Annotated in this window: 54 protein-coding genes and 6 pseudogenes (2 of these 60 running past the window's edge); 39 read left to right on the top strand and 21 right to left on the bottom strand. The window is 55.1% G+C overall.

The window, feature by feature from the left end:
• The 11 genes and pseudogenes from JCM2850_RS16300 to JCM2850_RS16290 form a co-directional block, all read left to right on the top strand.
• Positions 1-428: the end of an extracellular solute-binding protein gene (locus tag JCM2850_RS16300; RefSeq protein WP_051525216.1), read on the top strand. 799 nt of this gene lie to the left of the window's left edge; only the last 428 of its 1,227 coding nucleotides appear in the window; its start codon lies beyond the left edge, outside the window; the stop codon is at positions 426-428.
• 52 nt (positions 429-480) lie between these two features.
• Positions 481-1,386 (top strand): carbohydrate ABC transporter permease, encoded by a 906-nt coding sequence (locus JCM2850_RS01360; RefSeq protein ID WP_025869494.1) that lies wholly within the window; start codon positions 481-483, stop codon positions 1,384-1,386.
• Entirely contained in the window at positions 1,386-2,204 is an 819-nt protein-coding gene (locus JCM2850_RS01355) for a carbohydrate ABC transporter permease (RefSeq protein WP_025869493.1), read from the top strand. The genes JCM2850_RS01360 and JCM2850_RS01355 overlap by 1 nt, the downstream gene beginning before the upstream one ends.
• Positions 2,205-2,331: 127 nt before the next feature.
• A complete protein-coding gene (locus JCM2850_RS01350) occupies positions 2,332-4,620 on the top strand; it encodes a TonB-dependent receptor (RefSeq protein ID WP_025869492.1) in 2,289 nt (762 codons plus the stop codon).
• 2 nt (positions 4,621-4,622) lie between these two features.
• Entirely contained in the window at positions 4,623-4,904 is a 282-nt protein-coding gene (locus JCM2850_RS22220) for a hypothetical protein (protein WP_234406020.1), read from the top strand.
• Positions 4,810-5,904, top strand: a complete 1,095-nt coding sequence (locus JCM2850_RS16295; RefSeq protein WP_369384818.1) for an LLM class flavin-dependent oxidoreductase — start codon at positions 4,810-4,812, stop codon at positions 5,902-5,904. The genes JCM2850_RS22220 and JCM2850_RS16295 overlap by 95 nt, the downstream gene beginning before the upstream one ends.
• Positions 5,905-6,199: 295 nt before the next feature.
• The gene (gene pap / locus JCM2850_RS01340; RefSeq protein WP_025869491.1) at positions 6,200-7,690 is read left to right on the top strand and encodes a polyphosphate:AMP phosphotransferase; all 1,491 of its coding nucleotides are present in this window, start codon (positions 6,200-6,202) and stop codon (positions 7,688-7,690) included.
• A 647-nt stretch (positions 7,691-8,337) separates the two neighbouring features.
• Entirely contained in the window at positions 8,338-11,139 is a 2,802-nt protein-coding gene (xopG, locus tag JCM2850_RS01335; protein WP_025869490.1) for a XopG/HopH/AvrPtoH family type III secretion system effector, read from the top strand.
• A gap of 7 nt (positions 11,140-11,146) precedes the next feature.
• Positions 11,147-11,377, top strand: a complete 231-nt coding sequence (locus tag JCM2850_RS01330) for a hypothetical protein (RefSeq protein WP_025869489.1) — start codon at positions 11,147-11,149, stop codon at positions 11,375-11,377.
• A gap of 11 nt (positions 11,378-11,388) precedes the next feature.
• Positions 11,389-11,790 (top strand): annotated as a pseudogene (locus tag JCM2850_RS23265) (calcium-binding protein); the annotation flags it as partial.
• Positions 11,779-12,447: a calcium-binding protein gene (locus JCM2850_RS16290; protein WP_267879237.1), complete on the top strand. Its 669-nt coding sequence runs from the start codon at positions 11,779-11,781 to the stop codon at positions 12,445-12,447. The pseudogene JCM2850_RS23265 and the gene JCM2850_RS16290, both read left to right, overlap by 12 nt.
• 154 nt (positions 12,448-12,601) lie before the next feature.
• Here the strand turns inward: JCM2850_RS16290 and JCM2850_RS01320 are convergent, their stop codons facing one another.
• Positions 12,602-13,273: a hypothetical protein gene (locus JCM2850_RS01320; RefSeq protein ID WP_025869487.1), complete on the bottom strand. Its 672-nt coding sequence runs from the start codon at positions 13,271-13,273 to the stop codon at positions 12,602-12,604.
• Positions 13,274-13,574: 301 nt separating this feature from the next.
• On the opposite strand from JCM2850_RS01320, the pseudogene JCM2850_RS16285 reads away from it, so the two are divergent.
• The 3 genes and pseudogenes from JCM2850_RS16285 to gluQRS all read left to right on the top strand — a co-directional run bounded on the left by JCM2850_RS16285 (position 13,575) and on the right by gluQRS (position 16,034).
• A pseudogene (locus JCM2850_RS16285) lies at positions 13,575-14,749 on the top strand (PilT/PilU family type 4a pilus ATPase).
• A 46-nt stretch (positions 14,750-14,795) separates the two neighbouring features.
• Entirely contained in the window at positions 14,796-15,122 is a 327-nt protein-coding gene (locus JCM2850_RS01310) for a DUF3301 domain-containing protein (protein WP_025869486.1), read from the top strand.
• Between the two features lie 27 nt (positions 15,123-15,149).
• On the top strand, positions 15,150-16,034 hold the full coding sequence (gluQRS, locus tag JCM2850_RS01305) for a tRNA glutamyl-Q(34) synthetase GluQRS (protein WP_025869485.1): 885 nt from the start codon (positions 15,150-15,152) through the stop codon (positions 16,032-16,034).
• A gap of 549 nt (positions 16,035-16,583) precedes the next feature.
• Here gluQRS and JCM2850_RS16280 read toward each other — a convergent pair.
• Both JCM2850_RS16280 and JCM2850_RS01290 read right to left on the bottom strand, forming a co-directional pair.
• Positions 16,584-18,008, bottom strand: coding sequence for a sensor domain-containing diguanylate cyclase (locus JCM2850_RS16280; protein ID WP_148301159.1), 1,425 nt, complete (start codon positions 18,006-18,008; stop codon positions 16,584-16,586).
• Positions 18,009-18,022: 14 nt separating this feature from the next.
• Positions 18,023-18,241 carry a CHASE3 domain-containing protein gene (locus JCM2850_RS01290; RefSeq protein ID WP_148301158.1) on the bottom strand — a complete coding sequence of 73 codons (219 nt, stop codon included), beginning with the start codon at positions 18,239-18,241 and terminating at the stop codon, positions 18,023-18,025.
• A 237-nt stretch (positions 18,242-18,478) separates the two neighbouring features.
• Between JCM2850_RS01290 and hslO the strand changes: the two genes are divergently transcribed.
• Entirely contained in the window at positions 18,479-19,408 is a 930-nt protein-coding gene (gene hslO / locus JCM2850_RS01285; RefSeq protein WP_025869481.1) for an Hsp33 family molecular chaperone HslO, read from the top strand.
• A gap of 98 nt (positions 19,409-19,506) precedes the next feature.
• Here hslO and JCM2850_RS01280 read toward each other — a convergent pair whose 3' ends face one another.
• Positions 19,507-20,292, bottom strand: coding sequence for a TrmH family RNA methyltransferase (locus JCM2850_RS01280; RefSeq protein WP_025869480.1), 786 nt, complete (start codon positions 20,290-20,292; stop codon positions 19,507-19,509).
• A gap of 101 nt (positions 20,293-20,393) precedes the next feature.
• On the opposite strand from JCM2850_RS01280, the gene rpiA reads away from it, so the two are divergent.
• The 3 genes from rpiA to dhaK all read left to right on the top strand — a co-directional run bounded on the left by rpiA (position 20,394) and on the right by dhaK (position 22,792).
• The gene (rpiA, locus tag JCM2850_RS01275; protein ID WP_025869479.1) at positions 20,394-21,101 is read left to right on the top strand and encodes a ribose-5-phosphate isomerase RpiA; all 708 of its coding nucleotides are present in this window, start codon (positions 20,394-20,396) and stop codon (positions 21,099-21,101) included.
• Entirely contained in the window at positions 21,098-21,730 is a 633-nt protein-coding gene (gene dhaL / locus JCM2850_RS01270) for a dihydroxyacetone kinase subunit DhaL (protein ID WP_025869478.1), read from the top strand. The genes rpiA and dhaL overlap by 4 nt, the downstream gene beginning before the upstream one ends.
• Before the next feature lie 72 nt (positions 21,731-21,802).
• The gene (dhaK, locus tag JCM2850_RS01265) at positions 21,803-22,792 is read left to right on the top strand and encodes a dihydroxyacetone kinase subunit DhaK (protein WP_025869477.1); all 990 of its coding nucleotides are present in this window, start codon (positions 21,803-21,805) and stop codon (positions 22,790-22,792) included.
• A 39-nt stretch (positions 22,793-22,831) separates the two neighbouring features.
• Here dhaK and JCM2850_RS16275 read toward each other — a convergent pair whose 3' ends face one another.
• A complete protein-coding gene (locus JCM2850_RS16275) occupies positions 22,832-23,416 on the bottom strand; it encodes a GNAT family N-acetyltransferase (protein WP_159105107.1) in 585 nt (194 codons plus the stop codon).
• Between the two features lie 32 nt (positions 23,417-23,448).
• On the opposite strand from JCM2850_RS16275, the gene JCM2850_RS01255 reads away from it, so the two are divergent.
• The 5 genes and pseudogenes from JCM2850_RS01255 to JCM2850_RS01235 all read left to right on the top strand — a co-directional run bounded on the left by JCM2850_RS01255 (position 23,449) and on the right by JCM2850_RS01235 (position 29,246).
• On the top strand, positions 23,449-23,970 hold the full coding sequence (locus JCM2850_RS01255; RefSeq protein ID WP_025869475.1) for a DUF3617 domain-containing protein: 522 nt from the start codon (positions 23,449-23,451) through the stop codon (positions 23,968-23,970).
• Between the two features lie 57 nt (positions 23,971-24,027).
• A complete protein-coding gene (locus JCM2850_RS01250) occupies positions 24,028-24,741 on the top strand; it encodes a pseudouridine synthase (protein WP_025869474.1) in 714 nt (237 codons plus the stop codon).
• Between the two features lie 269 nt (positions 24,742-25,010).
• A pseudogene (locus JCM2850_RS16270) lies at positions 25,011-26,677 on the top strand (DEAD/DEAH box helicase).
• A 56-nt stretch (positions 26,678-26,733) separates the two neighbouring features.
• Positions 26,734-28,559, top strand: a pseudogene (gene recQ / locus JCM2850_RS16265) (DNA helicase RecQ).
• Between the two features lie 99 nt (positions 28,560-28,658).
• On the top strand, positions 28,659-29,246 hold the full coding sequence (locus JCM2850_RS01235) for a lipocalin family protein (protein WP_025869473.1): 588 nt from the start codon (positions 28,659-28,661) through the stop codon (positions 29,244-29,246).
• 87 nt (positions 29,247-29,333) lie between these two features.
• On the opposite strand, the gene JCM2850_RS01230 is transcribed toward JCM2850_RS01235, so the two are convergent.
• On the bottom strand, positions 29,334-29,864 hold the full coding sequence (locus tag JCM2850_RS01230) for a BON domain-containing protein (RefSeq protein WP_036265337.1): 531 nt from the start codon (positions 29,862-29,864) through the stop codon (positions 29,334-29,336).
• A 286-nt stretch (positions 29,865-30,150) separates the two neighbouring features.
• On the opposite strand from JCM2850_RS01230, the gene JCM2850_RS22215 reads away from it, so the two are divergent.
• On the top strand, positions 30,151-30,411 hold the full coding sequence (locus tag JCM2850_RS22215) for a hypothetical protein (protein WP_234406019.1): 261 nt from the start codon (positions 30,151-30,153) through the stop codon (positions 30,409-30,411).
• Positions 30,389-30,928, top strand: a complete 540-nt coding sequence (locus tag JCM2850_RS16260; RefSeq protein WP_051525214.1) for a DUF2490 domain-containing protein — start codon at positions 30,389-30,391, stop codon at positions 30,926-30,928. Before JCM2850_RS22215 ends, JCM2850_RS16260 begins: the two co-directional genes overlap by 23 nt.
• A gap of 50 nt (positions 30,929-30,978) precedes the next feature.
• On the opposite strand, the gene JCM2850_RS01220 is transcribed toward JCM2850_RS16260, so the two are convergent.
• Positions 30,979-32,406, bottom strand: coding sequence for a sensor histidine kinase (locus JCM2850_RS01220; RefSeq protein ID WP_025869471.1), 1,428 nt, complete (start codon positions 32,404-32,406; stop codon positions 30,979-30,981).
• Positions 32,407-32,539: 133 nt separating this feature from the next.
• On the opposite strand from JCM2850_RS01220, the gene JCM2850_RS20790 reads away from it, so the two are divergent.
• The 7 genes from JCM2850_RS20790 to JCM2850_RS20785 all read left to right on the top strand — a co-directional run bounded on the left by JCM2850_RS20790 (position 32,540) and on the right by JCM2850_RS20785 (position 37,318).
• Positions 32,540-32,707: a DUF1328 domain-containing protein gene (locus tag JCM2850_RS20790; protein WP_025869470.1), complete on the top strand. Its 168-nt coding sequence runs from the start codon at positions 32,540-32,542 to the stop codon at positions 32,705-32,707.
• Positions 32,708-32,773: 66 nt separating this feature from the next.
• Positions 32,774-33,193 carry a hypothetical protein gene (locus tag JCM2850_RS01210; RefSeq protein ID WP_025869469.1) on the top strand — a complete coding sequence of 140 codons (420 nt, stop codon included), beginning with the start codon at positions 32,774-32,776 and terminating at the stop codon, positions 33,191-33,193.
• Between the two features lie 114 nt (positions 33,194-33,307).
• Positions 33,308-33,940 carry a response regulator gene (locus tag JCM2850_RS01205; RefSeq protein WP_025869468.1) on the top strand — a complete coding sequence of 211 codons (633 nt, stop codon included), beginning with the start codon at positions 33,308-33,310 and terminating at the stop codon, positions 33,938-33,940.
• Positions 33,941-34,100: 160 nt separating this feature from the next.
• Entirely contained in the window at positions 34,101-34,400 is a 300-nt protein-coding gene (locus JCM2850_RS16255; RefSeq protein ID WP_234406018.1) for a LytR/AlgR family response regulator transcription factor, read from the top strand.
• Positions 34,401-34,638: 238 nt separating this feature from the next.
• On the top strand, positions 34,639-36,162 hold the full coding sequence (locus tag JCM2850_RS01195; protein WP_025869467.1) for a cytochrome ubiquinol oxidase subunit I: 1,524 nt from the start codon (positions 34,639-34,641) through the stop codon (positions 36,160-36,162).
• A 6-nt stretch (positions 36,163-36,168) separates the two neighbouring features.
• Positions 36,169-37,176 carry a cytochrome d ubiquinol oxidase subunit II gene (gene cydB / locus JCM2850_RS01190; protein WP_025869466.1) on the top strand — a complete coding sequence of 336 codons (1,008 nt, stop codon included), beginning with the start codon at positions 36,169-36,171 and terminating at the stop codon, positions 37,174-37,176.
• Positions 37,163-37,318: a DUF2474 domain-containing protein gene (locus tag JCM2850_RS20785; protein WP_081774914.1), complete on the top strand. Its 156-nt coding sequence runs from the start codon at positions 37,163-37,165 to the stop codon at positions 37,316-37,318. Before cydB ends, JCM2850_RS20785 begins: the two co-directional genes overlap by 14 nt.
• Before the next feature lie 19 nt (positions 37,319-37,337).
• Here JCM2850_RS20785 and speG read toward each other — a convergent pair whose 3' ends face one another.
• The 4 genes and pseudogenes from speG to JCM2850_RS22210 form a co-directional block, all read right to left on the bottom strand.
• Complete coding sequence (speG, locus tag JCM2850_RS01180; protein ID WP_234406017.1) at positions 37,338-37,943, bottom strand: spermidine N1-acetyltransferase; 606 nt, start codon at positions 37,941-37,943, stop codon at positions 37,338-37,340.
• A gap of 26 nt (positions 37,944-37,969) precedes the next feature.
• On the bottom strand, positions 37,970-38,827 hold the full coding sequence (locus tag JCM2850_RS01175; RefSeq protein WP_234406016.1) for a TraB/GumN family protein: 858 nt from the start codon (positions 38,825-38,827) through the stop codon (positions 37,970-37,972).
• 38 nt (positions 38,828-38,865) lie between these two features.
• Positions 38,866-41,239: pseudogene (locus JCM2850_RS16250) on the bottom strand (YgiQ family radical SAM protein).
• A gap of 83 nt (positions 41,240-41,322) precedes the next feature.
• On the bottom strand, positions 41,323-41,595 hold the full coding sequence (locus JCM2850_RS22210) for a hypothetical protein (RefSeq protein WP_234406015.1): 273 nt from the start codon (positions 41,593-41,595) through the stop codon (positions 41,323-41,325).
• Here JCM2850_RS22210 and JCM2850_RS16245 point away from each other — a divergent pair.
• Positions 41,569-42,594, top strand: coding sequence for an OmpP1/FadL family transporter (locus JCM2850_RS16245; RefSeq protein ID WP_234406014.1), 1,026 nt, complete (start codon positions 41,569-41,571; stop codon positions 42,592-42,594). The genes JCM2850_RS22210 and JCM2850_RS16245 overlap by 27 nt on opposite strands.
• A gap of 78 nt (positions 42,595-42,672) precedes the next feature.
• On the opposite strand, the gene JCM2850_RS01150 is transcribed toward JCM2850_RS16245, so the two are convergent.
• The 6 genes from JCM2850_RS01150 to JCM2850_RS01130 all read right to left on the bottom strand — a co-directional run bounded on the left by JCM2850_RS01150 (position 42,673) and on the right by JCM2850_RS01130 (position 48,545).
• A complete protein-coding gene (locus JCM2850_RS01150; protein WP_025869460.1) occupies positions 42,673-43,821 on the bottom strand; it encodes a hypothetical protein in 1,149 nt (382 codons plus the stop codon).
• A gap of 26 nt (positions 43,822-43,847) precedes the next feature.
• Entirely contained in the window at positions 43,848-45,455 is a 1,608-nt protein-coding gene (locus JCM2850_RS01145) for a sensor domain-containing diguanylate cyclase (RefSeq protein ID WP_234406013.1), read from the bottom strand.
• Positions 45,456-45,489: 34 nt separating this feature from the next.
• Entirely contained in the window at positions 45,490-45,747 is a 258-nt protein-coding gene (locus JCM2850_RS21525; protein ID WP_159105105.1) for a hypothetical protein, read from the bottom strand.
• Between the two features lie 61 nt (positions 45,748-45,808).
• Positions 45,809-46,063 (bottom strand): MerR family DNA-binding protein, encoded by a 255-nt coding sequence (locus JCM2850_RS23690; protein WP_369384793.1) that lies wholly within the window; start codon positions 46,061-46,063, stop codon positions 45,809-45,811.
• A complete protein-coding gene (locus tag JCM2850_RS23685; protein WP_369384792.1) occupies positions 46,054-46,203 on the bottom strand; it encodes a MerR family DNA-binding transcriptional regulator in 150 nt (49 codons plus the stop codon). Before JCM2850_RS23685 ends, JCM2850_RS23690 begins: the two co-directional genes overlap by 10 nt.
• Positions 46,200-48,545, bottom strand: a complete 2,346-nt coding sequence (locus JCM2850_RS01130; RefSeq protein ID WP_025869457.1) for a heavy metal translocating P-type ATPase — start codon at positions 48,543-48,545, stop codon at positions 46,200-46,202. The genes JCM2850_RS23685 and JCM2850_RS01130 overlap by 4 nt, the downstream gene beginning before the upstream one ends.
• Before the next feature lie 134 nt (positions 48,546-48,679).
• Between JCM2850_RS01130 and JCM2850_RS01125 the strand changes: the two genes are divergently transcribed.
• A complete protein-coding gene (locus tag JCM2850_RS01125; protein WP_025869456.1) occupies positions 48,680-48,883 on the top strand; it encodes a heavy-metal-associated domain-containing protein in 204 nt (67 codons plus the stop codon).
• A gap of 24 nt (positions 48,884-48,907) precedes the next feature.
• Here JCM2850_RS01125 and JCM2850_RS16235 read toward each other — a convergent pair.
• The 4 genes and pseudogenes from JCM2850_RS16235 to JCM2850_RS01105 all read right to left on the bottom strand — a co-directional run bounded on the left by JCM2850_RS16235 (position 48,908) and on the right by JCM2850_RS01105 (position 52,554).
• A pseudogene (locus tag JCM2850_RS16235) lies at positions 48,908-50,313 on the bottom strand (multicopper oxidase family protein).
• On the bottom strand, positions 50,313-51,698 hold the full coding sequence (locus JCM2850_RS01115) for a TolC family protein (RefSeq protein WP_088177724.1): 1,386 nt from the start codon (positions 51,696-51,698) through the stop codon (positions 50,313-50,315). The pseudogene JCM2850_RS16235 and the gene JCM2850_RS01115 overlap by 1 nt, the downstream one beginning before the upstream one ends.
• A gap of 3 nt (positions 51,699-51,701) precedes the next feature.
• Positions 51,702-52,049, bottom strand: a complete 348-nt coding sequence (locus JCM2850_RS01110) for a hypothetical protein (RefSeq protein WP_148301157.1) — start codon at positions 52,047-52,049, stop codon at positions 51,702-51,704.
• A 70-nt stretch (positions 52,050-52,119) separates the two neighbouring features.
• The gene (locus JCM2850_RS01105) at positions 52,120-52,554 is read right to left on the bottom strand and encodes a hypothetical protein (protein WP_025869453.1); all 435 of its coding nucleotides are present in this window, start codon (positions 52,552-52,554) and stop codon (positions 52,120-52,122) included.
• 127 nt (positions 52,555-52,681) lie between these two features.
• Between JCM2850_RS01105 and aat the strand changes: the two genes are divergently transcribed.
• The 5 genes from aat to cmk form a co-directional block, all read left to right on the top strand.
• Entirely contained in the window at positions 52,682-53,377 is a 696-nt protein-coding gene (gene aat / locus JCM2850_RS01095) for a leucyl/phenylalanyl-tRNA--protein transferase (protein ID WP_036265334.1), read from the top strand.
• Positions 53,374-54,138, top strand: coding sequence for an arginyltransferase (locus tag JCM2850_RS01090; RefSeq protein WP_025869451.1), 765 nt, complete (start codon positions 53,374-53,376; stop codon positions 54,136-54,138). Before aat ends, JCM2850_RS01090 begins: the two co-directional genes overlap by 4 nt.
• A 260-nt stretch (positions 54,139-54,398) precedes the next feature.
• Positions 54,399-55,280: a prephenate dehydrogenase gene (locus JCM2850_RS01085; RefSeq protein WP_025869450.1), complete on the top strand. Its 882-nt coding sequence runs from the start codon at positions 54,399-54,401 to the stop codon at positions 55,278-55,280.
• A 1-nt stretch (position 55,281) separates the two neighbouring features.
• Positions 55,282-56,586, top strand: coding sequence for a 3-phosphoshikimate 1-carboxyvinyltransferase (gene aroA / locus JCM2850_RS01080; RefSeq protein WP_025869449.1), 1,305 nt, complete (start codon positions 55,282-55,284; stop codon positions 56,584-56,586).
• 16 nt (positions 56,587-56,602) lie between these two features.
• Positions 56,603-57,242, top strand: the 5' portion of a protein-coding gene (cmk, locus tag JCM2850_RS01075; RefSeq protein ID WP_025869448.1) for a (d)CMP kinase. The gene runs 47 nt beyond the window's last position; 640 of the gene's 687 nt are visible here — the first part of the coding sequence; its start codon is at positions 56,603-56,605; its stop codon lies beyond the right edge, outside the window.

The raw sequence follows: 57,242 nt of genomic DNA, 5'->3' as shown, positions 1-57,242 counted from the left end.
CTGGCAACGCCGTATTTGCCATCAACTGGGGCTTTGCCTGGGGCGTGTTCCAGAACGACAAGGACTCGCGCGTCAAAGGCAAGGTAGGCATGGTGCGCATGCCTGCGCTGGCAGACGGCCAGCATGCCACCTGCTGGGTGGCTGGCAGTGGGCGATGTCCAACTATTCCAGGCACAAGGCGCAAACCGCAGATTTCCTGCGTTATCTCGCCTCGCCCGAGAGCATTCGTTACATCACGGTACAAGGCGCGCTGCTGCCGCCTTATCTCTCGCTGTACAACGATCAAGAAGTACTTGCCGTCATGCCCTGGCTGCAAGAGGCCAAGCCTGCATTGCTGGCGGCCAAATCCCGCCCCCTCACACCGCGTTACGCCCAGGTCTCTGATGTGCTGCGCATCTCAACCTCTGCCGTGCTGGCCGGGTCATTAAGCTCCGATGAAGGCCTTGAAGATATTTCGCGCCGCCTGCAGAGGATATTGCGATGAGCGGGCGTAATCTCTGGAAGCTGAAACCCTCGGGCGACCTCAGCGAACATACATTAGCCTTCTGGCTATTGCTGCCTGCCGCCTTGCTACTGGGCCTGATTGTCGTCTACCCGGTGCTCAAGCTGCTGCATGACAGCCTGTATTCCATGAGCGTGTTCAGCGCGCATGCGCCGCAATTCATAGGCCTGAGCAATTACGCCGATGCGCTGAGCGACCCCGATGTCTGGCGCGCAATACGCTTCACATTAGCTTTGTGCCTGGTCACCGTGCCGGGTGCCTTGCTGGTGGGCCTGGGCCTGGCATTGCTGTCCAACAGGCCGTGGAAATGGCGCTGGCCAGTACGCTTGGCATTGCTGCTGCCCTGGGCTTTGCCACTGGCGTTTTCCGGCATGATCTTCGCGTGGTTTTTCAACACCGAATATGGCGTGGTGAATGATCTGCTGCGCCGCGCTGGCATGGCACCTATCTCCTTCCTGCTGATACCACAGTGGGGCTTCTTTGCCATTTGCGTTGCCACCATCTGGAAAAGCTCATCGTTTGTAGCGCTGATTCTGCTGGCAGGTTTGCAGACCATCCCGCGCAGCCTGTATGAAGCTGCCGAGCTGGAAGGTGCCAACGCCTGGCAGACCTTCCGCCATGTCACGCTGCCACTGCTGATGCCTGCCCTGGCCGTAGCGCTGATCTTCCGCACCATCAGCGCCTTGCAGTCTTTCGACATCCCTTATGCCATGACCCAGGGTGGCCCGGCACGCTACACCGAAACCCTCTCCATTCTGGTCAACACCACCGCGATTGAATACATGGATGTGGGCTATGGCTCGGCGCTGGCAGTGCTGCTGTTCCTGCTCTCCATGGCAGTCAGCTCGCTCTATCTGCGCAAGCTCTACCGGGGGGCTGTGTGATGCTGAAACTTCCCCTGCGCTGGATAGCCGCCGCCCTGCTCTTGATCAATGGTTTCTTCCCGGCTTTGTGGATACTGCTGACTTCATTCAAGACCGAAGCTGAGCTGGCACAAACGCCCATCACCTGGCTGCCGCAGCATCCCAGCCTGGATAACTACCTACTGGCGTTTGCCGAGCAGCCGCTGCTGCTGTTCCTGGCCAATAGCTTTGCCGTGGCCTTGCTTTCCACCCTGCTGACGCTGTTTGCCGCCACTGGCGCTGCCTATGCGCTGACGCGGCTGCAATTGCGCCATAGAGGCTTGATTCTGACCAGCCTGATTGCGGTGGCCATGTTCCCGCCCGCCACGCTATTGGTGCCGCTGTTTGAAATCATGCGCGGCCTGGGCCTGATCAATACCTATGGCGCACTGGTGTTGCCTTACGCCGTGCAAAGCCTGCCCATCTGCACGCTGGTGCTGGCCAGCTTTTTCCAGCAAGTGCCCAGGGATATTGAGCACGCGGCCATGATAGATGGTTGCACCCGACTACAGGCGCTGACCCGTATTGTGCTGCCACTGGCAGCTCCCGGGGTGTTTACCGCGGGCATTCTGGCCTTTGTGAATGCCTGGGATGAGTTTCTGCTGGCGCTGGCGCTTAACGCTGCACCGGGCAGCCGTACATTGCCTGTGGGCATTCTGCTTTATCAGGGTGAATTCAGCTTCCCCTGGCCCGTCATTTCGGCGGCTTTGGTCGTGGCCATCGTGCCGCTCGCCATCATCATTGTGCTGTTCCAGGAGCGCGTGGTGAGCGGCTTGACCGCAGGCGGCCTCAAGGGATGAAACGCATGGGCAACACTGATCTAAAGCACCTATTTGCAGCAGCAGATTACACACACTTTCAGGGAGCCCGCACGGGCACTGCATCACCACCATCACCACGACTATGTCATTAATTAGGGGAATTTTTATGCACGCATCATCAACCACGCAGCCATTCAAGCGCCGCGGCGTCCAGCTGGCCATCGCCTCTGTTCTGCTATCGCAAGCCTGGACACTACAGGCCCAGGCCGCAGATACCGACAGCGAAGCACAGGCAGCAAGCAAGACCACAGAAGCCACACCACCCGCACTGGGCAAGGTCACCGTTACCGCCACCCGCCGCGAGGCCAGCCTGCAATCCGTGCCTATCGCTGTCTCGGTACTGGATGGCCGCAAGCTGGAGCAATCCAACCTCAACAGCATACAAACCATTGCCAACGAAGTGCCCAGCCTCACTTTCCGTCAGCAAGGCGGCAACAAGGATTCGTCCATCCTGATTCGTGGCGTGGGCACCATCTCAACATCTCCTGGCATAGAACCCACAGTCTCTACCGTGATTGATGGCGTGGTCTATGCCCGCCCCGGCCAGGCCACGCTGGACCTGCTGGATGTAGAACGCATTGAAGTGCTGCGCGGCCCGCAAGGCACGCTGTTTGGCAAGAACGCCTCTGCTGGCGTCATCAATGTGGTGACGCGTGAGCCCAGCGCCGACCCGCATGCCTATGTTGATACCTCGTATTTTGAAGGCGGCGAGAAACGCGTGCGCCTGGGTGTTTCCGGCACGCTGGTGCCGGATTTGCTCTACGCCTCCATCAATGGGCTATATGCCGATTATGACGGTAACGTCAAAAACACCGCAGGCGGTCATCTCAATGGCTATGAGCGCCAGGGTGCACGCGCCAAGTTCCTGCTGACGCCAACACAAGATCTGGACATTACCCTGATTGCCGATTACACCCATGGCACCAACAGCGTACCGGGTGCAACAGGTGTGCCTTACAGCTCCAACAACACCGCTTTCAACAATGGTGTCAGCCCGGTGCATGTCAGCAAGGGTAACCGCAAGGTGAATACCGACGGCAAGAGTGAGGTGACCGATACCAACCAGGGCGTTTCCGCACAGGTAGACTGGCGCTTCAATGATTACACGCTGACTTCCATTACCGCCTTCCGCACCTGGGATAACACCCAGAACACCTCAACCTCGCAGATAGGTAACAACTACAACACCAGCAATCCTTTGCGTTACAACAGCACTTTCCCGGCTACTCGTGACCGTGGCACTGTGGACTCTCAGCAGTTCTCGCAGGAAGTGCGCATTGCCTCACCCAAGGAGCAATTCCTGGAATATGTAGCGGGTATCTACTACCTCAAGGGCAAGACCGATGAAACCTATCAGCGTAGCGGCACCACCAGCACAGGCACTAATTTCATAGGCCGTGCGGATTACGGGATAGAAAGTGAAAGCCTGGCGCTGTTTGGCGAAAGCACGCTCAACTTCACCAAGCAGTTCCGCGGCATTGCGGGTTTGCGCTGGACGCATGACGAGCTGGAATTTGATCATATCCGCAATTCACCTGTGACTGGCCCAGGCGTACAGGTAAGCCAGCCTTTGCGCCAAGGCAACACCACCGAGACCGCCTACTCTGGCCGTGTGGGTCTGCAATATGACATCAACGAAGACCTCACCACCTACTTCACCTACTCGCGTGGTTACAAAGGCCCGGCTTACAACGTGTTCTTCAACATGAATCAGTCCAACAACGACACCTTGCCGCTAGACCCTGAAACCTCGAATGCCTTTGAACTGGGCCTGAAGTCGGCTTATCTGGATAACCGCCTGATCTTCAACGTGGCGGCTTTCTATACCAAGTACAAAAACTACCAGGCCAACTTCTTTGACAGCATAGGTGGCACGACCATCACGCGTCTGGTCAATGCGGGCAGCGTGTCTACCCGTGGTGTGGAATTTGATGCGGTGGCCAAGCCTACCTCCAGGCTCACTCTATCTGGCTCTTTGGCCTATGTAGATGCGCGTATTGATCAGTTCACTTGCCCTGCCAATGCAGCGGCTTCTTGCTCGGTCAATGGCAAGCCACTGCCCTTCTCTCCTGAGTTCAAGTCGGTGGCACGTGCCAACTATGCCATCCCGCTCAACAATGGCTATGTACTGGACCTGGGCACGGATTACGTCTGGCAGAGCAAGCAGCAATACAGCCTGACCCAGACCAAGGACACCATACAAGAGGCCTACGGCATCTGGAATGCCAGCGTGGCGCTTTCCACCGATACAGGCTGGCGCTTCGCCCTGGTGGGCCGCAATCTGCTGGATAGATCCTACGCTTCCAACCTGGTCAGCCACACCACTTACGTCAACCGCTATGTACCGCGTGACGATGCCCGCTACTTCGGCATCAACGTCAGGAAGGACTTCTAAGCATGAGCCAGCCACGTCAACTCAGCCTGGGCGCGTTTCTAATCCGCAATGGTCACCATGTGGCCGGATGGCGCTACCCGGACAATGTGCTGGATGACGATCCCTTTGCTGTCTACAAGGAGGCGGCCTTGCTGGCCGAGGCCGCCCACTTTGACGCGGTGTTCTTTGCCGATGCACTGACGGCAGCGGCTGGCTGCGGGGCTGGAGCCGCTGACCCTGCTCAGTGCGCTGGCTGCCGTCACCTCGCGCATAGGGCTGATAGGCACGGCCACCACCACCTATAACGAGCCGTATCACATTGCACGCAAGTTTGCCTCGCTGGATCAAATCTCGCGTGGCCGTAGCGGCTGGAACCTGGTCACCTCGGACAATGCCTCGGAATCTGCCAATTTTGGCCGTCCACAGCATGTTTCCCACTCCCAGCGTTACGCCAGGGCCAGGGAGTTCTATGAGGTAGTGACAGGTTTGTGGGATAGCTGGGAAGAAGGTGCTTTTATCAACGACAAGGCAGGTGGCCGCTGGTTTGACCGCAGCAAACTGCATGCGCTCAATCATCACGGCGAGCACTTTGATGTGGCAGGCCCGCTCAATGTGGCGCGCAGCCCGCAGGGGCGGCCCGTGATAGTGCAGGCTGGTGGCTCTGAAACCGGGCGTGAACTGGCGGCAGAAACCGCAGAAGTGGTCTTCACCGCCCACGCCAATCTCAGCTCAGCGCAGGCGTTTTACCGTGACCTCAAAGGCCGTCTGGCCAAATTTGGCCGCCACCAAGACAGCCTCAAAATCATGCCGGGCATATTCAGCATCATCGGCAAAACCCAGGCCGAGGCTGAAGACAAGTTCAACACCCTGCAGGACCTGGTGGAACCCGAGGCAGGCCTTGCCTTGCTCGGGCGCATGATAGGCAACTTTGACCTGTCGAGCTACCCACTGGATGGCCCACTGCCAGAGCTGCCGCTGACCGATAACGGCCAGCAAAGCCGACAAAAACTACTGACCGAGATTGCCCAGGGCGAAAACCTCAGCATACGCCAGCTTTACCTGCGCATTGCCGGGGGCCGGGGTCACCTCACCGTGGTAGGCACCGCTGAAACCGTGGCAGATCATATCCAGGAATGGTTTGAGCAAGGTGGCGCTGATGGCTTTAATGTCATGGCCCCCTGGTTACCCGGTGGACTCAGGGATTTCACCGAACTAGTGGTGCCTGAATTACAGCGTAGAGGCATCTTCCGCACTCAATATGAGGGCAAGACTTTGCGCGAGCATTTAAGGTTGCCTAAACCCTAAAACATGACAGGCAAGAGGATGACTCCCGGTTTGATAAGCAAGCTGGGAGTTATCAGCTGCTTATGGTCACAGCTGTACTCGCCAGCTTACATCACCTCCCTCCATCATCGCGGTCAAACGCAATGTATGCGCGATCTTTCTAAATGACACCCCAGCAAGCACGACACCTCTAAAGACGCTCGCTGCCAGCACGATCTTTGACCATTCAAATATCCTTTTTGACACCACTGGCAAACTTCTGCAGTATCAATGCGCTCCCAGTGTTTGCCCTATCAATCATTCAGCAAAGGACACCATGTTTGAATCTGCAGAGCTAGGCCACACCATAGACGATGATGTTTACAAAAAAGCCGTGCCGGAGTTGCGCGAGGCTTTGCTTGATGCGCAATATGAACTGGCGCAGCAGAAAAACTGCCCGGTGCTGATTTTGATTGGCGGGGTGGATGGCGCGGGCAAGGGTGAAACTGCCAACCTGCTGAATGAATGGATGGACCCGCGTCTGATTCATACTTGTGCGTTTGGCCCGGCCACTGAGGATGAAGCCGAGCGCCCGAATATGTGGCGTTATTGGCGTGAGTTGCCGCCCAAGGGCAAGATAGGCATTTTCTTTGGCTCCTGGTATACCGCGCCCATTCTGGAAAACCTTTCCGGCAAGCTGGGCAAGAAGCTGGACAGCCGCATCAAGGATATTGTCAGCTTTGAGCGCATGCTGAGCGATGAGGGTGTGCTTATCATCAAGCTCTGGTTCCACCTTTCCAAAAAGCAACAAAAAACCCGCATTGCCGCCCTTGAGGAAAACCCGAAAACCCGCTGGCGCGTGACCGAGCAGGACAAGCAGCACCTCAAGCATTACGAAGAATTCCGCACCATCTCCGGCCATCTATTGCGCGAGACCAGCACCGCCAATGCGCCCTGGATAGTGATTGAAGGCTTTGACCCCAACTATCGCAACCTCACCGCCAGCCAGTACATTCTCGATGCCATCAAGAAACGCCTGGATACCAAATCCCCCGCCACCCGCAAGGCCGCCGCCCCTGCCCTTACCCTGGCCGCTGCGGATGGCCTCAATATTCTCAACGCGCTGGATTTAAGTAAATCCCTGAGCAAGGATGACTATGAGAGCCAGCTGGAGGAATACCAGGGCAAACTCAATCTGCTAACGCGCCACCCCAAGTTCAAGCAGATTTCCGTGATTACCGCGTTTGAAGGCGTGGATGCTGCGGGCAAAGGCGGCGCGATCCGACGCATCACCCAGGCGCTGGATGCGCGTATCTACAGCACCATTCCAATCGCCGCCCCCAGTGATGAAGAAAAAGCCCAGCCTTATTTATGGCGCTTCTGGCGGCAATTGCCCAGGCGCGGCCGCTTCACGATTTTTGACCGCACCTGGTACGGCCGCGTGCTGGTGGAGCGTGTGGAAGGTTTTTGCAGCGAGCAGGACTGGATGCGTGCCTATGCCGAAATCAATGACTTTGAAGAGCAGTTGCTGGCGCATGACATTGTGCTGTTGAAGTTCTGGCTACATATTGATGAAAACGAGCAGCTCACCCGCTTCAAGGCCAGGGAAAACATTGCCTTCAAGCGCTATAAGATTACCGAAGAGGACTGGCGCAACCGCAAGAAGTGGGATGCCTACCAGCAAGCGGTGTGTGACATGATAGATCGCACCAGCACCGAGCAGGTGCCGTGGACACTGGTGGAATCGAACGACAAGAAATACGCCAGGATCAAGATTTTAAAAACCATTTGCGAGGCGCTGGAGCAAAAGCTGGAGAGTATCAAGTAGCGGGTCAAGGCTGTGGTGGTGTTGCCCTTAGCACTTGTAGAACTTGTCTCGCCCTTAACATTCTCTGCATGGCCTTGAGCCCAGCTGAGGCCGTTCCACCTGCGAGGCTGGTAAGCAGAACCAGCCTCCCTCTTTCCTTGCAATATAGCCTAGGCCATTGCAGCCTCAGACCTTGAGAGAGCATGTTCTCTGCGTCTATGGCGGTCTAAGCACCCACGCTTGCCGCAAACCCTTATCAGTTGAGCTTTTGCATCTGACCGAACTCCTCAACCCCATCACTGCAAAATCCAAAATCTCCGGTTTTTTCAGCTCATTGCAAAAATTTCTCATTCCGCATTCCCAAGGCCCAGTGCTGAGCGGGTCGTCATTTCAAGCTGATTCAATAACGACACTTACTTAAAATCCCATACAAATCAAAGACAAGTACGATTGCTCCGGGATTTTCCCCTCATTAGACTCCATAACTTGGTGCCGTCCTCAAGGCTATATTGAGCCATCAGCTTGCGTATGTGCCTTGAGCTTTCAAGCCAACCCAGAATGACTTAGCCCTGCGCTGAGCTAGCTTTGATATTGCGCCTGAATGTTGAGTTTTTAATTTGAGAGTTCCAATTTGAGAATTCTAATTCTAAGAATCAGAGGAAAACCCCATGCCCAAGATCATCCAGTACGAATTGCAAGAAGGTGTATTTTTAGAGAGCAAATTGATTCCAGGTATGTTCATCGCCGTGGATGCAACATTTTTGCTCAGCACTGATACTGCGGCTGCGCAAGACCCCTTCTATTCCAGGGTGGAGGGTTATCTGCAAAGACTTCAGGATGGCGGACCTAAAGGTCAGGAACTGATTAATAAAATCAGTGGCCTACTGCTTAAGGATGACAATCAGCCTAACCTGGGCAAAGAGCTCTTCATCGTTCCGGGGAGTTTAGATGGTGGCTGGACACGAGCTATCCTGCCGTTGTCATCGCAGCATCTCTATGATGAGTTACCTGACCAGATTATCGATAATTTACTGACCGACTTAGCCTCACGACCAGCAGGCAATCCCCAGGGCGCGGGAGGTGGCGCATCCTCAGTGATAGAACTCGGGGATGCAGTAAGACATGAATTGGATGCTCACGGTATTCCGCGAACCATTGACTCCCCTTCCACAGAAGAGAATTTCTCGGTATTTGTACATGAGCTGCTGCACGCTGCAAGGCACCTGAAAGGGAGAATGACAACCGATTACACTGACCTAAACGGCAATATCAATGAAGAGTTTCGTACTGTTGGCCTCTATCAGTGGGCTGATAAATCGCTTACAGAAAACTCCATCAGACAAGAGCAAGGCCTGCCTATGCGCAGGGCATATACGCTGAATGGGGAAGATGATAAACACATAAAACCACCTCCCTTGCCACCAAAGCGCACCAAACCTGCTGCCACTGAGGGTTTACCTGACACCAGCACTAACACAAGCCCTGACACAGACCAGGCCACTCCTGACAATGTGCCTGCTGAACAACCACAGGCAGCTAGGCCTGCCTTCAAAAGCCACGTTGGAGCAGATTACACATTAAGCCAGGTGGTGGTGGGCCTCAGGATTGAAGTCAGCACGCGCAATCCCCAGTTTTTTGAGCAAACAGAACACGCCTTGATGCAGCTACGCAATAGCCCCTCTGGCAACAAGCTGCTGAACAGCCTGGAGCATCAGATCAAGAGTGGTGCCAAAGACTTGCTGATTATCTATAGCTCCGCTGGCAATGCCGCGCGGCCACAATTGACCAAATCCCAACTCACCCAGCATCTACCCAATAAACTTGCCGAAGAAGTGACGCTGGCTTATCAGCTGTCGCACAAGGGGTTTTTCAGCAAAGGCCAAGGCACCAGCGCCGTGGTGGAATTCAACCCCAACCGCTCCTTGGAAATCGCCCCGGATGGCACCATGGCCATCAACAACAATTCCGCAGAAAAATCCCACCTCTTGCTGGCGCACGAGCTGGTGCACGCCAACCGATTTTTGAAAGGAACCAGTGCCGGCAATCAAGGCAGTGAGGAGGACCCCAGCTCAGAGCGAGGCAGGGAAGAAATGCGCGCGATTGGGCTGGGAAAATGGAAGAACAAGAGCCCCTCAGAAAACTCCATACGCAAAGAACTCGGCGAACCGCTGCGTCCCAGCTACATCGTCTACAAAAACCCAGGGAGCAGCACTGCAACAGCAGGTCAGAATAAAGCCTCGACCAGCGAACAACATGACAGCAATCTGCATGATGCGCTTGAACTGCCCATGCCAGACACTGGCTTGGCAAACGGCAACAGACTGTCCAGCCCGCTGACACCGCAGTTACTGGATCAAATGCAAGCAAAAGCCCTGCTCGTCAATCCCTTGCAGGAATCTTTGTCTGCTTTGACGCAAAAGGTCGAAGCACAAGCCAAGCAGGAAGGCTGGAGCATCAAGGAAATCTCGACTGCCCGCTACAATCAGCAAAGCCAGCAAGTGGAATTGAGCGTGAAAGACCAGGCTGGCAAGGAACGCGTGGTCAAGATCAATAGCGAGGTCATCACAGAGGGGTTCAAAGGCAAAGTTCAGGGCCTGCTGGAAGAAGCAGCCCAAGCTCATGCCAGCGGCACCGTTGCCGGACTATCAAAAGCCCTGGGCATATACGCCACGCTCAAAGGCGTCATGGACTTTTTCAAAGGTGTGGCAGACAGCGCTCACTTTGATGGCAAGATGATAGGCGGCGTGGTGCTCACCGGCTGGGGCGTAACGGAAATATCAGGCTTGAACAAGGCCCTCACCGACAAACTGGGCGATGTGTTGCGCGCGGCGCTGTATAACGACACCAGCAACGCCATCAAGTCCGGTTATGCGGGTGGGCTTGATGCCTTGATCGGCCTTAGCGTCTTCAAGTTAGGCAACATGGCAGGGCTGAGTGAAGAGGCAAATGCCCTACTGTCCAGAGGCCTGGCCAAGGTCCCCTTTGCCGCCATGGCTTTTGGGGGATATGCCTTGTATTGCGATGCGGAACTCATCAAGACATTGAAGGAGTCAGGCGCGTCCCAGGAGCGCATTGATAAAGCCATTGCCGCCACGGCAATGGATAGCATCTCAACTGTCTGTTTCACGGCCGCCCCTTTCGCCGGGCCGTTCTCCAGCGCGCTGATTGCATTGGGCTCTCTGGCCAATTTTGTGCGTGGATTTCTCTCCGACACCCCCAGCGCCAACCCCAGCTCTGCGGAAATTCTGGTGGATATCTGGAGCATGGGAGCTTTGCCGCTGTTCCGTATCTGGCTCCCCACCGTGCTAACTTTGAGGATCACTACACCTGGCATGCGCGTTATCGAGGCTCAGTCACAGGCAAGTTTGCTACAGGTCAGGACCGCTTTATCCTCATGGGCATCAGCAGCTCCTATTCTGCCTACTACGACCGTTATCCAACGACAGCCTCTATGGCGGCGATGGCAATGATTTACTAGTGGGTGACGAGGGTGCCAACCTGCTTGATGGCGGACTGGGCACCGATACCGCCAGCTATGAAAAAAGCACAAGCAGTGTGGCTGCCGTCCTGCTTAATCCAGACGGCAGCGGCATGGCCGATTTGGCACAGCTGGGTGAAGATACCCTGATCAACATTGAAAATTTGATCGGCAGCCAATTTGACGACCTGCTGGTGGGCAATGCCAGTGACAACATCATCACTGCCTAGATGGCAATGACACGATTTATGGTGGCGCAGGCAACGACCAGTTGCGTGGCGGTAGTGGCCGTAATGTCCTGTACGGCGATGAGGGCAATGATTATCTCAGCAGCACCGGGGGAGGCAGCTTGCTGCAAGGCGGTGCAGGTGCCGATACCATCCAGGGTGGCGATGATGACTTTGCGGTTTATCTGGAGAGCAAGGCAGGCGTCAACATCACCTTGGGCGACACTTTGACCCGGCAGCAAGCAGAAGCCAGTGGCGGAGATGCAGAAGGTGATGTTCTTAACATCGCCAACATCATAGGCAGCAAGCAACATGACATCCTGCGTGGTAATAGCGCAGCCAACACGCTCATAGGCGGCGCTGGTGGAGACATCCTCAGGGGCGAAGATGGTGATGACATTCTGATGGGTGGTGACGGTGACGACGCGCTGCAAGGGGGCAAAGGCAACGACACCCTGATAGGCGGGGCTGGCGCTGACCTGCTGCATGGCGGCGAAGGCATAGACACCGCGATGTATACCGGCGACGAAGGCGTCTTTGCGCAATTGTGGAACAGCGATGGCAAGCCCATCAGCCCCAACCTGGCGACCAGGGGCGGTGAAGCCTTCCTGGACTGCCTGATTGAGATGGAAAACCTTGTGGGCACCTTGTTCAATGACACCTTGATAGGCAACGACCAGAGCAACCTGATCCACGGCCGCGATGGCAATGACATACTTTCCGGTGGAACTGGTGGCATGGATACTCTGGTGGGAGGTGCAGGCAATGACACCTACGTGCTCGCTGCGGGAAACACCACGCGTATAGACGCGAGCGGTAATGACAACGAGTACGACCTGGATACCATAGTGATGCAGGAAGTGGACCTGGACAGCCTGAGTTTCACTCGCATTGACCAGCATCTGCTGGTCAATGGCAAGCGTGGCACTGAATGCATGCTGCTGGATTGGTTTAATGGCAATACCAACTACATAGTCCGCATGGAGAACGACTATCTGGATAACACCGACTTTATTGCCAATGTGCAGGACTATCTGCAGTACGGGCCAAGTGCGGCTGTGCTTTCGCTTTAACCGGGGCTGCCTGCATTGGAGTGATGGCTTTACAGGTCTGCAAGGCCAAAACCGGATTAGCTAGAGTTACCCCGGCAGGCTTAGCGTGTGTATTGGGCATGCCCGGCATTAAAGCTGTCAGTCAGGCTTTAGTCCGGGCAGGCAGTCGCCCTACTCAGGCGATATTCTCTATCTTCTCAATCTGGATATGATTGATGGCTTCGGGGTCACCTATCCAGAAGTAATAAAACTCGCGGGATACTGACAAAAACAGCTTTTGCGTGGGTTTCATGGTGAACATGCCCACGGTGGCATCCACCGCCTGGCGGTAGACCTTGTGATCCCGCTCATTGATATCCCTGAGCTTGAGCAGCAGCAGTTTCACCAAACGCACGCGGGTATCCACCATGCCCTGCTCTGCCCCTTCCTGCCGCAAGGCGTGGCTATAGGTTTTCAGCGGCCAGGTATCGGCCACGCCAAACTTTTCCTTATCCAGGGTCTGCCACAGGGTCTTGAGGTCTTGCTCTACTGGTTGAAACTTGACGGGATTGATCTCGAATTCCTGCCCGGCATTGAGGGCGGCGATCATTTTGATGTCCTGGTTCCAGAAGTGGAAATATTCACGCACCACGGACAGGAAGAAGGGCCATTGATTGCGGTCTATAACCGCGAGCAACTGCTCGACCGCCTCACGGTAGAGGCTGCCATCCGCAGGCTGGCCCATGATCGCGGGGATTAGCTGCTTGAGCCAATCTTCACGCTGAAGTAGCCCTTCCTGCGTTTCGCCTTTACTCTTTAATAGCTTGAGATAGGCATTAAGTGCTTCACGCTCGCGGGTATCGTTCATCGCTTTGTATTAAGGTTTAACCAATGACTTGTTACTGCAAAATCAGTGTAAGCGCAATGGCGGTAATGTCCAAATGAAATTTAAGGCTTGTGACCATTGCTGAGCGTCCCCATATGCAGCAACAATGGGGGCCCATAACCCTGATCAACAATATTCACCCAGAGTGACAACCAAAACTGGCAATCACTAATGACAGCCGCGTTTAAGGTCATTTAATATGGCGACAGCTGCACGGCCTACTGACGACTTATAGTCGTCTTAATTGATGGCTTATTTTTGAACCCGGCGAATTGGATATGGCATGACGAATGAACAGGCCCTGGCCTATATGCACACGCTGTTGCGCTCCATGTTGGAGAAGAAAGCCTCTGACCTCTTCATCTCGCGGATTTTCCACCCGCCATGAAGATAGACGGCAAAATGACCCCGGTGACGCAGCAGAAGCTCAGCGGCGAGCATACCCAGTCATTTGCCTATGCGCTGATGAACGAAAAACAGCGCAGTGAATTCGAGCACAGCAAGGAATGTAACTTTGCCATCTGGCCCAAGGAAATAGGCCGCTTCCGCGTCAATGTGTTTATCCAGCAAGAAAAAGTCGGCATGGTGCTGCGGACCATCACCACACAGATTCCACGTTTTGACGACCTGTCCCTGCCCCCAGTACTCAAGGATGTCATCATGTCCAAGCGCGGGCTGGTGATACTGGTGGGTGGCACAGGCTCTGGCAAATCCACCACACTGGCCGCCCTGATTGATTACCGTAATGAAAACAGCTACGGCCACATCATCACCGTGGAAGACCCGGTGGAATACGTACACCCGAGCAAGAATTGCCTGGTGACGCATCGTGAAGTCGGCCGCGATACCAATGACTGGTTCAGCGCGCTTAAGAACACCCTGCGCCAGGCACCAGACGTGATCCTGATTGGTGAAATCCGCGACCGCGAAACCATGGAATTTGCCATGGCCTTTGCCGAGACAGGTCACCTGTGCATGGCCACCCTGCATGCCAACAGCGCTAACCAGGCCATAGACCGCATCATCAACTTCTTCCCGGAAGAGCGCCATGCGCAACTGCATATGGATTTATCGCTCAACCTGCGCGGCTTTATCTCGCAACGCCTGGTGCCCACCAAAGGCGGCGGCCGCTGTGCAGCCATCGAAATTTTGCTCAACTCACCGCTGGTGGCCGATCTTATCCTCAAGGGCGAAACTGGCATGGTGAAAGAAGCCATGGCCAAATCAGTGGAGCTGGGCATGCAAACCTTTGACCAGGCCTTGTTCAACCTATGCGAGGAAGGCCGCATTAGCGAGGAGGATGCCCTGCGCAATGCCGATTCGCTCAATGAATTACGCCTGCGCTTCAAGCTGCATGGCAAAAATGCCGCCGCGCAGGATAACAGCGCCCGGGTAGACCAGCTCTCACTGCACGAGGAAACCCCGCCGGAAGAACCCAGCCCAGCTTTAAATCAATAAAGCTTTGAATCAATAAAGCGCTAAATCAATAGAACGTGAATCAATCATGGAAATGTATTTACTCATCCTGGCGCTTGTAGCCGCCTGGTATTGGATAGACAGCATAGGCAGCCGCGAACAAGCGATTGCCTGCGGTCAGGAACTGGCAGAACGCACCAACCTGCAATTGCTGGATGAAAGCGTGTCCTGCCGCAAGGTCTGGTTTGCGCGTAACAGCCGTGGCCGCCTGCAATTGCAGCGCACCTATCAATTTGAAGTCAGCGCCCATGGCAGTGACCGCATGGTCTGCGAGCTGGTGCTGCTAGGCCGTCACATGACCCAATGGCATATTCCGCCCTATCTGCAAGCCGTCAGCAGCAACCCGCTGTATTAACCCAGCAACGCTAGCCAGTTAACATTCATGGTCAAAGGCCGTTTTGCCCCCTCACCCACCGGCCCCTTGCACTTTGGCTCGCTGATTGCCGCAGTGGCCAGCTTTCTCGACGCCAAAAGCCGCCAGGGTGCCTGGCTATTGCGCATGGAAGACTTGGACACACCGCGTCAGGTGCCAGGCGCTGCCGATCTGATTCTGCATACCCTGGAAGATTACGGTTTTGAATGGGATGGCAAAGTCATCTACCAAAGCCAGCGTGATGATTATTACCAGGCGGCGCTAGAAACCCTGATCAGCCGCGGCCTGGTGTACCCCTGCGGTTGCTCGCGCAAGGAAATAGCCGATTCCGCCGTGCATGGCATTGATGGCCTGGTCTACCCCGGCACATGCAGGCACGGCCTAAGTGGCGACAAGCAGGCCAGAGCCTGGCGTGTACGCGTGGATGACACGCCCATCAGATTCACCGATGGTATACAAGGGCCGCAGTCACAGGTGCTAGCGCGAGATATTGGCGATTTTGTGCTCAAGCGTGCGGATGGCTTGTTTGCCTACCAGTTGGCAGTGGTGGTGGATGATGAACTACAAGGCATCAGCCACGTGGTACGTGGCGCTGACCTGCTGGATTCAACCCCCAGACAGATTTACCTGCAGCATGCCCTGAGCTATAGCAGCCCAGCCTACCTGCATGTGCCTGTCGCCGCCAACGCGGCAGGAGAAAAACTCAGCAAGCAAACCCTGGCACAACCACTGAATGGCACAGACAGAACTAGAGATCTTTGGCAGGTGCTGCACTTTCTCGGGCAAGCGCCACCAGTAGCTTTACAGCAGGAAAACTTGAGCAGCGTCTGGCAGTGGGCAATGCTGCATTGGAGCGTGGATCAGGTGCCACGCCAACGCAGTTTGACGCTATAGCGAGTTGATAGATTCAACGTCGCCAAATCTTCTTTGATTCTAAGAAACCGCTGCAGGCGCTAGCCAATTTGAAACAACTTGTTGCGCAAGATTGACCGTATTTATTGCCTGCTTGCAGGTAGATTAGGTCTGTTTAAATAATGAAAACAGTGGGCACAAAAATCACAGTGTATTGGATGTCCTCGCTGCATTATCCATCGTTCTGGAGATTGATCACATGCGGGGCATTTAATGGTGAAGTTATCAAATATCAAAGATATTATTAAGATAAATCCCAATGGAAATATCATAAAAAAAAAAGTATTTAATCTTGAATATCATATAGATAACCACTAGAAAAATAATGGAAATCAATAAAATTCGCTGAATCAGACCGTTACCTTTTTTATGTTTTTGCTTGGTTAACGCCCATTCAGCCAAAACTTTTTCATCTATTGTCGATTTATAAAGCATCATTTTCCGCTAGATCATTCACCGTACACTTTAATACCCCTATGGGCTTTCATGCTGCCATAGTGACCCAAGCGAGATAGCACGCAAACTCAGGATTTAATGATCCCCCGCCACCTCATCGCCAAACGCCTGGGGTGCTTCAGCAGATTTTACTGTTGGCGCTATCGCCATTTCCACCCGATTTCGGCCTGCCGCCTTGGCCCGGTACAAAGCCTTGTCTGCCATGCGTAACAGTTCATCAGCCCTGGTCGAATGATCAGGATAGAAAGCCAGACCAAATGAAGCACTTATCTGGCGTAGCGAGCGGCCAAAATGCTGCAATTGCAAGGCAAAGATAGCCACACGCAAACGCTCGGTACGTTCTTGCACCATCTCCATACTGGTTTCCGGGAAGATCAATACAAACTCTTCACCACCAAAACGACAGACAATGTCACTGGAGCGTGAGTTTGAGGTCAGTACCGCGCCTACTTCGCGCAGCAGGAAATCCCCGGCATCGTGGCCAAAGGTGTCATTGAATTGCTTGAAATGATCCAGATCGAGAATCACCACACCCAAGGAGCGTTGCTTGCGCTCGGCAATCGCCAGTTCGCGCTGTAGCGATTCTTCCATGTAGCGGCGATTGAACAGACCAGTCAAGGGATCGCGCACCGAAAGATTACGTAGGGTTTCTCGCAGTTTCATGCTGGCAAGCGCCAGTGCCACCTGGCTGGCCAGTGCATAAGCCAGTTTGCGCTGCACTTCTTCCAGCTTCTGGCCTTTATGGTTTTCCAGATGCAACACGCCCAGCACATTGCCTTGCGCCACGATGGGGATACACAGGCTGTATGCGCCAGGCACATCATGCAGATGCTTGCAGTTGAGGGAGTCATACATGCCACCCGTCATATGCGGCTCGCCGCGGCGCAGGGCCCAGCAGTCATCAGGCTGGAAGATGGGGTCACTTTGCAGCGCATCGCCCCAGCTGATTTTTTCTTCAATCTGGTTGCGTGATTCGCGGAATAAATAGATGGCCCCCGCATCCACATTGAGCAAGCGAATCGCAAACTGACGTATCACATCCAGCGATTCATCTATTTGTGAGCAAGCTTGCAGCAGGCTGCCAAGTTCGCCCATCAGCGAGAGGTTGTGCACGGTTATTTCGTTGAGCATCTGGCTTTCCAGCAAGCCTTTTTCCACCTTGCGGCGCTGCACAATCTCGCGGTACATATTGTTGAGAATAAAGGCCAGCAGCAGTAAAAACCCCATGCCAAATAACACCAGCATTACGCGCAACTGCGATTGTTTGGCATCACTGTTGTCCAGGCGCGATTTGAGCAATGCACTTTCATGCGCATGCATTTCCCCCAGCACAAAGCGCGCGCGCTCGAACAAGGGCACTGCCTTGCCACTGTATTCGGGGTAAGGAATGTTGCGGTCATCCAGATCGGAGATGCTGCGTACGGTGACGGTGATCAGTTTGGATAAGGTGTCATCAAGCTGATCCAGCCGGGTTTGCTGGTAGCTGTTGTCGCGCGTCATGCCTTCCAGCTGCGCTATTCTCTGCGGTATGCCCTGGCGCACATGCTGAACTGTAGCAAGTGCTCGGAGTGATGGCGGATAAAATAGCCTTTGCGGGCGATTTCCAGCGTGTCTATATCGCTGCGCAGCCTATGCAGTTGTTCCAGCACGCCGTAGGTGTGCTCCAGCCAGGCACGGGAGTTTTCCAGTTCGTGCATGGCGCGGCTGAACAGCCAGAAAAACAGCGGCACCATGGACATTGCCAGTATCAGGCAAACTGCCTGAGCTTGATAAAATTTGCCAACCTGAAGGGACGCCTAGACTGCGACACGTGGGAACCTCACTCGCATTGTTTTTATTGGTGGGAAAATTATATAGAAGAATCATTGTTTTATAAAAACCCGATTGAGAATGGCAAGCGGCATCATCGTCCCGGGGTTGGCAGTGGTATCATTCTGTTTTAGTAACAAGCAATTAACTCTCGGTATCCCATGCACATCAGTGACCAACTGCACCGTTTTATTTTCCAAAGCACGCCGATACGCGGCAACATTGTTCAACTGGATAATAGTTTTGTTCAATCATTGCAACATCACGATTTCCCACCCAAGTTACGTCAGGCCCTGGGCGAACTGATGGTGGCTGGCACCCTGCTGGCGGCTACCCTCAAGTTGCAAGGCGGTGCCTTGATATTGCAGGTGCAAGGCAAAGGGCCATTAAAACTATTGGTGGTGGAATGCACCGCCAATCTGGGCATACGAGCCACTGCCAAGTGGGAGGGTGATCTTTCTGCCATGGATTTCAGCGAGATGGTCAGCGATGGGCATTTTGTGATTACGCTGGACCCCAAGGATGGCGGTCAGTCCTATCAGGGCATAGTGCCGCTGGAAGGTGGCAGCGTGGCGGAGATTCTGGAGAATTATATGCAGCGCTCAGAGCAGATAGAGACGCGCATCTGGCTCAACTGTGATGGCAAACGCGCAGGCGGCATGCTGCTGCAAAAGCTGCCCGATACTGGCGGCTTTAGCGATGCCGAAATCAATCAGCCTTTGGACACGTTAGACACCCAGGCAGGTGATGCTGATGCCTGGAACCGTATCAATGTGCTCGCAGATACCGTCACGGATGAGGAATTGCTGGGCCTGAGCGCTCGCACCTTGCTGCGACGCTTGTTCCATGAAGAAGATATCCGTTTGTTCCCGGAACAGGATATACGCTTCCAGTGCACCTGTTCACGCGAAAGCGTGGGCAATATGCTGCGTATGCTGGGGCCTGATGAAGTGGCGGATATATTGGCTGAGCAGCACAATATTGATATCAATTGCGATTTTTGTAACACGGAATATCATTTTGATCAGGTCGATGCCGAGCAACTGTTCAGCAGCGAAATTGTGATTGCAGGCAACCAGATCAGGCATTAACTCGGCTTCAATCTCGCATACCTTAATCTGCCATATCTTGGTCTCAAAGACCTTGGCGCTTCAATGATCAACGCGCCAAGGTATACACCAGCCAGGCTTTAAGCCTGGCTTTTTGCTTTCTGGCGGCTGGCTTCAAACAAACACACCGCAGTAGCGGCTGCCGCATTGAGAGATTCCACCTGCCCTGCCATGGGGATGCGAACCTCGTGGCTGGCGGCGGCCACCAAGGCCTGGCCCAGGCCTGCGCCTTCGTTACCTATGATGAAAGCGGTAGGCTGCTTCAAATCCAACTCATATAAGGACTCACCCTGCAAGGTCGTGGCCAGCACCTGGCCGTCAAATGCCTGTACGGTCTCTACCAGCGGCGCACGTTCCACCAGCGGCAACACAAACTGCGCCCCCTGCCCGCCACGCAAAGCCTTGGGTGACCAGGCATCGGTACAGCCTGGTGAGAGATACACGCCCTGCACCCCTGCCGCCGCGGCAGAGCGCAACATGCTGCCCAGATTGCCTGGGTCCTGAATATCTTCCAGCATCAGCACAAAATCTGCCTGCTCGGGAATTTCCAATTGAGGAATATCCACCAGCGCCAATATGCCGCTGGGCGTGGCCACTGGGGAAAGCTCGGCAAACATCAAGGTGGTGAACATCACGGTGGGGATATCCTCCAGATGTTGCAGCAAACCTATGACCTCATTGGTGGATTCGCCCTCGGCGGTAATCAACAATTTGGGCATGCCGATATGCTCAATATACGCGTTGAGCAAATGCGCCCCATCCAGCAGGGTTTCATTGCTTTTGCGGCGTTCTCGCGCATTATCCGCCAGGCGTTTCAATTGCTTGAACAGGCTGTTGTCGCGGGAAGTGATATGTTTAAATGTCATGAAAACCACACAAGGCTTGTAATGCGAGCCATTTTAACCGATTCAGTGACTGAGATACCCTTGCAGCCTGAATTGATAGCCTCTTACCCCGCGGAGTATCCATGAACGACAAACAACTCGTCGCCATCACGGCAGCCAGCCAGGTGCAGGATGGCATGATAGTAGGCCTGGGCACAGGCTCCACCGCCAATTACTTTATTGAAGAGCTGGCCAGACGCCAACGTGAAGAAGGTCTCAATATCCGCGCTGCTGCCAGCTCGGTGGTCAGCGGCATCAAGGCAGAACAACTGGGCTTGCCCCTGATCGCCCTGGAGCACCTGAGCAGCATTGATCTCTATGTAGATGGCGCAGATGAAGTCAGCCCGGATTTAACCCTGCTCAAGGGCCGTGGCTATGACCTGGTGCGCGAAAAACTGCTGGCGCGTGCCGCGAAGCAGTTTGTAGTGCTGGTAGACCGCAGCAAGCAGGTGGGCCGCATAGGCGAGAAATTCCCTATCCCGGTGGAAGTCATGCCCGCAGCCTGGCGACTGGTACAGGCAAGTTTGCAAACCAGCTTTCAAGCCTTGGGAGGGCGTGCCGAGCTACGCCAGAACGCGGCCAAGGATGGCTGGGCCATCACTTCGCACGGCAGTCTGGTGCTGGATCTGGTGTTTGAAGCAGTGGCCGATCAGCAGCCGGAAACCCACTGGCTCAACCAGCAACTCAACAATATTCCCGGTGTGGTCGAGCATGGCATTTTTGTAGACCTCGCCAGCACCGTGCTGCTGGCTGACAACGGCAAGCTAGAGGAAATCCGTAAACCAGCATGAGAACAGACTTCATACTCAAGGCCATAGAGGCCGTTAATCAGGCTGTGCTCGCCAGCGAGGCCGAGCTTGAATCGCTAGACAGAGAAATAGGGGATGGCGATCACTTCATCAACCTCAAACGTGGCTGTGCGGCCTTGCTGGATATGCGCGAGGAGCTGGCAGCCTTGCCTGCCGATCAAGTGCTGCAACGCATGGGCATGAAGCTGCTTTCCACCATAGGGGGTGCCTCCGGCCCTTTGCTTGCGACTATTTTCATGACGCTGGCCAAGCACGAGAAAACAGAAACCGCCGACACCCTGCCCAAAATCGCGGCCGCTTTTGCGGCCAGCGTAGAAGCCGTCAAGCAACGTGGCAAGGCCGGCTTGGGTGAAAAAACCATGCTGGACACGCTGATTCCAGTGGCTGATACCTTTAGCCAGCTGAGCAATGCGGGTGAACCAGCCGATGCCATATACACGGCCATACAGCAGGCCGCCGAGCAAGGCATGCGCTCAACGCGCGACCTGATTGCCACCAAGGGCAGAGCCGCGTTTCTGGGTGAGCGTGCCATAGGCCATATCGATGCAGGCGCGCGCAGCAGCCAAATCATCATCCATACCATTGCAGAGCTGGCCAGAAAGCCCTTATAGCCAGACGCCAGAACCACCAACACACATAACAAGCAGCCTAAGCTGCAGCCAACCCTGACCGCGGAGGAGCGCATGAAAAAATTCATCAACGACGTCGATCAACTGCTGGTAGAAAGCCTGAGCGGCTTTGCCCGCGCCCATGCCGATATCGTCAGCCTGCATCTTGACCCTAACTTTGTTACTCGCAGGCATAAAGCTGAAAACAAGGTGGCCATCATCTCTGGCGGTGGCTCCGGCCATGAGCCTTTGCATACTGGCTATGTGGGCTATGGCATGCTGGATGCCGCCTGCCCTGGTCATGTGTTCACCTCGCCCTCGCCGGATCAAATGCTAGCCGCGGCCGAGGCCGTGCACGCAGGCAAAGGCGTGCTGTTTATCGTCAAGAATTACGCGGGCGATGTGATGAATTTTGAAATGGCGGCTGAAATGCTGCCATTTGAGCATGCCACGGTACTGACCAGTGACGATGTGGCGGTAGAAAACTCCACCTACACCACAGGCAGGCGCGGCGTGGCGGGTACAGTAATTGTCGAGAAAGTGGTCGGTAGCCTGGCGGAAACCGGAGCTGATCTCGCCGCCTGTAAAGCCCTGGGCGACAAGGTCAACAGCCGTACCGCCACTATGGGCGTGGCGCTGACCAGCTGTACCGTGCCTGCTGCCGGGCGCCCTACTTTTGATATTGCCGACAACGAGCTGGAAATGGGCGTAGGCATACACGGTGAACCGGGTCGCAGACGCGAGGCCATGCGTCAGGCAGATGCCATTGTGCAAGATTTGGTTGATGCCATCCTGCATGATCTCAAGCCCGCCAGTGGCAGCGAAATTCTGTTGCTGGTGAATGGTTTTGCCGCTACCCCACTAATGGAGCTTTATCTGCTCTACAACAGCGCCGCAGGTTTACTTGAAGCGCAGGGCCTGAAAATCAGCCGCTCTCATGTAGGCAACACCACCACCGCGCTGGATATGGCGGGGGCATCGATTACCGTCTGTCTGCTGGATGATGAAATTCGCCAGCATTGGGATAGCCCGGTGCATACCGCAGGGCTGCGCTGGCAGCTTTGATTAAGAAAGGCCGTGTATCTTTAGTATCCCTGACAGCGCTCAGGGCATGCGCTGCATGGCCATGACTTTGCGCCCCAGCGCCAGATAACTTGCCAGTCTCTGCGCAAGAAAATCTGGTAACTGCGGGCCAGAGACGGCACTAAAACCCGCCTGGGCGTAGAACGCGCCCAGGTGATCATAAGGCAGGCAGTAACAAGGCTCCTGCCCCACCTGCGCCACCAGCCCGGCTAACAGGCGTGAACCCAGGCCCTGGCGACGAAATGCAGCCTGTATCTGCATGCCGCGTAACACCAGCACCCCATGCTCTCTACACAGCCGCCCTACGCCCACGATATTGGTAGCCGATTTTGCTATCACCACCTGATCATCCTCGCGTATGGCCGCGCCCTCATAACCGCAGCTATCGTAAAAAGCCTGCGCCAGCGCAAACTCGCTGGGCAGCGCAAGCATAATCTGGGTAGCTATATCCGTAGACTGCGCGTGCATGCTGGGGGCTATCAAGGCTTTAATCCAATCTGGCAGGCAAGTGACAAGAACCAAGATGGTAACTGAGTTTGGCGCTGCCAGCGCAAGCGCATTACCCGCTTGAAAACTGGTGGCAAAAGCACGGGTGGTATACTGCAAGACCTCAACACCATCCCAGCCCATAGATGCCTATGCCTAACGCCATTACCCAGCTTGTTGCGCCCAGTCTGCTGATGACTGCATTGACACTGCTGCTGCCCAGCACCGCGCTGGCGCTGAATGAGATCAAACCTGGCCAGTGGGAAACCTCAGTACAGATGCAGGGCATGCCCGCCATTTCTGCCGAGCAGCTAGAGCAATTACGCCAGTTTGGCATTGACTTACCCGTCTCCGGCAATGCCATCGTCACCCAGCAGTGCATTACGCCTGAGCAGGCCAAGCTCAAGCAGCCCCTGCTGCCGCAGACTGAAGATGGCTGTAGCGTACGCAACTATCAACACCAGGGCAGCAAGCTCAGTGGTGAGCTGGTGTGCAATGGCAATATCAAGGGCAATGGCCGCTTTGACATGACATTGCTGAGTGACAGCGCTTTTGAAGGCAAGCTCAGCATGCAGGGTAGCACCCAGGGCATGCCCGTCAACCAGAACTCCAATGTCGCAGGCAAATGGCTCAAAGCCAAGTGTGATGCCGACTTGCCCACTTACCAACCCTGATGATGCTGCAAGCGCAAGCCATCATCCGCACTTACCCCTAAGTATTAAGGCCATTCCATGCAATTAGAACGTATCCTCCACGCCCAGGGCTTTGGCTCACGCAAGTTATGCCGTAGCCTGATTCGCCATGGCGAAGTCAGCGTCAATGGCCAGCCCTGTGATTTCCCCTTTGAAGAGTTTGATACCGAGCAGCTGGAATTCACGGTGCGCGGCGTCACCTGGCAATACCGCACCCAGGCTTATCTCATGCTCAACAAACCTGCACATTATGAGTGCTCGCATAAGCCGCAACATCACCCCAGCATTTTCAGCCTGCTGCCCGCCCCACTGCTGGAGCGTGGCGTGCAGTGCATAGGCCGGCTGGATGAAGACACCACAGGCTTGCTTCTGCTGTCTGACGACGGCCAGTTTATCCACCGCATGAGTTCACCCAAGTGGAAGGTGCCCAAGGTATATGCCGTAACCACCAAGCACCCGCTGGACGATGCGCAATTGCAGGCGCTATTGCAGGGCGTACAACTACTGGACGAGCCTGGCCCTATCGCCGCGCTGGCTGCAGAACAACAAGATAGCCATCTCTTGCACCTGACCCTGGCAGAAGGCAAATACCATCAGGTCAAGCGTATGCTGGCCGCAGTGAGTAACCGAGTAGAAGCCTTGCAGCGTATACGCATAGGGGCGCTGGATTTGCCTGCCGATCTGGCACCGGGCGAATGGCGCTGGCTGGATGCCGATATGCTGGCTGCGGCCAGCCCGCAGCGTAGCGCCTAGCCAAAGCACCCTCCACTCACCCACACCTACACTGAACCCCAGGCAGCAAATGCCTGGCGGTTCAATGTCTTGGGCCAATTTTCAGCCGCGCAGATGCTGTTGGCATTTGACAGCCCTGCGCTGTTTTCGCGTATACTCCAGACTTCCCTGCATTTCTTCCAATCCTTGCAGCGGTCTCAATGTAATACCCTCTTTTGCTGTCTGCCTAGATTGGAGTTATGTCACGTAACAGGCCGACAAAAAACCCTTGAAAATACTGGAGTTTTAGTTTGTCTTCTGATGTGAGCATCGCGCTGTCCCCTATCCAATTTTCCGATCTTGGCCTGGCAGAGCCGATTCTGCGTGCTATTGCCGATACCGGTTACACCCACCCCACCCCTATTCAGGCGCAAGCATTCCGCTGGTGTTGAACGGCGGCGATCTGATGGCGGGCGCGCAGACCGGCACTGGCAAGACCGCTGGCTTTACCCTGCCTGTGCTGCATCTGCTGCACAGCAAACCCCTCAAGGCCGAGGCTGGCAAACCACGTTGCCTGATTTTGACACCTACGCGTGAACTTGCCGCCCAGGTTGAAGAATCGGTGCAGACTTATGGCAAGCACCTCAAGCTTAAGTCCATGGTGATGTTTGGCGGTGTGGGCATCAACCCGCAGGTCGAGCGCCTGAAAAAGCCGCTGGATATTCTGGTGGCCACCCCAGGCCGCCTGCTGGATCATGCGCAACAAAAAAACCTGGATCTCTCCGCCGTTGAAATCCTGGTGCTGGACGAGGCCGACCGCATGCTGGATATGGGCTTTATCCGCGATATCAAGCGCGTATTGGCCCTGCTGCCCAAGGTCAGGCAAAACCTGCTGTTCTCCGCCACCTTCTCTGATGAAATCAAGGAGTTGGCAGACAATCTATTGCACAACCCCGGTTTTGTTGAAGTGGCACGTCGCAATACCGCTTCTGAGCTGGTTGAACAAACCGTGCACCTGGTGAATCAGGCGCACAAGCGTGAGCTGATGGCCCACCTGATACGCCAGCATGACTGGAAACAAGTACTGATCTTTACGCGCACCAAGCATGGTGCCAACCGCCTGGCGGAAAAGCTCAGCAAGGATGGCATTGCCGCTGCCGCGATTCATGGCAACAAGAGCCAATCTGCACGTACCAAGGCATTGGCTGAATTCAAGGATGGCACCCTGCCCGTGCTGGTAGCCACCGACATTGCCGCACGTGGTCTGGATATCGACCAACTGCCACAAGTGGTCAATTTTGAACTACCCAACGTACCTGAAGACTATGTACACCGCATAGGCCGTACTGGCCGTGCTGGGGCCACAGGTGCTGCCGTATCTCTGGTGGATGCCGAAGAAATCAAGCTGCTGAAAGGCATTGAACGCCTGATCAAGCGCGAGATTCCCCGCGTGGAAGTCACAGACTTTGTGCCCAGCGAAAAACCCGTAGCAGAAACCCGTGCCGAGCGCCCTGAACGCCCAGCCCGTCAGCCTAGAGCTCAGGGTTCTGGCCAGGGTAGAAACCAATCACAGCGCCAAGGTTCTGGCCAGAACCAGGGTCAAGGCCAACAGCCAGGCCAAGGCCGCCAGAGCCGCAATGAGAACCGCAATGGCGGTCAAGATGCACGCGCTGGCAAGCCGCGCCAGGGTCAAGGTCAAGGTCAAGGTCAGCCACAAGGCAATCGCCAAGGGCCCAATGCCAACCGTCAAGGTCAGGATAACCGCGCCCCCAGGAAAGCTGGCGGCCAAGGTAATAGCCAAGGCGCTGGTCAAGATCAAGGCCGAGCAGAAAAGCCTGCCAAGCCGGAAAAATTCATGTCTGAAGCCGCACGTCACCAGGCCATGCCCCAGGTTGGCTTGTTTGTGCCGCCGCAGCCACCCAAGCGTCAATTCAACAACAACGGCAACTCGGGACGTCCCAACCGTGGTCGCCGTTAAGCTGAGTGCTCAACATTAACTCCGCCTTGTTAATACAACACTGTTGATTCAACACCATGTCGGCAAGCCCAGCTCAGCAACTCCTTGAGCTTACCTTTGGCTATAGCGCCTTCCGTGGGCAGCAAGAAGCCATCGTCAACCATGTAGCCTCGGGTGGCGATGCGCTGGTGCTGATGCCCACGGGTGGCGGCAAATCCCTGTGTTATCAATTGCCCGCCCTGCTGCGTAGTGGGGTAGGTATTGTGGTATCGCCCTTGATCGCCTTGATGCAGGATCAGGTAGATGCCTTGCGCCAATTGGGCGTCAATGCCGCTTTTCTTAATTCCAGCCTGGATGCAGAAACCGCCAGAGCCACCTTTCTGGCGCTGATGCGTGGCGAAATTCAGCTGCTATATGTCGCGCCAGAGCGGCTGTTGACTCAAAGTTTTCTCAGTACCCTGCACGATATTGAGCAGCGCATAGGCATAGCGCTGTTTGCGATTGATGAGGCGCATTGCGTCTCGCAATGGGGCCATGATTTCCGTCCAGAATATCGCCAGCTCACCGTGCTGCATGAAGTCTTCCCCAGCGTACCGCGTATTGCGCTCACTGCCACTGCCGACATGCCCACGCGTAACGAGATTGTCGAGCGCCTGGGCCTGCAGGAAGCCAGGCAGTTTGTCTCCAGTTTCGACCGCCCCAATATCCGTTACCGCGTTGCGCTCAAGGATAATGCCCGCAAGCAGTTGCAGGCCTTTCTGGAGGCGGAGCATAGCAATGATGCAGGCATCGTCTATTGCCTGTCACGGCGCAAAGTCGAGGAAACTGCGGCCTGGATGCAACAGCAGGGCTGGGATGCCCTGGCTACCATGCCGGGCTGGATGCCAGCATACGTCAGGCCAATCAGCAGCGTTTTCTGCGTGAGGAAGGCGTCATCATGGTGGCGACCGTGGCGTTTGGCATGGGCATAGACAAACCCAATGTACGTTTTGTCGCCCATCTTGATCTGCCAAAAAGCATGGAAGGCTATTACCAGGAAACCGGGCGTGCCGGGCGCGATGGCTTGCCCGCAGATGCCTGGATGGTCTACGGCCTGGGCGATGTAGTCAGCATGCGCCAGATGCTGGAAGGTAGTGACACGCCGGAAGAACGCAAACGGCTGGAACAGCAGAAGCTCAATGCCTTGCTGGGTTATTGCGAATCCACCGCCTGCCGCCACCAGACCATATTGCGTTACTTCTCGGAAGAACATCCAGGCGATTGCCAGCAATGCGACAACTGCCTGCACCCGGTAGAAACCTGGGATGGCACCGAGGCGGCGCGCATGGCGCTTTCCTGCGTCTATCGCAGTGGCCAGCGTTTTGGTGCCGGGCATTTGATTGATATTTTGCTGGGCAAGGCTACCGCGCAGGTCACACGATTCCAGCACAATACCTTGTCTACATTTGGCATAGGCCAAAGCCTCAACCAAGCACAATGGAGCAGCGTGTTCAGGCAATTGGTAGCGGCAGGCTTTTTAGAGGCCGATATGGAAGCCTATGGCGGCTTGCGCCTTACCGCGCTGGCCAGGCCATTGCTCAAGGGCGAGACCAATATCTGGCTCAGGCGCGATCCGCAGACCAGCAAACTGAGCAAGGCTGAGCGTGCCAGTCGGCATAAGGAAGCCTTTGCCGGGGCCAATGACGACCCCTTATGGCAAGCACTCAAAGCCAAGCGCATGGAATTGGCACGTGAGCAGGAAGTGCCGCCTTATGTCATCTTCCATGACAGCACCCTGCTGGAAATACTCAATCAACGCCCCGGCAGCCTCACCGAGATGAGCCGCATCAGCGGCGTAGGAGCTGCCAAGCTGGAGCGCTACGGCGATGCCTTCCTTGAGGTGCTGGAAGAATTTGCGCGCTGAGGTCAGCTGACTGCTGATTTGCAGTAATATCGCGTCATCGCAGGAAATTTCTGGCAGGCACTGCCTGTCATAGCCTGAGCCTCAACTTCTTTTCCCTCTATGCGCACACCTTTCTACACCCTACTCCTGGCCCTGGTACTCACCCTGGGACAATCTGCCTGTGCAGGCAAAGATACGCCCAAGGGGCTGACCCCGGTCAAGGATTTCAAGGCTGATCAGTATTTGGGAATCTGGTATGAAATTGCCAGGCTGGATCATTCCTTCGAGCGTGGCCTGCAACAAGTGACCGCCACTTACAGCAAGCGTGAGGATGGTGGGCTGAAAGTCATCAACCGCGGATACAACGTGGAAAAACAGCAATGGGAAGAAGCCGAGGGCAAGGCTTATTTTGTTGATGGCGCAGACACAGGCAAGCTCAAGGTGTCGTTCTTTGGGCCTTTCTACGGCGCTTACAACATCATTGTGCTGGACAAGGTCAATTACAATTTCGCGTTAGTCGCCGGGCCGGATCGCGACTATCTCTGGATATTGTCGCGCTCGCCGCAGCTACCCTTCCCGGTCAAGGCCGAGCTGGTAGCCCGCGCGCAGGCCCTGGGGTTTGATACCAGCAAGCTGATCTATGTTGATCAGCTTGGCCCGGCAGCAACAAAAATCCCGCATAGCGATACCATGCGGGATAAGGACTGAGTGGCTGGCTCAGTCAGGATTCGACCAGGTTCTGGATCTAAGGTGTGATCTAGCCTAGCTCTTGAGCGTTTTTATAGTGTGAGCTGCTTAGCTTTTCACCAGCAGATTGTTCTTCACAGACTTGACGCCTTCCACAGACTTGGCAATCTCGCCAGCCTTCTGGATTTGCACCTTGCTGTTAACGAAACCGCTCAGCTGTACCACGCCCTTGAAGGTTTCTACGCTGACCTGTAGGCCACCAAAGCCTTCTTCCTTGACGATGTTGGCTTTGACCTTGGCAGTGATAGTGCTGTCATCAACGACGCGACCAACATTCTTTTTCTGCTGCGCAGTTTTGTAGTCGCTATATTCCTGCTGGGTCAGTTTGGCGTCCTTGTTTTTGTCGGCAGCGTTGAAATGCTCCTTGGTATAGAAGCTGTCACGGCTGGCCTCAGAGGCATTGAGATGACCATCACCATTGGTGTCCAATTCGTGGAATTGTTTAACATCAGGGCTTTGATTGAGCTCTTCCGAGATCGATACCGCAAGCACACTACCTGCACCCAGGCTGCAAGTCAGCGCCAAGGCCATGGCGGCGGCACGTGAAGTATTGAATGTTTTTTTAAGTGTTTTATGCATGATGCTATCCTCTGGTTGACCATCCCACTGCGGGAATGTGTAGGCGCATCTTAACTGCCTGGCCGCTATAGATAAGTCAGGCACTTGCTGTAATTGCTGTCAGCGCATGCTGACATTTGTTGGGCAGTCATACAGGCATTAGCGCCCTACCCTTAAACCATCTCATCACATATGAACCCGGCCAGGCTAGCCCGCATGGGTCGCCTTTTTCAGCCAGCTGGGTTAGAGTCACGGCCCTCAGCCATGGCCTTTGCAACAGGCATAATCGAATAAGGAAATATCGACCATGACAGTGTTACTTCCCTCTTGCACTTCCCGCGCAGCTACACCAAGTAAATCTCTACTGAGCAATGCTAACGTCAGCAAACCCAAAATCACTTTTGTGCCGCTGGCAGCAGCAACGCTGATGCTGAGCTTGTTGGGATTTAGCGCTGCCAGTCATGCTGAGGTGGAAGAAGATGGCCGCTTCTGGCTTAACCTGACCATGGAAGGCAGTCTGTCGCAGGAGCACAAGCTGCTGGTATATGGAATTGCAACCCCGCTTTAAAGAAGAAGGCCGTGAGCACGATCAGACGCTTATCCGCCCGGCCATCAACTACAAGCTATCAGACCGTGCCAGCATCTGGCTCGGGTATGCCGATGTCAGAACCCACGCTGCCAGCGGCACCAATCATGAACAACGCTGGTGGCAGCAGTTTCTCTACACCTTCCCACCCACCGCCAGTGGCATCGTACTCACCAGCCGCACCCGCTTTGAACAACGCAATTTTGATATTGGTGATGACACGGGTTATCGCGTGCGCCAGTTAGTCAGGGCTATCAAGAAGGTGAATGGCAGTGACAGCCTAAGCTGGCTGGTGTGGGATGAGTTGTTTATCAGCACCCGCAGTACAGACTGGGGTGCCTTGAGTGGCTTTGACCAGAACCGCGCATTTGCAGGGATTGCCTGGCAGGCAGCACCCAATGCCAGGCTGGAAGTGGGTTACGTCAATCAATATGTGCGCGGGCAGAATCTGGATCGCATGAACCATATCCTGTCCACCTCGCTGTTTCTACGCTTCTAAGTCATGGCTCTGACAACCCTGACTTGGCTGGCAAAGTTAGGGATGTCAGGCTAAATCTTGATGTCCGCTTCCAGCTTGATCGGGATAATGGCCAGCAGATGGAAGCCTTGCCCGGGGGCGGTAGTAATCTCCACGCGCCCACCTATGGCCATGATGCGATTACGTATGCCTGAGAGTCCATGCGTGGTCGAATGGTTGCTGTTAAGGCTGGCACCCACGCCGTTGTCTTCAATCTCCAGCTTGAGATAATCCAGCGCATCTATCATATGCACCAGCACCTTGCTGGCCTGGGCATACTTGCTGGCGTTATTGAGGGTTTCCTGCACTACGCGGTAGGCAATCAGGTTAATGGTTTCCGGCAAGTCCAGGGTTTCATCCGGCAAAATCACATCCATCTGCCATTGATTGCGCTCGGCCATATCATCTATCAGGGATTTCAGCGCAGGCCAGAAGCCAAAGGTGGTGATAATGGAAGGATGCAGGTTCTGCACCACCTGACGCTTGAACTGTATGCCCTGATTGAGATAGCGCATAGTCTTGTCCAGCTTCTCAACAATTTCCGGGTCAAAATCCTTGACCTTGCGCATGGTCCAGGAAATGTCCATTTTAGTCGCGGTCAGGATAGAACCCAATTCATCATGCAACTCGCGTGCAAGCTTTTGCCGCGCGCGTTCAACATCAGACTGATAATCCAGCGCCAGGGTTTTCATCAGATGTGAGCTGGAGCGTATGCGCTCTTCGTACACCTCACAATCGCGTATCAACTGCTGGCGCAATTGATCCCGATTGGTCATTTCATGTATCAGCTGACGTATCACCATAATCACCAGCAACAACAGAATCAGCGCGCTGCCAATCACCGCAATGCGGGTAACGCCTATGGTGTGATCGCGCTTGCGGATCAAATTGGCCTGCGCCTGCGCTTGCTGCTCCAGCAGCATTTGCGTGTACTGCATGAATTTGGCCATTTCAAACACGCCTTGATCCAGCTTGACCACATGCAAGGCCTCTTCATCCTTGCCGGATTGCAGCAAGGAAATGGCGAGGCGCATTTCGGCATTCTTGGCTTCCAGGCTGGAGTTAAGCGTAATCAGCCAGTTTTGCTCTTGCTTGCCGGGCATGGCGGCATTCTTGCTGGTCACCAGGCCCTCGATATTTTTCAGGTGACGCCTGGCCTCTTCCATGGCCTGATCAAAATCGCGTATCAAACCATCACGCTTGCTGAGGATATATCCGCGCTGCGCGCTTTCGGCCCGTAGCAAGCTGCTGCGCAATTGCTCCAGTGAGACGATATTGCGCTGCACCTGGCCTATCTGCTCACTCTGCTGTCCCAATGCCAGCAACCAGGCATCGGTGAACACCACAGATAACAAGGCCAATATCATGGAGGCAAACAGAATGGCAATGACGCGACCACCCAGCCGCTTCACTACACGGTCGCCCCAAGCCAGTATTTTTTCCTTGATGGTTGTATTCACGGTGTCGAGTTCATGTTTTGGCAATTGCCTTGTAAGCCTTGTCTTACATTGAATTCAGTACTTGTCTGCTAATTGATTCCTACGGCAGAGCCTACAGTGTAACCCGTACATTAAGCAAATAAAGGAGAAGATGATGCTGCATTATTCTGTGATCTTTTTCGTGATTGCCCTGATTGCGGCATTTTTTGGTTTCAGTGGCCTGGCTGCCGGAGCCGCCGAGATTGCCAAAATCCTATTCTTCGTCTTCCTGGTAGTGACTATTGTGTCGCTGGTTGCCGGCATATTCCACAGCAAACGTTAAGCGCCAGCAATACTCGGACGCTAAACCAAGTTTTTAATTCATTTTGTTAACGATGGGAGTTGCCTTATGTTAAGCCTCAACAAGAAAACAGAAATTAAGGATCAAGTGGAAGACTTGGCTGATACCGCCAAGGAAGCCCTCAATGATAGCGTTGATGCAGGTGAGACCTCGGTACGTAAGTTAGGTCGCAAGGTACAATCCAAGGCCAAAGACACCAAGAAGGAAGCCCTGGCCTTGCTGGAAAGCCTCAAGGACGTATTGGACCCTGACGCGCACACCAATGCTACCGAGCACATCATTGAACAACTCAGTGAAAACTTCTCTGAGTGGAGTGATTCACTAGACCACGAATTGAGTCGTGCGCTCAAGACGAGCCGCACCACTTCCAGGCGCTGGTTGCGTAAACGCTCTCTGCTGACCCTGACACTCGCAGTCGGTGCAGGCGTACTGGTGGGCTATGCCTTGAGTGGGCATGACGAAGACTAACCCTAGTCAACTGGGGCTGCGCCAATGCGCTTCTGGTACTGCGGTGTGCTTGCCCACACGGGCAAGTCACCGTACTATCCAGAAAAATGATTAATCAAGGATTGCTAATTTTCCATGAAGAAAATATTGCTGGTTGATGACCACAACATCGTAAGACAAGGCCTGCGCAATCTGATTGAGCTTGAATCTGACCTTGAAGTTGCCGGTGAGGCTGCCTCAGGTCTGGAAGCCATCAAGCTGGTACGCGCCAATCAATATGATGCCGTGGTGATGGATATTGCCATGCCTGACAAAAACGGCGTGGATACTTTGCATGATCTGCGCCATGTGGCTCCAGATCTGCCTGTGCTTATCCTCAGTGGGTATGGTGAAGAGCAATATGCACTCAACCTGATGCGCAGTGGCTGCAAGGGTTATCTGTCCAAAGACGCCGATTCTGACGAGATTATCAAGGCCATACGCACCATAGCCAGTGGCAAGCGCTACATCTCGGCCGAGCTGGCAGAACTGATGACCAATGAATTGAGCAATCCATCAGAAAAGTTATTGCACGAAATGCTTTCAGACCGCGAGTTCCAGGTGTTTTTCAAACTTGCCAGTGGCCTGAGCGCTACCGAAATTGGGGAAGAACTCTGTATCAGTGTTAAAACCGTGAGCACCTACCGCACGCGCATCATGGAAAAAATGAGCCTGAAAACCAATGCCGATCTCACTTATTACGCGATCAAGAATCAACTGATTTCCTGAGACTAATGACCAATGTTCAACTGGAATAACACGTCGGAAAATGTAGGACACGCTGATACTGTGAACAGTATCAGCAAGCTAAAATTGACACGCATTGGTTACATCTATGGATACAGTGATGACAGAGTACCAGGCTTCAGTTAGGGCGGTTCCCAGGGCCATGAAAGTCATGCTCGTGGAAGATTCATCGCTGTTGCGCGATGCCATCATCGATATATTGTCAGACTGTCCCGGTCTGACTTTTGAAGGAGTGGCGCTCACTCAGGACGACGCTATTGCGCAGCTTTACCAGCAGGAGTTCGATTTACTGCTGGTCGATATTGAGTTGGCGCAAGGCAATGGTTTTGAAGTGATCAAGGCCACCCAGCAGGCAGACTTTCCTTTTGCCAAACCGCAATATCTTATTCTCACCAATCATGCCTATCCGCAGTACAGACAATTGGCGGAAGCTTGGGCGTGAAGTATTTCTTTGATAAATCCATGGATTTCGATATGGCGATTGAAACCATAGAAGCCGAAGCAGGGAAATTCTTGCCTGGTGAATAATTTCAGGCAGGGCTGCTGGCGCTGCTCTCCTTCGTCACCAGCATGTGCATCTGTGCTGGTGTTTATAGGCACAACTGAATCTGTTATGCGCACCGCTGCATGACATAAGCTCTCGGCCTTGATAGTCACGGTAAACCAGGAGCCAGAACACCATGCTTGATATCTCTGCCCTTGATCTAGCGCGTGTGCAGTTTGCTTTTACCGTTTCCTTCCACATCATCTTTCCCTCTATCACCATTGGGCTGGCCAGTTATCTGTTTGTGCTGGAGGCTTTATGGCTCAAGACCGGGCGCGAGGTCTACAAAGACCTGTATCACTATTGGCTGAAGATATTTGGGGTCAATTTTGGTATGGGCGTGGTTTCCGGCCTGGTGATGGCTTATCAGTTTGGCACCAACTGGAGCGGCTTCTCGGCGTTTGCTGGCAGTATTACTGGCCCCTTACTGACTTATGAAGTACTGACAGCGTTTTTCCTGGAGGCGGGTTTTCTCGGGGTGATGATGTTTGGCTGGAGCCGCGTAGGCCCAGGCCTGCATTTGCTGTCAACTGGCATGGTGGCGCTGGGCACACTGGTGTCAGCCACCTGGATACTGGCCTCAAATAGCTGGATGCAAACACCACAGGGCTTTGAGATACGCGATGGTGTTGCGGTGCCCACCGACTGGCTTGCCATCATCTTCAACCCCTCCTTCCCCTATCGCCTGCTGCATATGAGCATAGGCGCTTTTCTCGCTACCGCGCTGATGGTAGGCGCAGCAGGTGCCTGGCATCTCTTGCGTAGCAAGAATATTCCCAACAAAGATATCTCCGGCAGGGATATTTCTAGCAACAATATCCTCAGTAAAAACAAACAACCTGGGCCAGAAAACCTGGCTCAAGACAACGCAGGCGTGCGCACCATGTTATCCATGGCCATGTGGATGTTGCTGCTGGTAGCCCCCTTGCAAGCCCTGGTTGGCGATGCCCATGGCCTCAACACGCTCAAGCATCAACCCGCCAAAATCGCCGCCATGGAAGGTCATTGGCAGAATCATGAGGGTGAAGGCGTGCCTCTGCTGTTGTTTGGCTTGCCCGATATGCAAGCTGAAACCACGCGCTTTGCCGTAGGCATACCGCACCTGGGCAGTTTGATTCTTACGCATAGCTGGGATGGGCACATCCCTGCGCTCAAGGACTTCCCTGCCAGCGACAGGCCCAATGCTAGCGTGATTTTCTGGAGTTTCAGAGTGATGGTAGGCTTAGGCATGCTGATGATCGCCTTGGGTCTATGGAGCTTATACCTGCGCGTTAAGGGCCAGCTTTATCAAAACACCCTATTCCTGCGCCTGACACTCTGTATGGGCCCGGCTGGCGTTATTGCCATACTCGCGGGCTGGATTACTACGGAAATGGGGCGCCAACCCTGGGTGGTTTATGGCATCATGCGCACCGCAGATGCCGTTTCTAGCCATGACATCAGCTCCTTGGCGGCGTCATTAGCCTTGTTTGTTGTGGTGTACATTTTTGTCTTCGGCATAGGCATAGGTTATTTATTGCGCCTGATACGCCAGCCAGTGGTTCATGCTCTGCCCGAGCTTGAGGGTGGCCCCGGTCAGAGCAGGCAACAGATGCGGCCGCTTTCGGCCCCCGATGCGCCCTTCTCGTTGCAGGCGCCTTTATCCAACCCCAAGGAATAGCAGCAAATGGAATTCGATTTACCAGTGATTTGGCTGATGGTTATCCTGTTTGCCATCACCATGTATGTGATCATGGATGGCTTCGACCTGGGCATAGGCATACTGTTTCCCTTTGTGCAGGACAAGCATGACCGCGATGTGATGATGAATACCGTGGCACCAGTCTGGGATGGCAATGAAACCTGGCTGGTGCTGGGTGGCGCGGGCCTGATGGCGGCTTTCCCCTTGGCTTATGCCGTGGTGTTGAGCGCACTGTATCAGCCCATCATCCTGATGCTGCTGGGCCTGATATTCCGTGGTGTGGCGTTTGAATTCCGCTTCAAGGCACCGGAGGCCGAGCAACATATCTGGGACAAAGCCTTTATTGGCGGCTCGATAACCGCCGCTTTTTTCCAGGGCGTGACCTTGGGTGCTTATATCAATGGCATCGTGCTGGAAAACAAGGCCTTTGTCGGCGGCTCCTTTGACTGGATCAGCCCCTTTGCGCTGGTAACCGGGCTGGGCGTGATGGTGGCTTACGCGCTCTTGGGCAGCACCTGGCTAATCATGAAAACCGAGGAGCATCTGCAACAACGCCTGTTGCAATTGACGCGGCCTCTGGTGGGCCTGGTCATCGTCGCCCTGCTGGTGGTCAGCATCTGGACGCCATTGGCCCACCCCGGGATTGCCGAGCGCTGGTTCAGCCTGCCCAATTTCTATTTCTTGTCCTTAGTGCCTGTGCTGGTCACTATCAGCCTGTATTCGCTGATGCGTGAACTGAAATCTGGCTATGACAGGCAACCCTTTATTGCCGCGCTGATTATTGTTTTACTCGGCTTGCTGGGGCTAGCCATCAGCATCTGGCCGCAGATTATTCCGCCCGATATCACCATCTGGGAAGCCGCAGCACCAGAGTCCAGCCTTAAGTTTGCGCTGGTCGGTACTCTGGCTATTGTGCCTATGATTCTGGCATACACCATCTGGTCCTACCGTGTGTTCAAGGGCAAGGTAAGACACGGCGATGGCTATCACTAAATCAGATCAATCGCAGCCTAGCCCTTCATGGCTCAAGCGCTGGCTGTGGCTACTGGCAATCTGGGCTGCCAGCGTGGCGGTGATGGGTCTGCTGGCCTGGCTGATGCGCGGCTTGATGCAATTGCTAGGCTTGGGGCGCTGAGTATCTTAGCCTTCTTGCCTCACTGTTCCAGCCCCTGCCACTCGCGCAGCACTGAAGCCCCTACCGGGGCCGGGCCTACATGGCGCAAGTAATCGCCTTGCAGCAAGCGCATGCGCAGTGCATCGCGGTATGACCCATTCGAGAAAAACTCTTCCTTGAGTTCACCCTCAACCTCAAAGCCGCAGCTTTGATAGATATGGATAGCTGCCAGATTCTCGGTATCTACCACCAGATAGACTTTATGTAGATTGAGCACGCGGAAGGCATAACCCACGGCAATACGCGTGGCAGACTTGGCCAAGCCACGACCCTGAAAGTCAGGTGCAATAATGATCTGGAATTCGGCGCGTCTGTGGATGTAGTTGATTTCCACCAACTCCACCAGCCCGGCCAATTCGCCACTTTCCAGTTGAATGATAAAGCGACGCTCGTTCTGATCGTGAATATGCCTATCATATAAGGTCACCAGTTCGTCATAGGCCTCGTAAGGCTCCTCAAACCAGTAGCGCATGATGGTATCGTTGTTGTTGAGTTTGTGCACAAAGTGCAGGTCGTTGCGCTCTAGCGGGCGCAGGTTGATGCGGTCCAGATTCGACATGGTGGAGTTTTCCAGATTGTTGAGCATGTGCCAGGCACAAGCCCAGCCAGGTACTACTCTCGCACAAGCTCCACCTTGAAGCCAGCCTGTTGCAAACGTTCAATGATGCCGCCCTGCCCCGGCAGATGCGCAGCACCGACTGCAACAAACAGACTTTGCTCCCTTGCCAGTTTGGCAATGCGTGCTGCCATGCTGACATTGCGCTCATCCAGCAACAGCAGCTTGAGCTTCTGCCACAGGGCTGGGCTTAGTCCATTGCCGCTAAGCTGCTCATCCAATGCCGCCACCCTGGCAAGGTCCCCGCTCAAATAGGCTTGCACCAGCAGTTCAAAATCTGCCTCTTTCTGCGCCTGGCTACGTGCCAACACTGTGCGCAGCATCTGCATCTGCTCCTGCAAACTCAGGCTTTCCAGCGCAGAAAAATGCTCCTGCATGCCTTCCAGTGCCTGCACCTGCTTGCCCGCCTGCTGCGCTTGCAGATAAAGCTGCACATCCAGGGTATAAGGCGATTGCGCCTGTGGCAGGTCAAACACCATGGCCAGCAGCCAGGGTTTCATGCGCAAGGCCAGCTTCTGCTCCAAGCCATGCTGCTCAGCCAGGGCTTGCACCTGCTCCAGCTCGGCAGGCTTGAGGTGGGGCGCCAGGCCGGGAGCGGGCATGACATATGGCGCCAGGTCATTCGAGGGCAGCACTTCCATCATGAATACGCTGGCACTATGCAGCGCCTGATTGACGCTGTCATCAAGCTCGGTCACGCGTGGGTCGTCAGCGTGTATGGTGCCAAACAGGTAGCTGATGGGGGCATGAACCCCGCTGCTGGCCTGGACTTTCCACAGCATGCCCTGCCCGGCTGCCATTGCAGGCAGCGGGGTAATCGCCAGTAGTAGCGCAGAAAAAAAGCCTCTTACCAAGAGGCTTTTGATGAATGTATGCGCGACCATGCAGAGCTTTAACGCTGTGGACGACCAGGCTTTTTGCCGGACGGCTTGCTGGACGCTGGCCTTGGATGCGCAGGCCGGGCTGGCCGCACGGCAGGTTGTGGTGAGCTTGAAGATCCAGTTTTACCGCCACGCGTAAACGCAGCGTTTGCAGATGAAGACCTGCCCGCAGCAGATTTTCCGGCGCTATTGTTTCCAGCACCAGCTCTGCCTGCACCTTGTCTTCCGGCACCCTGTCTTCCTGCTCCAGCCCTGCCTGCCGCGGCAGAGTCAGCACCGCCACGACGGCTGCCATTGACCAATACCGCATCCCTGGGCGCGATAGGCTGCCAGGCCGGGATCAAGTGCTTCTTGCCACTGCCTATCAGGTCTTCACGTCCCATGCGCTTCAATGCCTCACGCAGCATGGGCCAGTTGTTGGGGTCGTGATAACGAATAAAGGCCTTGTGAAGGCGGCGGACACTACCCGCCTTAGGCACAGGCACTTCCTCGCTGTCGTGCGTCACCTTGCGCAGCGGGTTCTTGCCGGAGTGGTACATGGCGGTGGCCATGGCCATGGGCGTAGGCGTAAAGGTCTGCACCTGATCCAGCTTGAAGTCATAGCGTTTGAGCCAGAGTGCCAGGTTGAGCATGTCTTCATCGGTAGTGCCAGGGTGGGCGGCGATGAAGTAAGGAATCAGATATTGCTCCTTGCCCGCTTCACGCGAGAACTGCTCGAACATGGCCTTGAATTCGTCATAAGCCGTCATTGCTGGCTTCATCATCTTGTTGAGCACGTTTTCTTCAGAGTGCTCAGGTGCAATCTTGAGGTAGCCGCCAACGTGATGCTGCACCAGTTCCTTGACGTATTCCGGCGATTTCACTGCCAGGTCATAGCGCAGGCCTGAGCCTATCTGTATGCGCTTGATGCCAGGAATCGCACGTGCCTTGCGGTATAGCTGAATCAGGTGCGAATGATCGGTATTGAGGTTTTCGCAAATGCCGGGGAAGACGCAAGACAGCTTGCGGCAGGATTTCTCAATCTGCTCGCTCTTGCAGGCCAGCCTGTACATATTGGCGGTAGGCCACCCAGGTCAGAGATAGTCCCGGTAAAGCCCTCGACCTTGTCGCGCACTTCTTCCAGCTCTTTGAGGATGGAGGCCTCGGAACGGCTTTGTATGATGCGGCCTTCATGCTCGGTGATGGAGCAGAAAGTGCAGCCGCCAAAGCAGCCGCGCATGATGTTGACCGAGAACCGTATCATCTCCCAGGCCGGGATACGTTCCTTTTGATAAGCCGGGTGTGGCGAGCGTGCATAGCTCAAGTCATAGACATAATCCATCTCGCGTGTGGTCAGCGGGATGGGTGGCGGGTTGAGCCAGACTTCGCGGTCGCCATGGCGCTGCACCAGCACGCGCGCATTGCCGGGGTTGGCTTCCAGATGCAGCACACGCGAGGCATGGGCGTAGAGCACCGCATCCTGCACCACTTCTTCATAGGCAGGCAGGCGTATGAACTGGCGGCTGCGGTCAGCCTTGACCTTGGGCTTGCGTACTATGGTGATGGCCTGCACACCGGGTGCCAAGCCATCGTTATTGGCGGCGGCAGCGGCCGTAGATGCGCAGGATGCGCCCGTCTTGTCCATGGCAGGTTCCATGGCGTAAGGTCTATCTGCTCTTCCACCTTGCCTGGCCTGTCCAATGCGGTAGAGGCCACTTCTTCCCAGCCCTCAGGCAATTGCTTGCGCAGGAAGGCCGTGCCGCGTACATCATTGATTTCACTGACGCTTTCACCGCGCCCTAATCTATGGCTGATTTCCACCAGCGCGCGTTCAGCATTGCCGTAGATGAGTAAATCAGCCTTGGAATCTATCAGTACCGAGCGTCTGACCTTGTCCGACCAGTAATCGTAATGAGCAATACGGCGCAGCGAGGCCTCTATACTGCCTATGATCAGGGGTACACCCGGGAATGCTTCCCGACAGCGTTGTGAATAGACTAGAATAGCGCGGTCAGGTCTGCGACCAGCCACAGCATTGGGTGTATAGGCATCGTCGGAGCGGATTTTGCGGTCAGCGGTGTAGTGGTTGACCATGGAATCCATATTGCCAGCGGTGATACCGAAATACAGATTGGGCTTGCCCAACACGCGGAAAGGATCAGCCGAATGCCAGTCAGGCTGCGCAATGATGCCAACACGAAAACCCTGAGCTTCCAGCAAACGCCCGACCAGGGCCATGCCAAAGCTGGGGTGGTCGATATAGGCATCGCCAGTCACCAGAATAATGTCGCAACTGTCCCAGCCCAGAGCGTCCATTTCGGCGCGGCTCATGGGCAGCATAGGGGCGGTACCAAAACGCTTGGCCCAATACGGGCGATAAGCGCTTAATAAACGAGGTGTTTCCATAGGGGGGGCATTTTACCTTGGAAAGCACTCATCATGATGAAAACAAATAATTTTTTTCTGAAATCAACATATTAATCAGGTAATTATTCAATGAAGACTTCATTCTTGCGCATTAACATGTCGCTGGCAGGCCGGGGAGCGGCCACCGTGCTACTGGGTCTGGCTTTGCCTGCCCATGCCACCAATGGCTTCAACTTGATAGGCTTTGGCGCTGAATCCTTGCTGATGGGCGGTGCAGATGTCGCTGTGGCACGAGATTCTTCCGCGATTAACACCAACCCGCTGGCCTGGCCCAAATCCATGGCAAGGTCTTCAATGGCTTTGGCAGTGTGTTGCGCACGCTGGATCTTTCGCACGCCGATCAGTTTGGCACCGATTCCCACGCCAGCAATCACTTTACTCTGCTGGGCGGTGGCGGTTATGTGCAATCGCTGGACTCCCTGCCCTGTGCGGCAGGCGTGGGCAGCTTTGTGCAGGGTGGCGCAGGCGGCGTGTTCCGCAATTTTGACAATGCCTTTGGTACCCGTGATGACTTCGCCGCCAAGTTCGGCATCGCCAAAATCAGCTTCGGTATGGGCTGTCAGGTAACGGAAAGGCTGGCGCTGGGCGGCACCATTGGTGTCACTTATGCCCGTATCCAGCAATCTTTGTTCCGCTCTACACCCGGCGTAGGCACCGATTTCAACGATGCAGATGGCATGCGCCCGCACTTCAAGATAGGTTTGCAATACAAGCTCACACCCACCATCACCCTGGGAGCGGCTTATACCGAGAAAACCAAGTTATCACTCAGTGGTGGCAATCTACGTTTCAATACTGGTTTCGGCATTACCGAATATCAGGATGCCAAGCTGGAAGGCCTGGCAACTCCGCGCGAATTTGCGGTGGGCGCTGCCTGGAAACCGAATGATCAATGGCTGCTCTCGGCCAAGGTCAACTGGATCAACTGGGATGACGCGCTCAACAGCAGCACGCTGACAGCGCGCAACCCTGATGGGCCCGGCCCGGCAGAGCTTTCGGTCAGCAACCGCCTGGACTGGAGCAATCAGGTAGTAATTGCTCTGGGCACGGCTTATGAGCTTAACGACAAAACCACGCTCTACGCGGGCTACAACTACGGCAAAAACCCTATTCCGCGTTCCCACACCACGCCCTTTATCGCTGGCATACTGGAACATCATTACACCGCAGGTGCAGCCTATAAATTCACCCCGGAATGGACTTTCACTGGCGGCTTTGAATACTCACCCGTAGTCAAGGTCAACTACAACAACCCCGAGCTCCCTTTCGGCAATGCCCAGCTGCGCAACGAGGCCTTGTTCTTGCACTTTATGCTGAGCCGCCAATGGCAATAAGCTAAGACTTTCGCAAGCTTCACGCCATAAAAAAGGCCGGCATATGCCGGCCTTTTGTTTAGTACTTGCAGCTACAGACTAGGACTTCTGATCAAGGTCTATGCTGGTATCAAAACCTAGCAGCTTGCCCGCCCAGATGAACACCACCCAGACCAGCACGCCAAACGGCAAGTAGCCAAAGAAGCCCAGCAAAGGCATTTCGGCAAAGATATGAATGACGTTGACGTAAGGGATGTTGTAAATCCAGTAGTTGGGGTTGGTGGCCAGCTCAGGCATGGGGTGAGCGCTGCCATAGTTCCACACTTCCCAGAAGAAGCCGTTGAACAATGACGCCAATGCCACCAGTATCATGGGGGCCCAATTGCCTTCAGCCAAAGCGCTGAACGGGTTCCAGATATTTAGACGGATCAGCACGCCGGACACCACCGCCATCGGGCCTATCCACACCACCCAGAACAAGGGGTAAGGCAGGAAGGTCATGAGGAAGATCAAGGCAAAACCGCCCCAGATCAGCAAGGTAGAGGGCAAAGCCAGCTTAGGGCCCTGGGTATAGCGCACCGAGAGCTTGGGGCAAGTCTTGAGCAGGGTATACCACTCAAAAATCGCTGGCCAGACTGTGGTGTAGGCAATCAGGAACAGCGCCACAATCATACTGTGCGAGAGGCCAGGGATATGGGTATTGGGGTAATACCAGTTGCCGAGCACGAAGTAATCGTAGTACTCAAAGAACAACCAGCCAAACACCGATACCAGCGCGCTGATGACAAAGGTCTTGGGCTTGCTGGAAACCAGCGAATTACCATTGTTACGCCTGTAAACCAGACCATCCAGCACCAGGATAAAGCCCCACCACATTGGGCTGAAAGCGTAGTAAACCAGGTCACCAAACGGTGTGACACGCGTCCACATCAGCCACCAGAAGAACAGCATAAAGACGCCGCCTATCCAGAACCAGATGGGGAAAGACAATTTACTGGGTTGCGGGCCGGGACTGACTTGCTTGAAACCGAACCAGGTGGGGAACAACAGGAAAATACCAAACGCAATTTCAACCAGGGCGACAACAGTAAACACCAGCAGGTTGAAACCCGGCATGTCGGAGACATAATCCGGTGGGAACACCCCAAAGCCGGGCGGCAAATGGGTATCAGGATAGGCAAACCACGCAGCAATCAAAGGTAACACCAGGCATAACAGCACTGGCCACAGCAAAGGCCACTTCTTCATCTCTTCCCCTTCAAGTTGTTATTAGTTTAGATAGATGTTGTTGCTTTTCTTGGGTACTGCACGACTCCCTTTTGCCGCTCACGCTTGTGGGCGTACATGCGGGTGTCAGCCAGGTACTTCAGCACATTGCCATCCCGGCTTTCCATGGCATGAGCTATGCCATAGCTCATGCCTGAAAACTCGAATCCCTGTTGATGCAGAACACGCATCGCCGCCTGTAGACGCTGTTCCAGTAACTGCACATTGCCTTGCGGGCTGGTGATGGCAAATTCATCGCCGCCTATGCGATGCAGCACGCCAGCCTCGCTGATGGCATCGTGCACAGCACGCGCAAAGCCGCATAAGAGCTCGTCACCGCGCTTATGGCCAAAGTTGTCGTTGTAATACTTGAGGCCATCAATGTCGATAAAGATCAGCACTCCTTCTGGCGGCAGCATGTCCAGTTCCTGATCCAGCGCATAACGATTGGGCAAGCCAGTCAGAGCATCGGTATGGGCAATCTGCAGATGGCGCTGCGAGAGCGTCAGTGCGTGTTCTTTTTCGTTATTGAGCAAAGCAAATTGCCGCGCCAGCACCAGTGCCAGCAAGATCATTTCCACGGTCACGGCCAGCATGCCAAAGTGCTCGATATAGAAGGTCTGTGAACCATAGACCTGGGTATTGGTGATGGAATATGAGCCAATCAGGAAGAAGGCCAGAATCGCCACCAAGTAGTATTTGGCAATCAGATTGCCATGCCAGGACTTGATGCTGCTGGAAACCAGGCCGTAAAGCATGATGATGCCCACGCCATATCGATCAAACTCCAGCGACCAGTTAGGCCAGATGGCCGCGGCCGGAATAAACAGCAGCAAGACCACAATAATGATGCGACCTGCGCGGTATAGCCCAGAATTCACATCCTTGCGCATCTCCAGTAAATGCATGACAAAAAACACATAGGCAATATTGGAGAACAGGATGGGAATACTGATGAGGTAGAACCAGTGCATGCCCGCCAGATCAGGCAGAATCAACAAGGCAGCGCCGTTGTAGAACAGGTTGCCGAAGATGAACAACGCGTACATATAGTCGGTAACCTGCTTGCGCACGTAACCGAGGGCGGCGTAGTAAATGGTGAGTATCAGCATGGCACCGTAGCAGATCAGCACCATGGCGTTGCTGGCCTTGATGGATTGCTGGTACTCCGCCTCATTAACAACATAAGGCTCGGGATGCGCAAGGAAGAAGGGCGAACTGACCTCGGACACCAGTTCATAATGTCCTGGGCTTAGCGGCACATCCCGACCATGCCGTAACATAAAGGGGTTGGGCACGCTGGATTGTATGCCCCCCTCCAGGGTGTAGATTTCCTCGCCCTGGGCATTGAATAAATGATGCGTAAAGCGCCCGACCACGCTGGAGCTTTTGAAATCCACGACATAGGTGCCGGGGGTGACTACCTCGAAGCTGGTTTTATAAAGATAGTGCCCCCCCGTACTGGCGGGGCGCGTAACGACTTCAAGGTCCTTGCTATCAATATAGTTGCCCAGCTCTTTGGCGTGTTGCAGTGCAGAGACGGTTTGCGCATCCAGCTCATACCAGCGGCCCTCGCTGACCAGGGGGGCAGCGTAGGCCCACAGGGCCTGCATCATCAGCAAGTCCAGCAGCAGGCAGCGCAGGAGTGGTTTAGTAATTGTGCTTGGACTGCGCATAAACCCAACACTGAGAATCACCAAGGTGGTCGTGACCTGCAAGGTGGTGATGCACGACAAGGGGGTGATGCACGATAAGTTCAGCGCACGCCGAGTCGGAAAACCTGGACTCAGCGTCAGCCAACGCAGAGAAACTCAAACCAGCAGGCAGCACCTTGGCAGCACACACCAGGCCCTGCCGTATCAGGCTGGGGCGCAAAAACTGGGCGGTTGTGTTGGCGTCAATTTGCATGGCTGGGCATTTTACCTCGGTCTGGCTAATTTCATTATATTTTTAGCTTTCTGTCACTGATTCATTGCTTTATCGTCTGCAAATGTTCCAGTATCGCGCATTCAGGCTGATTATCTCCATGGCAACTAGTCACCAGTATTTCCAGTGACTGCTGCATGTCCTGTAACTGCTTGATCTTCTGTGCCAAAAGCGCAATCTGCTTTTGGGCAATCGCCTGCACGTCCTGGCTCGCCCTGCCCTGATCCTGCCACAAGGCCATCAAGGCACTGATCTGCTGCAGCGAAAAGCCCAGCTCACGTGCATGCTTCACAAACACCAGCCTTTGTACATCCTGGGCACGATATTGTCTGTACCTGCCGCCGTTCGCGCTGGTGCGGGTATCAAGCCCAGCGTTTCATAATGCCGTATCATCTTGGCTGAGACCTGGCTCGCCAATGCCGCCTTGCCTATATTCATTGCTCTACCCCTGGCGCTAAATCTGCCGACCCATGCTGTACAGCACTGGGCCGCCAGCGCCTCAAGGTCAAAGCATTCAGCACCACGCTGACCGAGCTCAGCGCCATGGCCGCGCCTGCCACCACCGGACTTAACATCCCCAAGGCCGCCAAGGGTATGCCGACCAAATTATAGATAAAAGCCCAGAACAGATTCTGCCTGATCTTGCGATAGGTCAGACGCGAAATAGCAATGCTATCGGCCACCAGTTCCGGGTTGCCCTGCATCAGGGTCACGCCCGAGGTATGCATGGCCACATCGGTACCGCTGGCCATCGCAAACCCTACATCCGCTGCTGCCAGCGCCGGGGCATCATTGATGCCATCCCCCACCATGGCCACCACCGCCCCCTGTTGGCGAAATGTCGTCACAAGTGTTGCCTTATCCTCTGGCAATTGCTCGGCATATACCTGATCCAGAGTGAGTTGCTGGCTTAGCCTATGCGCACTGGCGGCATTGTCTCCGGTTAACAGCAGCACTTTGATGCCCAATTCATGCAATTTCTGTACCGCGGATTTGGCTTCAGGCTTGAGCGCATCACCAAAGGCAAGAAAACCAAGCAGCCGCGCGCCTTGATCATTCTCGGCGACCGCCAGCCAAGACAGTGTGTAGCCTGAGGCCTGCAAGCTTTGCGCCTCTTTTTCAAGCACAGGCTCAGCCGCATGTGCAGCAGACCAGCTCACCCCTGCCTGCTGCATGGCCAGACGGTTGCCCAACCACACTGTGGTGCTGCCTGAGCTTTCACCCTGTGCTGCTGCTCTTTCAATCACATTGGCGCGCAAGCCACGCCCAGGCAAAGCCTGTGCCTCTTGGGCCTGCGGCAGATGCAAGCCTAGACTGCTGGCATGTTGCAGCACGGCGCGCGCCAACGGGTGCTGGCTGCCTTGTTCGAGTGCTGCCGCCAGTTGCAGCAAGCGCTGCTCCTGCGCAGGCTCAAGCGCCATGACTTTCACCAGACTGGGCTTGCCCACGGTCAAGGTGCCAGTTTTATCAAACGCCACGGTGTCTATGCGGTGTGCCAGTTCCAGGGCATCGGCATCCTTGATCAAGATGCCGTGACGCGCCGCCACGCCTGTGCCCGCCATAATGGCGGCAGGTGTGGCCAGCCCCAGGGCACAAGGGCATGCAATCACCAGCACGGAAACAGCATTGAGCAAGGCCTGCGACCAGTTGCCATCATGCCAGGCCCAGCCCAGCAGGGTGATCAGCGCAATGACGAGCACCACAGGTACAAAGATGGCGCTGACTTTGTCTACCAGGCGCTGTATCGCTGGCTTGACCGCCTGCGCATCTTCCACCAGCCGTATGATGCGTGCCAGGGCAGTATCAGCGCCTATCTTGCTAGTCTGCACCAGCAGCACGCCATCCAGATTGACCGCGCCTGCAGTCACCTGCTCACCCGTACTGCGTTTTACAGGCAGGCTTTCACCAGTCAGCAGGGCTTCATCGATATGACTGCTGCCCTCAAGAATCTGCCCATCAACGGCAATATGCTCGCCAGGTCTCACCACCACCAGATCACCTACGCGGACTTGCTCTATCGCCACATCCCATTCCTTGCCGTCTTTACGCAGGCGTGCGGTCTCCGGACGCAGTGCCTGCAAGGCGCGTATCGCCGCCGTGGTCTGCTGCTTGGCGCGAGCTTCCAGCCATTTACCCAGCAGCACCAGGGTAATCACGGCGCTAGAGGCTTCAAAGTACAAATGCGCTGCGCCCTGGCTCAGCTGATATAGCGATAATCCATAAGCAGCAGAGGTGCCTATGGCCACCAGCAAATCCATATTGCCTGCCAGGTTGATAGCGGCTTTCCAGCCTGCGCGGTAGAAGCGTGCCCCCAGCCAGAACTGCACCGGGGTGGCAAGCAATAATTGCCAGCCGCCAGGCAGCATCCAGTGCTGGCCCCATAAAGCCCCCAGCATGGGCAACACCAGTGGCAGGGTCAGCAGCGCGGCCAGTATGACTTTCCAGCCATCATGCGCAGGCGCTGGCAATTGGCTTGGGGCCTCAGGCTGGAGCCAGCTGGCGCCATAGCCTAGCTTGCTCACAGCTAACTCAATTGCTTCGGCCTGCTCTGGCGCTGCAATTGCGGCTTGCGCCGCCGCAGCACTGATCTCTACATGTGCACGCTCGGTGGCCAGATTCACCGTGGCCAGACTGACACCGGGCAGCTTGTTGAGGCCGCGCTCTATACGGCCTGCGCAGGCGGCACAAGTCATGCCGCTAATGGCAAAGTCCAGCTTGAGCGAAGCTTCTGAATCGCGACTTGCAGTACTGTTTGTGGTGCTTGATGGTTGATTCTGCATGAATTCTCCTGTTGCTGGCTGGCCCTTGATGACAAGTCCCAGCCTAAACCTTGACCATAGGGCAAGGTCAAGCTTGACTTTACCATGAGGGCAAGGTTCATACTGCGCACTCAACTTCAAGCAGGGGAGACCTCATGGCAAATTTCAACAGCACTTTCCAAGTAGCCGACATGAGCTGCCAACACTGTGTACAAGCCATCACCCAGGCTGCATTGGCAGTGGATGCACAAGCCCAGGTCAATATAGACCTCGCCGCCAAGACTGTGCAGATCGCCAGCGATGTAGCCCCAGAACAATTCCGCGCAGCGATTACTGAGGCAGGCTATACCCCTGGCTAGACAAGCACAGGCTTAAATCCGCCTTCAATGCCCTTCGTGGCCATTATGTCCTGCTGGCTTGGCATTGCCTGACTTGGCCTTGCCAGGCTTACGCACCTGCAACGCAGAGCCATCAGGCTTTAGCGGCGCAGCACGCGTCACCGGCACTGCTTCAGCATCAAACTCATAAGCCACCGTATTGGGCGGGTGCTGGTAATCACCAGGGTCGCTGTAGTCCCCTGCCTTCAAGCCTGCCCTGACCTTGACGCTGGTAAACATGCCGCCCATATCCATGGGGCCGAACTGACCTTGCCCCGCCATCATGGGCAAGGTATTTTCCGGCAAAGGCATGCTCATCTCGCCCATCTCAGCCATGCCTGTTGTGCCCATGGGCATGTAATCCGGCAATAGATTAGTGATCTTATCCACCAGCCCCTGCTGATTGACGCCTATCATGGTGGGCACCTGATGGCCCATGGCATTCATGGTGTGGTGGCTCTTGTGGCAATGGAAAGCCCAGTCGCCAGGGGCATCGGCAATAAATTCAATCGCGCGCATCTGACCGACTGCGATATCTGTGGTCACCTCGGGCCAGCGTGAGGCTGGAGGTGTCCAACCGCCATCAGTACCCGTGACGACAAACTCATGACCGTGTAAATGGATGGGGTGATTGGTCATGCTCAGATTGCCCACGCGTATGCGCACACGCTCATTCACACCTGCCACCATGGGCGCAATGCCCGGGAATACGCGGCTGTTGAAGGTCCAGATATTCTGATCCAGCATGGTGTTGACCTTGGGTGTGTAGCTGCCGGGGTCTATGTCATAGGCGTTGATGAGGAAGACATAATCTCTATCCACGCGCATAAAGTCTGGGGTTTTGGGATGCGTGACCCAGAAGCCATCATGCCCATGGCCATCTGCACCATTTCATCGGCATGCGGGTGATACATAAAAGTCCCGGCGCGCTTGGCCTCAAACTCATAGACAAAAGTCTTGCCGCTGGCGATGGCAGGTTGGGTGAGGCCGCTGATGCCATCCATGCCATTGGGCAGACGTTGGCCGTGCCAATGCACACTGGTGGCCTCAGGCAGACGATTGGTGACGTAGATGCGCACCTTGTCCCCTTCCACCACCTCTATGGTCGGGCCTGGGCTTTGGCCGTTATAGCCCCAGAGCTTGGCCTGCATGCCGGGCGCAATCTCGCGCAGCACAGGCTCGGCCACCAGGTGAAACTCCTTGACGCCATTGCGCATGCGCCAGGGCAGGCTCCAGCCATTCAGCGTCACCACGGGATGATAAGGCCTGCCAGTGGCAGGTGCTGATGGTGCCTGGGTTTCCGCCCCGCTCACGCTGGCGATTTCCGGTAAGGCCGCCATGGCCACTTTGCTGACGCTGCTGACCGCAACCGCGGCTGCACTCATTTTGAAAAAATCTCTGCGATTAAGCATTACTCTCCCCTCCCACTGCTGGCCTGCGCTGACGGACTCATAGAAGCAGGTCCTTGCATGGACATAGTCAATGCCGCTTCCGCCAACCAGAAGTCGCGTAGCGCATTGATATATTGATTGACGCTGTGGATCTGGCCTCTGGCCTCACTCAGCAACTCGAAAGCACTCAGCAGCATGCCGTTATAGCGCAACTGGCTCTCCTGCAATATGCGCTGGCGCAAGGGCACGATTTCCTGCTGGTAATGCGTTGCCATTTCGTGGCGCAAGCGATATTGCTGATACGCCAGCCTGACCTCAGACTCTGCATCCACCGTGGCTTGAGCTGTAGCTTCCAGCGCCTGGCTATACACGGCTTCGGCGCGTTTGACCCTGGCCGCACCACTATCAAAGATAGGCAACTCAAAGCCCAGCGCCACGCCCTTCTTATAGGCCTCACCTCTGCGCCCTTCCAGCACGCGCGCCGGGCCAATTTCCAGCACATTGATAAAGCGCGTGGCCTTGGTCAGCCCCAGTTGTTTTGCCAAGGCTTGCAGCTCCAGCTTGCGCGCCTGCAAATCCAGGCGCTGGCTAAAGGCTTGCTGTTCAACCTGCAGCAACTCAGTTTCGGCTTGCGGCAAATCCGGCAGGCGTTGTGGCAGGCGGAAATGTGCGCTGTCGCCCAGGCCCAGTAGCCGACTCAAATGCTCACGGCTTTGCATTTGCAGGTCACGGGCATGGGCATAGTCCAGCGCGGCATCGGCGTAAAAGCTTTGTTCGCGCGCCTGCTCCAGCTTGCTCCAGTTACCCTGGGCATGCATGCGCCGCGCCAGCTCGGCCGCGGCCTCGGCAGATTGCATCACCTGCTGCGCATAAATGAGGGATTGCTCGGCAGCCACGGCTTCAACCCAGGCTTGCCTGACGGACTGCGCCAGTTGCAATACTTGCAAACTGAGGCGCTGCTTGGCCGCGTCAAAATGCCGCTGCTCGGCTGCCTTGGCCATGGGCATGGTGGCAAAAGCAAGGATATTGAAACCGAACACCTGCTCTATCTTGTACTCACCATTGTTGCGGGTGTAGAGCATATTAAAGCCTGGGTTGGGCAAACGCCCGGCTTGCACCAGGTCGGCCTCGGCTATGCCTAGTGCTGCAATATCGGCCTGCAAGCCTTTGTGGTTCCACAGCGCATATTGCACTGCTTCATCCACGCCCAAAGGCTGGGCTAACAAGTCCTGAGATTGCTGTTGCAGGCCAGCATCACTGGCACTCTGCGCGCGCACATCCTTGTGCGTCAGGCTACGTACTTCATCCAAGCCACCATCGCGGCTGAAACCAGCACAGGCACTCAGCATTATGGGCAGTGTCAGGCAGACCGTAGCGTTGATAACTGTCTTCATGGCGAGTTTCATGAGCTACTCCTGCTCGTGAGCATGGCTATGATCATGGCTAGGGTCATGGCTGTGATCATGAATATGCTCATGGTTTTTCTCATGCGCACGCATCTCATGCTGTTGATGCTGACCAGGCATGCCTGCATCTTGGGAGCTGACCTCATGCCTTGCATGATCATGAGCCTGGCTAGGTGATTTAGCCTGCTCAAAACGCTGGTAGTTTCTCAGCGCGGGTTGATAAGACAATGCGTTGTCTGCCTGTGCAGTGCTGGCCAACATGGCAATGGCAGTGGCTAGTGATACGGGGAGTACGCGGGTTTTAAAAGCGGGGACCAAACCCCAAGCTTGTGGTGATCTTAAGTATTTCATGAATACTCCATGCGCTAATTGCTTAGCTTGCCCTAAGGCAAGTCCATCAGCTGCGGCAAGCCGCAGCGGTTCAGGCGCGTGAGAGTATGGGCGGACGCTGTAATTGCGCGATGGCAGGTGGGTAGTAAATGCTGTGCACACTGGCGGCCTGATGGCGTTGCGGCAATGCGGCAGCAGCTTGGGAGAGTGCCACGGGCAGGACGCTGAAGCAGGACAAGCAATCATGGCAACTGCCACATTTACCCGCATGTTGCTGCGTGTGGTCTGTAGTATTTTCTGGGCTGGCATCCTGCGCCGCCGCATCATGCTGATGCTGTAGGCCATGATGCATACTTTCATGATCCATACTTTCATGATGCATGCCCTGATGTTGCATTGCCAGCGGCGACCCAGGCTGAGTGGCAGGCAAATGCAGGCTGGCGTTGGCAGAAACGATATCCGCAAGGAATACCGCCAGCAACAGCAGAATATAAATACGCAACTTGTGCAGATGCAATTTGGGCATGCGCGAACCTTAGCATAGGAGCCCAAGCCCGGTAAAGTCGCTATACTGGCCGCATGTTGCCAGCCCTTTCATCGCAGCCTCTGCCCACGTTTCCTTTGCTAGCTTTTGCATCCGGGCATCTTCAACCATGAGTCATCAATATTACCGTTTGCCAGGGGGCTTGGTGCGTGCACTGGATGGCGACACGCCCTTCCCCGCGCCTGAACAGGCATTGAGCACGCCCAATGGCCTGCTGGCCATAGGCGGCGATCTCAGCGCCGAGCGCTTGCTGCAAGCCTATAAGCTAGGCATTTTCCCCTGGTTCAGCCCGGGTGAACCCATACTCTGGTGGAGTCCCAACCCGCGCATGGTGCTGTTTCCGGCAGAGCTCAAGGTTTCACGCTCCCTGGCCAAACGTCTACGGCGTGAGGATTACGAAATCCGCTTTGATAGCGCGTTTGAGCAAGTCATGCTGGCCTGCGCCAGCACCGCGCGTGAAGGCCAGGATGGCACCTGGATCACGCAGGACATCATGCAGGGTTATCTGGCGCTGCACCGTATGGGCTATGCCCACAGTGCCGAAACCTGGATGGACGGCCAGTTGGTGGGTGGTTTGTATGGTGTGAAGCTGGGCAATATGTTTTATGGTGAATCCATGTTTCATCATGTCAGCGATGCTTCCAAACTGGCCCTGGTGCATTGGGTCAGGCACTTAGAGGCTCAGGGCTGCGGCATGATAGATTGCCAGATGAATACCTCGCATCTGGCCTCGCTGGGCGCCAGGGAAATTTCGCGCCTGGAATTCTCCCAACGCTTGCATGAATTGGTACACTACCCCTCATGACATTGCCTGGCGAACAGCACCTGCACAAAATTCAGTTCTACGCGACCACGGCGTATGCCTGTGGTTATTTGGCCAATCAGCCTGCGCAATCACTGATTGCCACACCGCATCATTTGATTGATGCACAAGCCTATAGCGGCTTGATCCAGATGGGCTTCCGCCGTAGCGGCAAGTTTGCCTACAGACCGCATTGCGAAAGCTGCCATGCCTGCATCCCGGTCCGACTGCCAGTCAATGAATTCCAGCCCAAGCGCAGCCAGCGCCGCGCCTGGAAGCAGCATCTAGACCTGGAAGTCAGCCTCATGGAGCTGCGCTTTACTGAAGAGCATTTCGCCTTGTATACGGCTTACCAGGTGGCCAGGCATGATGGCAGTGGCGATCCGGAAACCGCAGAGCAATATCGCAACTTTCTGGTGCAAAGCAATGTGGAAAGCCTGATGGTGGAGTTTCGCAAGCAAGGTCAGTTGAAGATGGTCAGCGTGGTGGATGTAGTCGCTGATGGTATCTCGGCGGTCTATACCTTTTATGATGCCGCAGACACCCAGGCCAGCTACGGCACTTTCAATGTGCTCTGGCTGCTGCAATGGTGCCGCCAGTTGCAACTGCCCTATCTCTACCTGGGCTACTGGATCAAGGAAAGCCGCAAAATGGCTTACAAGAAAAACTTCCTGCCACAGCAGGGGCTAGTCAATGGTGAATGGCAAGCCATACATACTGAGCCTGCTTTGCCTGCTGCTGAAGTTGCAGCCACTGAATCTTGATGCATGCTGATCTCAGCGCTAAAAAAATATCCGCTAATTTTGCGAGTCGCAATGAACTAAATCCCCCAATTCCGGTTCTCAAACACTGCTCCTTGTCATCTCCAGGCAACCGGCGTTTTGTTGCTCAGGCACAAAACGCCGCGCTTGCTTCGCTACAAACTGCTTAACCCTCCCCAGCCTTCGCCCTCCCTGCCAGGGCAGCCCAGCATGCTACAATTGCGGTTTCCCTCTGCTCTCCCTTTTTTGAAATAACAGTGATCGTGAAAAAACTGCTTGTTTTCGGCGTTGGCCTTATAGGTGGCTCCCTGGCCCTGGCATTGAAATCTGCTGGCGCAGGCTGGCATATCACAGGTATAGGTCGCAATGGGGAGAGTTTGCAGGAGGCACTCAGCCTGGGCATCATAGACGCAGCCGCCACGGATATAGCGAGTGCGGTCAAAGGCGTGGATGTTATTCTGATCGCTACCCCTGTGGCGCAGATTCCCGGCATTTTGCGCAACATAGCCCCTCATCTTGAAGCCCAGACTATTGTTACCGACGCAGGCAGCACCAAGCACGATGTTGCACTACAGGCTCGTGCCTTGCTCGGCCCGGCCAGCAGCCGCTTTGTGCCCGGCCACCCCATAGCAGGTGCAGAGAAAAGCGGCCCTGCAGCAGCACTAGCCAGCTTGTACCAGCAAAAAAACGTAGTACTGACACCAGAGCACGATACTGACCCTGCGGCGCTGGAAACCGTGCGCCAACTTTGGTTGAGTACAGGGGCGCGCATCCGCATCATGAGTGCTAGCGAACACGATGCGATTTTTGCTGCGGTGAGTCACTTGCCGCACTTGCTGGCCTTTGCCCTGGTCAACGAACTCGCCAACCGTGACGATGCCAGCCTGTTCTTTGAATTTGCCGCCAGCGGCTTCCGTGATTTCACGCGCATCGCGGGCAGCTCACCAGAAATGTGGCGCGATATCAGCCTGGCCAACCGCACGGCCTTATTAGCCGAGCTGGATCTTTATCAAGCGGCCTTGAGCAGCTTGCGTGCCAGCCTGGAGCAGAGTGATGCTCCCGCGCTGCAAGCCATCTTTGAATGCGCCAGCCAGGCCAGAAATACCTGGGCCAATCAGCAACAAGACGCCAACTGGAAAAATTGATATGGAAACCTTGACCCTAGCCCCAGCGCAACAAGCCAGTGGCACTACCCAGCTGCCAGGCTCCAAGAGTATTTCCAACCGCATTCTGCTGCTGTCTGCCCTGGCGCAAGGCAATACCGAAATTCACGATGTGCTGGCCTCGGACGACACTCAACGCATGCTGGAAGCCCTGACAGCGCTGGGGGTAAAACTTGAACAACGTGGCCCGCACCATTGGCTGGTGCACGGCACGGCAGGTGATTTCCCGGTCAAGCAGGCCAAGCTGTTTCTCGGTAATGCCGGGACGGCGTTTCGCCCATTGACCGCAGCCCTGGCGCTTTCAGGCGGCGATTACGAGCTTTCGGGCGTGGCGCGTATGCATGAGCGGCCTATCGGTGATTTGGTAGATGCGCTCAACGCAGCAGGTGCCGCGATTGATTACCTGGGCAACCCCGGCTTCCCGCCGCTACATATACACCCTGCTGCGCCTGATGCCGACCTGGGTTCTGTCCAAGCCTTGCAAGTCAGAGGCGATGTCTCCAGCCAGTTCCTCACCGCCCTGCTGATGGCGCTGCCTTTGAGCGGCAAACAGGCGCGTATAGAGGTGGTGGGTGAATTAATATCCAAACCCTATATTGAAATCACGCTCAATTTGATGGCGCGCTATGGCGTTGAGGTGCAGCGTGATGAATGGCGCAGCTTTACCATCCCTGCCAACAGTCGCTATACCAGCCCTGGCAGCGTGCATGTAGAAGGTGACGCTTCTTCCGCATCCTACTTCCTGGCGGCAGGCGCGATAGGTAGCGGCCCGGTAAAAGTAGAAGGCGTAGGCAGCAAAAGCATACAAGGCGATGTGCGCTTTATAGAAGCGCTCAGCCTGATGGGCGCGCAGGTCAAGGCAGGCGACAACTGGATAGAGGTCAGCGCAGCAGCAGGCCCGCTGAAGGCGCTGGACCTGGACTGCAACCATATCCCCGATGCCGCCATGACACTGGCGATTCTGGCTTTATTTGCCGATGGCCCTAGCACCCTACGCAATATCGCCAGCTGGCGCGTCAAGGAAACTGACCGTTTAAGCGCGATGGCGACAGAATTACGCAAGGTAGGCGCTATTGTTGAAGAAGGCAGTGACTACCTCAAAGTCACACCTCCTGCGCAACTGACGCCTAACGCCAGCATAGATACCTATGATGATCACCGCATGGCCATGTGCTTCTCACTGGTGGCTTTGGGTGGCGTACCCGTCATCATCAACGACCCTGGCTGTGTTGCCAAGACTTTCCCTGACTACTTCCAGCGCTTTGCCGCGCTGATTCAAGACCAATAAGCATTCATCCGCACTTATGACCTTATCTGCAAACATTCCCGTCATTGCCATCGATGGCCCTTCCGCTTCTGGCAAGGGTACGGTGGCGCAACGCGTGGCCCAGACGCTGGGCTTCCATTATCTCGATTCCGGCGCGATATATCGCATTGCCGCACTGGCGGCGCGCGCGCGTAATATCTCCTGGCAAGACGAGGCAGCGCTGGCCAAAATGGCCGCTGAGCTGGATATCCGTTTTGAAGGCGGCGAGATTGTGCTTAATGGCGAAGTCATCACCGACGCCGTGCGTACCGAGGAGATCAGTCGCGGCGCTTCTGAAGTCGCTGTGCACCCAGCCTTGCGTAGTGCCCTGCTGGCGTTGCAGAAAAGCTTTCGCCAGGCCCCAGGCCTGGTGGCGGATGGCAGGGATATGGCCACCGTGGTATTTCCCGATGCCAGCACCAAGATTTTCCTTACCGCCACTGCTGAGGTCAGGGCTGAGAGGCGCTATAAACAGTTGATGGAAAAAGGAAACCATGCTAATCTGCACGACATCCTGCAGGATTTGCAAACCCGCGACGCGCGAGACAGGGCCAGGCCCGTTGCCCCGTTGCAGCAATGTGATCAGGCAAGATTGCTGGAAACCAGCCAGCTAAGTATAGAGCAGGCGGTCAACACCG

The sequence above is a fragment of the Methylobacillus glycogenes JCM 2850 genome, from assembly GCF_000617925.1.
GTDB lineage: Bacteria > Pseudomonadota > Gammaproteobacteria > Burkholderiales > Methylophilaceae > Methylobacillus > Methylobacillus glycogenes.
The sequence above is the reverse complement of the archived record's forward strand: the minus strand, read 5'-3'. Positions and strand labels throughout refer to the sequence as shown.

Bases quoted from the DNA above. Each gene is read 5' to 3' on its own strand.
- JCM2850_RS01105 (WP_025869453.1), bottom strand. From the start codon at position 52,554: ATGCCCAAATTGCATCTGCACAAGTTGCGTATTTATATTCTGCTGTTG.
- rpiA (WP_025869479.1), top strand. From the start codon at position 20,394: ATGAACGACAAACAACTCGTCGCCATCACGGCAGCCAGCCAGGTGCAG.
- aroA (WP_025869449.1), top strand. From the start codon at position 55,282: ATGGAAACCTTGACCCTAGCCCCAGCGCAACAAGCCAGTGGCACTACC.
- JCM2850_RS01290 (WP_148301158.1), bottom strand. From the start codon at position 18,241: ATGGTGCCGCTGTTTTTCTGGCTGTTCAGCCGCGCCATGCACGAACTG.
- JCM2850_RS01250 (WP_025869474.1), top strand. From the start codon at position 24,028: ATGCAATTAGAACGTATCCTCCACGCCCAGGGCTTTGGCTCACGCAAG.
- xopG (WP_025869490.1), top strand. From the start codon at position 8,338: ATGCCCAAGATCATCCAGTACGAATTGCAAGAAGGTGTATTTTTAGAG.
- JCM2850_RS22215 (WP_234406019.1), top strand. From the start codon at position 30,151: ATGACAGTGTTACTTCCCTCTTGCACTTCCCGCGCAGCTACACCAAGT.
- aat (WP_036265334.1), top strand. From the start codon at position 52,682: ATGAGTCATCAATATTACCGTTTGCCAGGGGGCTTGGTGCGTGCACTG.
- JCM2850_RS01320 (WP_025869487.1), bottom strand. From the start codon at position 13,273: ATGAACGATACCCGCGAGCGTGAAGCACTTAATGCCTATCTCAAGCTA.
- JCM2850_RS01350 (WP_025869492.1), top strand. From the start codon at position 2,332: ATGCACGCATCATCAACCACGCAGCCATTCAAGCGCCGCGGCGTCCAG.
- JCM2850_RS01235 (WP_025869473.1), top strand. From the start codon at position 28,659: ATGCGCACACCTTTCTACACCCTACTCCTGGCCCTGGTACTCACCCTG.
- speG (WP_234406017.1), bottom strand. From the start codon at position 37,943: ATGCTCAACAATCTGGAAAACTCCACCATGTCGAATCTGGACCGCATC.
- JCM2850_RS01125 (WP_025869456.1), top strand. From the start codon at position 48,680: ATGGCAAATTTCAACAGCACTTTCCAAGTAGCCGACATGAGCTGCCAA.
- pap (WP_025869491.1), top strand. From the start codon at position 6,200: ATGTTTGAATCTGCAGAGCTAGGCCACACCATAGACGATGATGTTTAC.
- gluQRS (WP_025869485.1), top strand. From the start codon at position 15,150: ATGGTCAAAGGCCGTTTTGCCCCCTCACCCACCGGCCCCTTGCACTTT.
- JCM2850_RS22220 (WP_234406020.1), top strand. From the start codon at position 4,623: ATGAGCCAGCCACGTCAACTCAGCCTGGGCGCGTTTCTAATCCGCAAT.
- JCM2850_RS16280 (WP_148301159.1), bottom strand. From the start codon at position 18,008: ATGACGCGCGACAACAGCTACCAGCAAACCCGGCTGGATCAGCTTGAT.
- JCM2850_RS01360 (WP_025869494.1), top strand. From the start codon at position 481: ATGAGCGGGCGTAATCTCTGGAAGCTGAAACCCTCGGGCGACCTCAGC.
- hslO (WP_025869481.1), top strand. From the start codon at position 18,479: ATGCACATCAGTGACCAACTGCACCGTTTTATTTTCCAAAGCACGCCG.
- cydB (WP_025869466.1), top strand. From the start codon at position 36,169: ATGGAATTCGATTTACCAGTGATTTGGCTGATGGTTATCCTGTTTGCC.
- dhaL (WP_025869478.1), top strand. From the start codon at position 21,098: ATGAGAACAGACTTCATACTCAAGGCCATAGAGGCCGTTAATCAGGCT.
- JCM2850_RS01280 (WP_025869480.1), bottom strand. From the start codon at position 20,292: ATGACATTTAAACATATCACTTCCCGCGACAACAGCCTGTTCAAGCAA.
- JCM2850_RS01150 (WP_025869460.1), bottom strand. From the start codon at position 43,821: ATGAAGAAGTGGCCTTTGCTGTGGCCAGTGCTGTTATGCCTGGTGTTA.
- JCM2850_RS16260 (WP_051525214.1), top strand. From the start codon at position 30,389: ATGGAATTGCAACCCCGCTTTAAAGAAGAAGGCCGTGAGCACGATCAG.
- JCM2850_RS01205 (WP_025869468.1), top strand. From the start codon at position 33,308: ATGAAGAAAATATTGCTGGTTGATGACCACAACATCGTAAGACAAGGC.
- JCM2850_RS20790 (WP_025869470.1), top strand. From the start codon at position 32,540: ATGCTGCATTATTCTGTGATCTTTTTCGTGATTGCCCTGATTGCGGCA.
- JCM2850_RS01130 (WP_025869457.1), bottom strand. From the start codon at position 48,545: ATGCAGAATCAACCATCAAGCACCACAAACAGTACTGCAAGTCGCGAT.
- JCM2850_RS01210 (WP_025869469.1), top strand. From the start codon at position 32,774: ATGTTAAGCCTCAACAAGAAAACAGAAATTAAGGATCAAGTGGAAGAC.
- JCM2850_RS01195 (WP_025869467.1), top strand. From the start codon at position 34,639: ATGCTTGATATCTCTGCCCTTGATCTAGCGCGTGTGCAGTTTGCTTTT.
- JCM2850_RS01355 (WP_025869493.1), top strand. From the start codon at position 1,386: ATGCTGAAACTTCCCCTGCGCTGGATAGCCGCCGCCCTGCTCTTGATC.
- JCM2850_RS01115 (WP_088177724.1), bottom strand. From the start codon at position 51,698: ATGAAACTCGCCATGAAGACAGTTATCAACGCTACGGTCTGCCTGACA.
- JCM2850_RS01110 (WP_148301157.1), bottom strand. From the start codon at position 52,049: ATGAAATACTTAAGATCACCACAAGCTTGGGGTTTGGTCCCCGCTTTT.
- dhaK (WP_025869477.1), top strand. From the start codon at position 21,803: ATGAAAAAATTCATCAACGACGTCGATCAACTGCTGGTAGAAAGCCTG.
- JCM2850_RS23685 (WP_369384792.1), bottom strand. From the start codon at position 46,203: ATGAATATAGGCAAGGCGGCATTGGCGAGCCAGGTCTCAGCCAAGATG.
- JCM2850_RS01145 (WP_234406013.1), bottom strand. From the start codon at position 45,455: ATGATGCAGGCCCTGTGGGCCTACGCTGCCCCCCTGGTCAGCGAGGGC.
- JCM2850_RS01230 (WP_036265337.1), bottom strand. From the start codon at position 29,864: ATGCATAAAACACTTAAAAAAACATTCAATACTTCACGTGCCGCCGCC.
- JCM2850_RS21525 (WP_159105105.1), bottom strand. From the start codon at position 45,747: ATGCAAATTGACGCCAACACAACCGCCCAGTTTTTGCGCCCCAGCCTG.
- JCM2850_RS01310 (WP_025869486.1), top strand. From the start codon at position 14,796: ATGGAAATGTATTTACTCATCCTGGCGCTTGTAGCCGCCTGGTATTGG.
- JCM2850_RS16290 (WP_267879237.1), top strand. From the start codon at position 11,779: ATGGGTGGTGACGGTGACGACGCGCTGCAAGGGGGCAAAGGCAACGAC.
- JCM2850_RS01255 (WP_025869475.1), top strand. From the start codon at position 23,449: ATGCCTAACGCCATTACCCAGCTTGTTGCGCCCAGTCTGCTGATGACT.
- JCM2850_RS01090 (WP_025869451.1), top strand. From the start codon at position 53,374: ATGACATTGCCTGGCGAACAGCACCTGCACAAAATTCAGTTCTACGCG.
- JCM2850_RS20785 (WP_081774914.1), top strand. From the start codon at position 37,163: ATGGCTATCACTAAATCAGATCAATCGCAGCCTAGCCCTTCATGGCTC.
- JCM2850_RS16255 (WP_234406018.1), top strand. From the start codon at position 34,101: ATGAAAGTCATGCTCGTGGAAGATTCATCGCTGTTGCGCGATGCCATC.